Origin of the sequence: Lentzea sp. NPDC003310 (assembly GCF_040610935.1) — a bacterium.
Classification (GTDB): domain Bacteria; phylum Actinomycetota; class Actinomycetes; order Mycobacteriales; family Pseudonocardiaceae; genus Lentzea.
Window position 1 is genome coordinate 112,444 of record NZ_JBEXNC010000019.1, and the last position, 57,671, is coordinate 170,114.

General features: G+C 70.5%; 47 protein-coding genes (1 of these 47 running past the window's edge). 28 read left to right on the plus strand and 19 right to left on the minus strand.

Features of this window, described 5'->3' with window-relative positions; genetic code table 11:
• Window positions 1–9: 9 nt before the first annotated feature.
• The 5 genes from ABZX02_RS34385 to ABZX02_RS34405 all read right to left on the minus strand — a co-directional run bounded on the left by ABZX02_RS34385 (window position 10) and on the right by ABZX02_RS34405 (window position 5,733).
• Window positions 10–789, minus strand: coding sequence for a hypothetical protein (locus ABZX02_RS34385; protein WP_355304607.1), 780 nt, complete (start codon window positions 787–789; stop codon window positions 10–12).
• 21 nt (window positions 790–810) lie between these two features.
• Complete coding sequence (locus ABZX02_RS34390; protein WP_355304609.1) at window positions 811–1,926, minus strand: hypothetical protein; 1,116 nt, start codon at window positions 1,924–1,926, stop codon at window positions 811–813.
• A gap of 9 nt (window positions 1,927–1,935) precedes the next feature.
• Window positions 1,936–2,256 (minus strand): type VII secretion target, encoded by a 321-nt coding sequence (locus tag ABZX02_RS34395; protein ID WP_355304611.1) that lies wholly within the window; start codon window positions 2,254–2,256, stop codon window positions 1,936–1,938.
• Complete coding sequence (locus ABZX02_RS34400; RefSeq protein ID WP_355304613.1) at window positions 2,253–2,933, minus strand: YbaB/EbfC family nucleoid-associated protein; 681 nt, start codon at window positions 2,931–2,933, stop codon at window positions 2,253–2,255. The genes ABZX02_RS34395 and ABZX02_RS34400 overlap by 4 nt, the downstream gene beginning before the upstream one ends.
• Before the next feature lie 238 nt (window positions 2,934–3,171).
• Entirely contained in the window at window positions 3,172–5,733 is a 2,562-nt protein-coding gene (locus ABZX02_RS34405; protein ID WP_355304615.1) for an ATP-dependent Clp protease ATP-binding subunit, read from the minus strand.
• A gap of 368 nt (window positions 5,734–6,101) precedes the next feature.
• Between ABZX02_RS34405 and ABZX02_RS34410 the strand changes: the two genes are divergently transcribed.
• The gene (locus tag ABZX02_RS34410; RefSeq protein WP_355304617.1) at window positions 6,102–6,854 is read left to right on the plus strand and encodes a (2Fe-2S)-binding protein; all 753 of its coding nucleotides are present in this window, start codon (window positions 6,102–6,104) and stop codon (window positions 6,852–6,854) included.
• Between the two features lie 288 nt (window positions 6,855–7,142).
• Here ABZX02_RS34410 and ABZX02_RS34415 read toward each other — a convergent pair whose 3' ends face one another.
• Complete coding sequence (locus ABZX02_RS34415; RefSeq protein ID WP_355304619.1) at window positions 7,143–7,772, minus strand: TetR/AcrR family transcriptional regulator; 630 nt, start codon at window positions 7,770–7,772, stop codon at window positions 7,143–7,145.
• A 125-nt stretch (window positions 7,773–7,897) separates the two neighbouring features.
• On the opposite strand from ABZX02_RS34415, the gene ABZX02_RS34420 reads away from it, so the two are divergent.
• The 11 genes from ABZX02_RS34420 (at window position 7,898) to ABZX02_RS34470 (ending at window position 21,654) form a co-directional block, all read left to right on the plus strand.
• Complete coding sequence (locus ABZX02_RS34420) at window positions 7,898–8,851, plus strand: alpha/beta fold hydrolase (RefSeq protein ID WP_355304621.1); 954 nt, start codon at window positions 7,898–7,900, stop codon at window positions 8,849–8,851.
• A gap of 40 nt (window positions 8,852–8,891) precedes the next feature.
• A complete protein-coding gene (locus ABZX02_RS34425) occupies window positions 8,892–9,887 on the plus strand; it encodes a DUF3152 domain-containing protein (protein WP_355304623.1) in 996 nt (331 codons plus the stop codon).
• Between the two features lie 79 nt (window positions 9,888–9,966).
• Window positions 9,967–11,139: an adenylyltransferase/sulfurtransferase MoeZ gene (gene moeZ / locus ABZX02_RS34430; protein ID WP_355304625.1), complete on the plus strand. Its 1,173-nt coding sequence runs from the start codon at window positions 9,967–9,969 to the stop codon at window positions 11,137–11,139.
• A gap of 265 nt (window positions 11,140–11,404) precedes the next feature.
• Complete coding sequence (locus ABZX02_RS34435; protein ID WP_355304627.1) at window positions 11,405–12,202, plus strand: TIGR02569 family protein; 798 nt, start codon at window positions 11,405–11,407, stop codon at window positions 12,200–12,202.
• A 105-nt stretch (window positions 12,203–12,307) separates the two neighbouring features.
• Window positions 12,308–14,227, plus strand: coding sequence for a molybdopterin oxidoreductase family protein (locus ABZX02_RS34440; RefSeq protein WP_355304800.1), 1,920 nt, complete (start codon window positions 12,308–12,310; stop codon window positions 14,225–14,227).
• On the plus strand, window positions 14,224–15,654 hold the full coding sequence (locus ABZX02_RS34445) for an FAD-dependent oxidoreductase (RefSeq protein WP_355304629.1): 1,431 nt from the start codon (window positions 14,224–14,226) through the stop codon (window positions 15,652–15,654). Before ABZX02_RS34440 ends, ABZX02_RS34445 begins: the two co-directional genes overlap by 4 nt.
• A gap of 98 nt (window positions 15,655–15,752) precedes the next feature.
• On the plus strand, window positions 15,753–17,054 hold the full coding sequence (locus ABZX02_RS34450; protein WP_355304631.1) for a nitrate/nitrite transporter: 1,302 nt from the start codon (window positions 15,753–15,755) through the stop codon (window positions 17,052–17,054).
• A gap of 112 nt (window positions 17,055–17,166) precedes the next feature.
• Entirely contained in the window at window positions 17,167–19,623 is a 2,457-nt protein-coding gene (gene nirB / locus ABZX02_RS34455) for a nitrite reductase large subunit NirB (RefSeq protein ID WP_355304633.1), read from the plus strand.
• Window positions 19,620–19,931 carry a nitrite reductase small subunit NirD gene (gene nirD / locus ABZX02_RS34460; protein WP_355304635.1) on the plus strand — a complete coding sequence of 104 codons (312 nt, stop codon included), beginning with the start codon at window positions 19,620–19,622 and terminating at the stop codon, window positions 19,929–19,931. Before nirB ends, nirD begins: the two co-directional genes overlap by 4 nt.
• Complete coding sequence (locus tag ABZX02_RS34465) at window positions 19,928–21,019, plus strand: uroporphyrinogen-III synthase (RefSeq protein WP_355304637.1); 1,092 nt, start codon at window positions 19,928–19,930, stop codon at window positions 21,017–21,019. Before nirD ends, ABZX02_RS34465 begins: the two co-directional genes overlap by 4 nt.
• Window positions 21,016–21,654, plus strand: a complete 639-nt coding sequence (locus ABZX02_RS34470) for a sirohydrochlorin chelatase (protein ID WP_355304639.1) — start codon at window positions 21,016–21,018, stop codon at window positions 21,652–21,654. Before ABZX02_RS34465 ends, ABZX02_RS34470 begins: the two co-directional genes overlap by 4 nt.
• A gap of 78 nt (window positions 21,655–21,732) precedes the next feature.
• Here the strand turns inward: ABZX02_RS34470 and ABZX02_RS34475 are convergent, their stop codons facing one another.
• From ABZX02_RS34475 to ABZX02_RS34485, 3 genes are read right to left on the minus strand one after another with little or no spacing between them, the layout of a single operon-like run.
• On the minus strand, window positions 21,733–22,056 hold the full coding sequence (locus ABZX02_RS34475) for an MGMT family protein (RefSeq protein ID WP_355304641.1): 324 nt from the start codon (window positions 22,054–22,056) through the stop codon (window positions 21,733–21,735).
• A 13-nt stretch (window positions 22,057–22,069) separates the two neighbouring features.
• Window positions 22,070–23,059: an alpha/beta hydrolase gene (locus ABZX02_RS34480; protein ID WP_355304643.1), complete on the minus strand. Its 990-nt coding sequence runs from the start codon at window positions 23,057–23,059 to the stop codon at window positions 22,070–22,072.
• 17 nt (window positions 23,060–23,076) lie between these two features.
• Window positions 23,077–24,387 (minus strand): cytochrome P450, encoded by a 1,311-nt coding sequence (locus ABZX02_RS34485; protein ID WP_355304645.1) that lies wholly within the window; start codon window positions 24,385–24,387, stop codon window positions 23,077–23,079.
• Between the two features lie 182 nt (window positions 24,388–24,569).
• Between ABZX02_RS34485 and ABZX02_RS34490 the strand changes: the two genes are divergently transcribed.
• Together ABZX02_RS34490 and ABZX02_RS34495 are read left to right on the plus strand one after the other, a co-directional pair.
• Entirely contained in the window at window positions 24,570–25,388 is an 819-nt protein-coding gene (locus ABZX02_RS34490; RefSeq protein WP_355304647.1) for an SAM-dependent methyltransferase, read from the plus strand.
• A gap of 174 nt (window positions 25,389–25,562) precedes the next feature.
• Window positions 25,563–27,578, plus strand: a complete 2,016-nt coding sequence (locus ABZX02_RS34495) for a diguanylate cyclase (protein ID WP_355304649.1) — start codon at window positions 25,563–25,565, stop codon at window positions 27,576–27,578.
• Here the strand turns inward: ABZX02_RS34495 and ABZX02_RS34500 are convergent.
• Together ABZX02_RS34500 and ABZX02_RS34505 are read right to left on the minus strand one after the other, a co-directional pair.
• The gene (locus ABZX02_RS34500; RefSeq protein ID WP_355304651.1) at window positions 27,575–28,573 is read right to left on the minus strand and encodes an alpha/beta hydrolase; all 999 of its coding nucleotides are present in this window, start codon (window positions 28,571–28,573) and stop codon (window positions 27,575–27,577) included. The two genes, ABZX02_RS34495 and ABZX02_RS34500, sit on opposite strands and share 4 nt — an antisense overlap.
• A gap of 17 nt (window positions 28,574–28,590) precedes the next feature.
• On the minus strand, window positions 28,591–29,904 hold the full coding sequence (locus ABZX02_RS34505) for a cytochrome P450 (RefSeq protein WP_355304653.1): 1,314 nt from the start codon (window positions 29,902–29,904) through the stop codon (window positions 28,591–28,593).
• A 165-nt stretch (window positions 29,905–30,069) separates the two neighbouring features.
• Here ABZX02_RS34505 and ABZX02_RS34510 point away from each other — a divergent pair, with 165 nt between their 5' ends.
• Both ABZX02_RS34510 and ABZX02_RS34515 read left to right on the plus strand, forming a co-directional pair.
• Complete coding sequence (locus tag ABZX02_RS34510) at window positions 30,070–30,885, plus strand: SAM-dependent methyltransferase (RefSeq protein ID WP_355304655.1); 816 nt, start codon at window positions 30,070–30,072, stop codon at window positions 30,883–30,885.
• A 209-nt stretch (window positions 30,886–31,094) separates the two neighbouring features.
• Window positions 31,095–33,110: an EAL domain-containing protein gene (locus tag ABZX02_RS34515; RefSeq protein WP_355304657.1), complete on the plus strand. Its 2,016-nt coding sequence runs from the start codon at window positions 31,095–31,097 to the stop codon at window positions 33,108–33,110.
• 42 nt (window positions 33,111–33,152) lie between these two features.
• Here the strand turns inward: ABZX02_RS34515 and ABZX02_RS34520 are convergent, their stop codons facing one another.
• A complete protein-coding gene (locus tag ABZX02_RS34520) occupies window positions 33,153–34,100 on the minus strand; it encodes a chitinase (RefSeq protein ID WP_355304802.1) in 948 nt (315 codons plus the stop codon).
• 219 nt (window positions 34,101–34,319) lie between these two features.
• Here ABZX02_RS34520 and ABZX02_RS34525 point away from each other — a divergent pair, with 219 nt between their 5' ends.
• The gene (locus ABZX02_RS34525) at window positions 34,320–37,457 is read left to right on the plus strand and encodes an ATP-dependent DNA helicase (RefSeq protein ID WP_355304659.1); all 3,138 of its coding nucleotides are present in this window, start codon (window positions 34,320–34,322) and stop codon (window positions 37,455–37,457) included.
• 97 nt (window positions 37,458–37,554) lie between these two features.
• Window positions 37,555–40,914, plus strand: a complete 3,360-nt coding sequence (locus ABZX02_RS34530; RefSeq protein ID WP_355304661.1) for an ATP-dependent DNA helicase — start codon at window positions 37,555–37,557, stop codon at window positions 40,912–40,914.
• 663 nt (window positions 40,915–41,577) lie between these two features.
• On the opposite strand, the gene ABZX02_RS34535 is transcribed toward ABZX02_RS34530, so the two are convergent.
• Both ABZX02_RS34535 and ABZX02_RS34540 read right to left on the minus strand, forming a co-directional pair.
• Window positions 41,578–42,117: a hypothetical protein gene (locus ABZX02_RS34535; RefSeq protein ID WP_355304663.1), complete on the minus strand. Its 540-nt coding sequence runs from the start codon at window positions 42,115–42,117 to the stop codon at window positions 41,578–41,580.
• A gap of 76 nt (window positions 42,118–42,193) precedes the next feature.
• A complete protein-coding gene (locus tag ABZX02_RS34540; RefSeq protein WP_355304665.1) occupies window positions 42,194–42,574 on the minus strand; it encodes a hypothetical protein in 381 nt (126 codons plus the stop codon).
• A gap of 62 nt (window positions 42,575–42,636) precedes the next feature.
• On the opposite strand from ABZX02_RS34540, the gene ABZX02_RS34545 reads away from it, so the two are divergent.
• The 3 genes from ABZX02_RS34545 (at window position 42,637) to ABZX02_RS34555 (ending at window position 45,827) form a co-directional block, all read left to right on the plus strand.
• The gene (locus tag ABZX02_RS34545; RefSeq protein ID WP_355304667.1) at window positions 42,637–44,070 is read left to right on the plus strand and encodes a M20/M25/M40 family metallo-hydrolase; all 1,434 of its coding nucleotides are present in this window, start codon (window positions 42,637–42,639) and stop codon (window positions 44,068–44,070) included.
• On the plus strand, window positions 44,067–45,110 hold the full coding sequence (locus tag ABZX02_RS34550) for a potassium channel family protein (RefSeq protein WP_355304669.1): 1,044 nt from the start codon (window positions 44,067–44,069) through the stop codon (window positions 45,108–45,110). Before ABZX02_RS34545 ends, ABZX02_RS34550 begins: the two co-directional genes overlap by 4 nt.
• Before the next feature lie 69 nt (window positions 45,111–45,179).
• On the plus strand, window positions 45,180–45,827 hold the full coding sequence (locus tag ABZX02_RS34555; RefSeq protein WP_355304671.1) for a hypothetical protein: 648 nt from the start codon (window positions 45,180–45,182) through the stop codon (window positions 45,825–45,827).
• On the opposite strand, the gene ABZX02_RS34560 is transcribed toward ABZX02_RS34555, so the two are convergent.
• Both ABZX02_RS34560 and ABZX02_RS34565 read right to left on the minus strand, forming a co-directional pair.
• Entirely contained in the window at window positions 45,796–46,221 is a 426-nt protein-coding gene (locus ABZX02_RS34560; RefSeq protein ID WP_355304673.1) for a hypothetical protein, read from the minus strand. The two genes, ABZX02_RS34555 and ABZX02_RS34560, sit on opposite strands and share 32 nt — an antisense overlap.
• A gap of 74 nt (window positions 46,222–46,295) precedes the next feature.
• Window positions 46,296–46,886 carry a hypothetical protein gene (locus ABZX02_RS34565; RefSeq protein ID WP_355304675.1) on the minus strand — a complete coding sequence of 197 codons (591 nt, stop codon included), beginning with the start codon at window positions 46,884–46,886 and terminating at the stop codon, window positions 46,296–46,298.
• An 80-nt stretch (window positions 46,887–46,966) separates the two neighbouring features.
• Here ABZX02_RS34565 and ABZX02_RS34570 point away from each other — a divergent pair, with 80 nt between their 5' ends.
• From ABZX02_RS34570 to ABZX02_RS34580, 3 genes are read left to right on the plus strand one after another with little or no spacing between them, the layout of a single operon-like run.
• Window positions 46,967–47,635 carry a response regulator transcription factor gene (locus ABZX02_RS34570; RefSeq protein WP_355304677.1) on the plus strand — a complete coding sequence of 223 codons (669 nt, stop codon included), beginning with the start codon at window positions 46,967–46,969 and terminating at the stop codon, window positions 47,633–47,635.
• Window positions 47,632–48,912, plus strand: a complete 1,281-nt coding sequence (locus ABZX02_RS34575) for a HAMP domain-containing sensor histidine kinase (protein WP_355304679.1) — start codon at window positions 47,632–47,634, stop codon at window positions 48,910–48,912. The genes ABZX02_RS34570 and ABZX02_RS34575 overlap by 4 nt, the downstream gene beginning before the upstream one ends.
• A gap of 12 nt (window positions 48,913–48,924) precedes the next feature.
• Window positions 48,925–49,404 (plus strand): hypothetical protein, encoded by a 480-nt coding sequence (locus tag ABZX02_RS34580; RefSeq protein WP_355304681.1) that lies wholly within the window; start codon window positions 48,925–48,927, stop codon window positions 49,402–49,404.
• On the opposite strand, the gene ABZX02_RS34585 is transcribed toward ABZX02_RS34580, so the two are convergent.
• The 3 genes from ABZX02_RS34585 to ABZX02_RS34595 all read right to left on the minus strand — a co-directional run bounded on the left by ABZX02_RS34585 (window position 49,401) and on the right by ABZX02_RS34595 (window position 52,671).
• Window positions 49,401–50,294 (minus strand): neutral zinc metallopeptidase, encoded by an 894-nt coding sequence (locus tag ABZX02_RS34585; protein WP_355304683.1) that lies wholly within the window; start codon window positions 50,292–50,294, stop codon window positions 49,401–49,403. The two genes, ABZX02_RS34580 and ABZX02_RS34585, sit on opposite strands and share 4 nt — an antisense overlap.
• Before the next feature lie 12 nt (window positions 50,295–50,306).
• A complete protein-coding gene (locus ABZX02_RS34590) occupies window positions 50,307–51,395 on the minus strand; it encodes a neutral zinc metallopeptidase (RefSeq protein WP_355304685.1) in 1,089 nt (362 codons plus the stop codon).
• 241 nt (window positions 51,396–51,636) lie between these two features.
• Entirely contained in the window at window positions 51,637–52,671 is a 1,035-nt protein-coding gene (locus tag ABZX02_RS34595) for a neutral zinc metallopeptidase (RefSeq protein ID WP_355304687.1), read from the minus strand.
• A gap of 462 nt (window positions 52,672–53,133) precedes the next feature.
• On the opposite strand from ABZX02_RS34595, the gene ABZX02_RS34600 reads away from it, so the two are divergent.
• The 4 genes in view from ABZX02_RS34600 to nudC are tightly spaced (at most 9 nt apart) and all read left to right on the plus strand, a layout consistent with a single transcriptional unit that may run on beyond the window.
• A complete protein-coding gene (locus ABZX02_RS34600) occupies window positions 53,134–54,759 on the plus strand; it encodes a DUF2207 domain-containing protein (RefSeq protein WP_355304689.1) in 1,626 nt (541 codons plus the stop codon).
• 9 nt (window positions 54,760–54,768) lie between these two features.
• The gene (locus tag ABZX02_RS34605) at window positions 54,769–56,052 is read left to right on the plus strand and encodes a pitrilysin family protein (RefSeq protein WP_355304691.1); all 1,284 of its coding nucleotides are present in this window, start codon (window positions 54,769–54,771) and stop codon (window positions 56,050–56,052) included.
• On the plus strand, window positions 56,049–57,437 hold the full coding sequence (locus tag ABZX02_RS34610; RefSeq protein WP_355304693.1) for a pitrilysin family protein: 1,389 nt from the start codon (window positions 56,049–56,051) through the stop codon (window positions 57,435–57,437). The genes ABZX02_RS34605 and ABZX02_RS34610 overlap by 4 nt, the downstream gene beginning before the upstream one ends.
• Window positions 57,434–57,671 carry the 5' end (the start) of an NAD(+) diphosphatase gene (gene nudC, locus ABZX02_RS34615; protein WP_355304695.1) on the plus strand. Its footprint extends 719 nt past the window's final position, so only the first 238 of its 957 coding nucleotides appear in the window; its start codon is at window positions 57,434–57,436; its stop codon lies off the right edge, out of view. Before ABZX02_RS34610 ends, nudC begins: the two co-directional genes overlap by 4 nt.

Genomic DNA, 57,671 nt, shown 5'->3' on the forward strand with positions numbered 1-57,671 from the left:
CGCTAAGCCTCAGGCGGTGGGCGCGGGCCTGCTCGGCTGCGCCCCCGGCACCCGTTCGAGCACGCCGATGACCGCGTCGACCGCCGGCAGCACCGTCTTCGGGTCGATCGCCCCCACCGCCACGGTGTAGGCGATGCCCGCCTCGACCGTGAGGGTCCGCAGGTTGCCCATCCGCGACTCCCCCTGCAGCCGCTCGACGACGGCGGGGGTGAGCAGTGCGGCCGCGCGGTGCGGATCGGCGGTGGCCGCCAGGTACAGCTGGTCCAGGCCTAGGGGCAGCCTCAGCTCGTGCCACTGCGGCTGCGGCCCGGAGGCTGCGGTCTGCGGCGCCTCGGCCACCCACCTCCGTGCGCCGCTGCCTCCTCCCCAGCTGCTCAGGACGAGCTTGAGCGGCGGCAGGGCGGTGGTCGCCACCTCGATCCGGTGCTCGGTGTGGGTGACCACCTTGTCCTGGGTGGACGCGCTGTTCAGCTCGATCGACGCCTCGGTCACCCGGACCCGCCAGCCGTGCCGCTCGAAGTCGAGGGCGTGGTCGAACCGCGCCTCCGACGCCCGGTGCAGCCAGCCGATCACGTCCCCGTACTCCTCGGCGAACGGACGACGCAGGTCAGCGGACCAGGCGGGTGCCTGCGCGAGCGTTCCGCCGAGGCCCGCCACGAACTTCGCCAGCTCGGCCGCGTGGTCGAGAGCCTGCTTGCGGTCCGCGCGCGCCCTGAGCCAGAAGATCAGCGCGAACAGCGCCACCAGGATCAGCACCAGCAGTCCCAGCTTGAGCTTCCACGGTTCCATGTCGTCCGTTCCCCCGGTGGATCAGATGTCGAGGTAGCCCTCGATGCGCTGCTTCGAGTAGTCGGAGCCGGTCTGGTCGTACGAGTTGGCCTTATCCGTCATGCCCGTGTTGCGCAGGCCCTTCTCGTGCGTCGGGTTGACCTGCGCCAGCGCCTCGTTGCCGGCGGCGTCCACCATCGACCTGCCGAAGCCCTGTTGCACGCGCTCGCCGATCATGCCGTCCTTGCTGTTCAGACGGGTGAGCGGATTGGCCTTGAGCTTCTGCAGCTTGCTCAGGCCCTGCAGCTGCACGTCGGCCGCGTGGCTCGCGACCTTCTTGTCCGCCATGGACTTCTGGAACGCGGTGCGCACGTTCTTGAGGCGGCTGGCCAGGTTGCGCAGGAACTGCATGATCTTCTGCAGGAACTGGCGCAGCTTCGCGACGATGCGGGACACGCGCCCCGCCGTCGACGCCACGCGGACACCGGTGGCGGCGCCGGCCGCGGCGGTCGAGGCCCCGAAGCTCGGGACCGCGGCGGCCAGTGCCGGGATCCAGATCATGATCAGCCAGGTGATCAGCTCGGTGAGGATGGCCTTGATGATGTCCTCGATGATCGTCATGATCATGGACGAGATCATCAGCATCTCGGCGAGCTCGCCCGCCTGACCGGCGACGCCGTCGATGCCGTTCGCGAACTCGCCCAGCTTGGTGCTGGCGACCTCGGCGGTCTGCCCTCCCCAGGACTGCACGGAGCTCGACAGGTCCTGGTCGAACGTCTCCCGCAGCTTGCCGATGCCCTCGGCGATCGCGCCGTAGTTCTCGCCCGCCTGGCTGAGCGCGGGCCCGTCACCGCTGACGAAGTGGATCGCGTCCTCGAGCGGCTGGACGACGCTGATCAGGAAGTTCAGCCCCTGACCGACGAGCCAGCCGATCGGGTCGAGCGCGATGCCCTGGGCGGCGGTGCCGACCGCGCTGATCAGCGCGCTGCCCTCGGAGGCCAGCGCGGCGCTGCCTCCGGTCTCCCCGCTCTTGCCCAGCGCCTCCTTGGTCTTGAGGTAGCTGCCGTAGAACGGTGCGGCCTCCGCCGCCTTCTGCCCGGTGGTCTTCTCACCGACGGTGATCTTGACGCCGCCGGCCTCGAACTCCTCTTCCGCCATGCCGGCGCCCTACTTCCCGCTGAAGTCGATGTCGACGCCGCTGAAGATCGCCTTCAGCGCGTCCTCCTGGTCCTGGTATCCCTGCGCGGTACCGCGGAACTTCTCGCCGGCGGAGTGCAGACCGTTCTGGAGCTCCGTCATCAGCTCCTTGAGGTCGCCGAGCATCTGGTCGTACTCGTCCTTCACGAAGAGCCCGACGATCCCCCAGGACTTCTGCCCCACGTCCGCCTTGTCCACCAGGCCCGCGATCTGCCCCGCCGTGCTCTTGTGCCCGTCGAGCTTGCCCGCGAACGTCCGGAGCTCCTCGGCGTCGACTTCGAAGCCGCTCATCGTCCGTCCTCGTCGTCGTAGAGGTTCAGGTAACCGCCACCCTGCTTCGGCGGCGCGGGAGGCGGCGGCTGCGAGGACCGCGACTGCCACGAGTCACCGCGGAGCACGTTCTGGTCGCCGAAGTCCTCGATCGGCTCCGGCGCCTGCCTGCGCGGCGGAGGCTGCTGCCGGTCCGGCGGCACGGGCGGCGCCGGGCGAACCGGCGCTCCCTGCGGCGCGGGCGGAGGCGGAGGCGGCGTCGGAGGTCGTTGCGGCGCAGGAGCCTGCGCCTCCTCCTCGGTCACCCGCCGGAGGTCCTCTTTGGACATCCCGAAGAGCTGGGCCTGCGTTTCCAGGACCTGGTCCTTGAGGTGCATCTCGTCGCCCAGCGCGCCCTCGACGATCCCCGCCTGCCGGCGTGCCGCCTCCGCGACCGCCTTCTGCAGCGTGGACATCAGCTCGGCGGCCAGCGCGTGCGGCGGGCGCCGCATGGCCTGGTCGGTGAGCCGGATGTCCTTGATCGAACCGGAGGGTCCGGCGACGACGGTGACCGCCCGGTCGGACGACGTGGCCACCGCCTCCAGTTCGACCAGTTGCTGCTGCATCTCGCCGATGTTGGCGAACTGCTGGTCAACACGTTTCATCTGGGACTGGAACCGCTCGAACTGGGCTACTAGCTGGTCGAACTCAGCCGACACCGCAGGGGCCTTCCTTTCCTTCAGGTCACCGTGACCAGAGATTCTCGACGCGAATTCCCGATGCCGTGGCGAAACGGTCAAATCAACATGGCCTTGTGATCCGACGGAGGAGGAGAGGGGCGGGTTCCGCGGCGGCACGGTGTCGTTGTCTTCGACACGTTGTCGGGCCCCCGAGGCCGAGAAGACGACAGCGGCCCCCAGGCCGGAGCCTGGGGGCCGCTGTCACGCACTGCCTAGATCACTCGGTCTCGTTCGCCGGAGCGTCCTGCTGCTCGGGGGCGGCGGAGGCGGTGAGGTCGACCGGCGGGGCGTCCGGCACGCGGTTCGGCTTGGCCTCGCCGCGGAACACGAACTTCGCCTTGTCGTGCTGGTCGGACTCGCCGTCCCAGCCCTCGACGTCGGTGATGATGATCTGGCCCGGCTGGATCTCGCCGAACAGGATCTTCTCCGACAGCGTGTCCTCGATCTCGCGCTGGATCGTGCGGCGCAGCGGGCGGGCGCCCAGCACCGGGTCGAAGCCGCGCTTGGCCAGCAGGGCCTTGGCCCTGTCGGTCAGCTCGAGGGCCATGTCCTTGTTCTTCAGCTGCGTCTCGACGCGGGCGATCATCAGGTCCACCATCTTGATGATCTCGTCCTGAGTCAGCTGGTGGAAGACGATGATGTCGTCGATGCGGTTGAGGAACTCGGGGCGGAAGTGCTTCTTCAGCTCGTCGTTGACCTTGTTCTTCATGCGCTCGTAGTTGGACGCGCTGTCCTGACCCGAGGTGAAGCCGAGGCCGACGGCCTTGCTGATGTCCGACGTGCCCAGGTTGGACGTGAAGATGATGACGGTGTTCTTGAAGTCCACCGTCCGGCCCTGACCGTCGGTCAGGCGGCCGTCCTCCAGCACCTGGAGCAGCGTGTTGTAGACCTCGTTGTGCGCCTTCTCGATCTCGTCGAAGAGCACGACGGAGAACGGCTTGCGGCGCACCTTCTCGGTGAGCTGGCCGCCCTCTTCGTAGCCGACGTAGCCGGGAGGGGCACCGAAGAGCCGCGACGCCGTGTAGCGGTCGTGGAACTCGCCCATGTCGATCTGGATGAGCGCGTCGTCCTCGCCGAACAGGAAGTTCGCGAGCGCCTTCGAGAGCTCGGTCTTACCGACACCGGACGGGCCGGCGAAGATGAACGAGCCGGAGGGGCGCTTCGGGTCCTTCAGGCCGGCGCGGGTGCGGCGGATCGCCTGCGACACGGCCTTGACCGCGTCGACCTGGCCGATGATCCGCTTGTGCAGCTCGTCCTCCATGCGGAGCAGACGCGAGGTCTCCTCCTCGGTGAGCTTGAACACCGGGATGCCGGTCCAGTTGGCGAGGACCTCGGCGATCTGCTCGTCGTCGACCTCCGCGACGACGTCCAGGTCACCGTCCTTCCACTGCTTCTCCCGCTCGGCCTTCTGGCCCAGGAGCTGCTTCTCCGCGTCACGCAGCTTCGCCGCGCGCTCGAAGTCCTGCGCGTCGATCGCGGACTCCTTGTCGCGACGGACGTCGGCGATCTTCTCGTCGAACTCGCGCAGGTCCGGCGGCGCGGTCATCCGGCGGATGCGCATCCGCGCACCGGCCTCGTCGATGAGGTCGATCGCCTTGTCCGGCAGGAACCGGTCGTTGATGTACCGGTCCGCGAGCGTGGCGGCGGCGACCAGCGCGGAGTCGGTGATCGAGACGCGGTGGTGCGCCTCGTACCGGTCGCGCAGGCCCTTGAGGATCTCGATGGTGTGCTCGAGCGACGGCTCGCCCACCTGGATCGGCTGGAAGCGGCGCTCCAGCGCGGGGTCCTTCTCGACGTGCTTGCGGTACTCGTCGAGCGTGGTGGCACCGATCGTCTGCAGCTCACCGCGAGCCAGCATCGGCTTGAGGATCGACGCGGCGTCGATCGCGCCCTCGGCGGCACCCGCACCGACGAGCGTGTGGATCTCGTCGATGAACAGGATGATGTCGCCGCGCGTGCGGATCTCCTTGAGGACCTTCTTCAGGCGCTCTTCGAAGTCACCGCGGTAGCGCGAGCCCGCGACCAGCGAGCCGAGGTCGAGCGTGTAGAGCTGCTTGTCCTTGAGCGTCTCGGGCACCTCGCCCTTGACGACCATCTGCGCGAGACCCTCGACGACGGCGGTCTTGCCGACGCCGGGCTCGCCGATGAGGACCGGGTTGTTCTTGGTGCGGCGGGACAGCACCTGCATGACCCGCTCGATCTCCTTGGTGCGCCCGATGACCGGGTCGAGCTTGCCTTCACGGGCCGAGGCCGTGAGGTTGCGCCCGAACTGGTCCAGCACCAGGGACGAGGACGGCGTGCCCTCGCCGCGACCGGTCGACTCCGACGCGCCCTTCTCCGTCGAGTAACCGGACAGCAGCTGCAGCACCTGCTGCCGCACCCTGTTGAGGTCGGCCCCGAGCTTCACGAGGACCTGGGCGGCGACGCCCTCGCCCTCGCGGATCAGGCCGAGCAGGATGTGCTCGGTGCCGATGTAGTTGTGGCCGAGCTGAAGCGCCTCGCGCAGCGAGAGCTCCAGGACCTTCTTCGCACGTGGGGTGAAGGGGATGTGTCCGCTGGGGGCCTGCTGGCCCTGGCCGATGATCTCCTCGACCTGCTGGCGGACGCCTTCCAGCGCAATCCCCAACGACTCGAGCGCCTTGGCGGCGACACCTTCACCCTCGTGGATCAGACCCAGGAGGATGTGCTCGGTGCCGATGTAGTTGTGGTTGAGCATCCGTGCCTCTTCTTGGGCAAGGACAACCACCCGCCTCGCGCGGTCGGTGAACCTTTCGAACATTCGCACTCCCTGACTGCTGCGTCGGCGGTCCTCGGCTCCACCGATCTACCCTGGTGAGCGCGGCACCGTGGCTCCACTGTAGTGGGCGGTACCGAGGCCTGTGGTTCCCATCAGCGGCAAGCCGCGTCCGGTGAACGGTGACATCTGCATCAACGCAGGTCGGGAGCAACGGATTCCACAGATCGGGCGATGTCCGCTGAACGCGAACAAGCGACCGTTGAGCGATACTCCTGTGATCGGGACCACCTGGACAGGCGGGAAACAGGAGATCTTGGGTAAGGTTAGGCAAGCCTCATCCGCATGATTGGACTTGCGCGTTGACCGTACCTGCGAGGGTCTCACAGCAGAACCCGCGTGCGCTCACGCCGTTGGCCGAATCCATCGCCCGTCTGGAGACCGGTACCGAGATCGTCTTCGGCACCCCCTCCGCCGACTGGACGATCTGCTCGGACCTCCTGGCGGAGCCGTCGCGGTTCGACCTGTGGCGCAAGGACCTAGCGGAGTGGATGGTCGAGCAGTATGGCGAGTCCGACGACCGCGCCACCGCCGGCTACGTGATGGGCTGGTACCTCCACCAGCCCGGCTACCTGGCAGGCCTGCTGTTCCACACGGCCCGCCGAGTCCCAACACTCAGGCCGCAGGACATGGCCTTCCGCATCGCCACGGAGGGCCGCCCGCACCCGGACGGCCTGGCCCTGATGTGCGACGAGTTCGCGTGCCTCCCGGACGACCCGGCCTCGAACCACCCGGCCGCCACCGTGGTGGCCGACGAGGCAGCCCTGGCCGCAGTCCTCCGAGCCCGCTACGCAGCCCACGCAGCCCAGTTCGTCGCCTCGTTCGGCCAGGTGGTCCGCTTCGGCCGCCGCCAACTCTGGGCAGCAGCGACCGACATGCTGGAGTACGGCCCCTGGGCAGCGGGCCGCCTGTTCGGCGACGAGAACGCGGGCGTGACCGACGCGGCGATGATCCTGCCGGAGAAGCTGGAACCGTTCGTGGCCGCTTCTTCCCTGCACTTCACGGCAGAGGGCTGGAAGCGCAAGCGAAACTCCTGCTGCTTCCACTACGTCCTACCGGACGCGGAGCCGTGCACAGCATGCCCCCGCACCTGCAACAACAACTGACCCGGACACAGCCACCCCGTCCCGCCTCACAGCGAAGCCGAAGGCGAGCAGTCTCTTCCCAAGACCTAAGGGCGGTGGGGTCCCATCACGAGTCGCGCCATAGCTCTTGCTGCACGTGAAGAGGGGTGTCAACTCGACGAAAAGCGTGTCGAGTTGACACCCCTCTTCACGTGCAGCAAGTGCTATGGCGCGACTCGTGATGGGACCCCACCGCCCAAGCCGTTTGCTCAGGACTGCTCGCCTTCGGCTTCGCTGTGGGGCGGGGCAGGCGTGGGTGCGGGTGTGGTGTCAGTGCTGCAGTGGGAAGCCGCCGCCGATGCCTCGCCAGGCCAGGTTCGAGATCAGCGCCACCGCGTCTTCCTTCGGGACGCGGCGGTTGTCCGCCAGCCACGACCGCGCGGTCACTTGCGAGAGGCCCACCAGGCCCACGGCCAGCAGGCGGGCTCGTTCCTCGTCCAGGCCCGCGTCCGCGGTGATGGTCTCGGTGATCGCGTCCACGGAGTCGGTGGTGGCTCGTTCCACGGCTGACTGGACTGCCGGTTCCGAGCGCAGGTCGGACTCGAAGACCATGCGGAAGGCCTGGCCCTCGCCGTCCACGAAGTCGTAGAACGCGGCCACTGCCGCGCGGACTCGCAGTTTGTTGTCCGTGGTGGAGCCGATGGCGGTGCGGACCCGGCCGACGAGCTCGTCCACATGGGACTCGAGGAGTGCCATGTAGAGCTCTAGTTTGCCGGGGAAGTGCTGGTACAGCACCGGTTTGGACACGCCCGCGCGTTCGGCGATCTCGTCCATCGCCGCGGCGTGGTAGCCGTTGGCGACGAACACGTCCTGAGCCGCCGCCAGCAGTTGCGCGCGGCGGGCGGTGCGCGGCAGTCGAACGCCCCTGCCTGCGGGTGCGCTCTGCGCCGTCTCCGTCATGGTGCCTCCAGCACGAGTGGTGCGCCGTCGGAAAGGGGTTGCCGCTCCGAGGCTGAGCGCAACCTTACTCGCTGGTAGCCCACATGCGGGAACCATCTGCGGCCGATTTCCCGCATCCTGGTCCGGTGAGCACGTTCATCCCCGCCCCGTTGTCCACCGCCGAGCTGCCGCCGCTGGACACCTCCCAGACGCCGTGGCCCGGCGAGTTTTGCCAGGTCGACGGCCACGAGGTGCATGTCAGGGTGACGCCGGGGGACGGGCCGACGGCGGTTTATGTCCACGGTCTTGGCGGGTCTGCGACGAACTGGACAGATCTCGCCGCCCAGCTCCGCGAGCACGTCTCCGGCTACTCGATCGACCTGCCCGGGTTCGGCCGGTCGGAGCCGATTCCCGGTTACGACTTCAGCCTCGCCACGCACGCGCGCACGGTCATCAAGTACCTGGAGACGTTCTCCGAGCCGGTGCACCTGTTCGGCAACTCCATGGGTGGCGCGATCTCCGTCATCGTCGCCGCGAGCAGGCCCGACCTCGTGAGAACGCTCACACTGGTCTCGCCGGCGGTGCCGGACCTGCGGCCGCGCCTCGACCGGATGTCCGACCCGCGGATGGCGCTCGCCGTCCTGCCGGTCATCGGGTCCAGGGTCCGCCGCGAGCTCGCGAAGATCACCGCGCACGAGCGCACCCGGCAGATGCTCGCGCTCTGCTTCGCCGACCCCGGCGTGGTGCCGGACAACCGCATCGAGGAGTCGATCAAGGAGAACGAGGAGCGCGCCCGTCAGAAGTGGGCGGGTCAGGCGCTCAACCGCAGCACGTTCGGCCTGATGCAGAGCTGGTTCACGCCCGGCCCGAAGTCGCTGTGGCGGCTGTTGCCGCTGGTCAAGGCGCCGACGCTGGTGCTGTGGGGGGAGAACGACCGGCTGGTCAGCGTGCGGAAGGGGCCCAGGACGGCGAAGCTGCTGCCCCAGGGACGACTGCTGGTGCTCCCCAAGACCGGTCACGTCGCCCAGATGGAGCGGCCCGCCACCGTGGCGAGGGCCGTGCTGGGCATGTGGGAGGCGGTCGACCAGCACGCATGGTGACGAACAACGGCCGTACGGGGGATGTGGGACCCTGGACGACGTGAATCGCGCCCCCGAGCGAGGACGTAGTGTTCCGCCCTCCGACCGCTACCGCCGCGGCGAGCGGCGGACCAGCGCGGAACCGCTCGCGGCCGCCTGGGAACCGGACGCCACCCAGGCGATGAGGCGGCCCCGCAAGAAGCGCGGGGTGAAGAAGCTCGTCGCCAACTACGGGTGGCGGATCTACGCGATCCCCGTCCTGCTCGTGCTGACGGCCCTCGTGGTGCTCGACACCGTCCAGCCCAAGGCCCCCGCCACCGGCGAGACCGGCACGAACAACGCCGCCGAGACGCCGGTGAGCACGCCCGAGGCCCCCGCGTCCGAGGTGCCCGGCAAGAAGCCGGTCCTGAACATCCCGACCGCCGAGCTGCCGGGCGGCCCCGCCTTCTCGGAGGACGGCGTCGGCACCTTCAAAGCGATCCCCGGCAGCGGCCAGCGCATCGGTGACGCGGGCGCGCAGAAGTTCCGCAAGTACGCGATCGCCATCGAGGACGGCGTGAAGCCCGCCGACTACAACGACGACGCGGCCGCGTTCGCGCGCACGGTCGACGGGATCCTGGCCGACCCGCGCAGCTGGATCGGCACGAAGCAGGTCGCGCTGCAGCGCGTCGAGGCGAACCAGAACCCGGACTTCACCGTGACGCTCACCACGACGAAGACCACGCACACGCTCTGCGGCAAGGACATCCCGTTCGAGACGTCCTGCTACAACCCCCTGCAGAAGCGCGTGATCATCAACGTCGCCCGCTGGATCCGCGGCGCCATGGTCTACGGCAGTGACCTGGCCGGATACCGCACCTACGTGATCAACCACGAGGTCGGGCACGCCCTGGGCAGCGGCCACGCGGCCTGCGCCGAGTCCGGTGCGCCCGCGCCCGTGATGATGCAGCAGACGTTCGGCGTCTCGAACGACTTCGTCTCGCAGCTCAACGCCGGCCAGGACGTCGTGCCCGCCGACGGCAAGGTCTGCACGCCGAACGCGTTTCCCGCAGGCTGAGACAGCTTTTCAACGGGGAAGACCCGAGGCAGGGTAGACGTTGTCTCGGACACGGAGACATTCGTCGAGGAGGACCAGCATGGCGCTTCCGCCGCTCGTTGAGCCAGCCGCGGAGCTGACCAAGGAAGAAGTCGCGCGCTACAGCCGGCACCTGATCATCCCGGACGTCGGGGTGGACGGGCAGAAGCGCCTGAAGAACGCGAAGGTGCTCGTCGTCGGCGCGGGCGGCCTCGGCAGCCCGGCACTGCTGTACCTGGCCGCGGCCGGGGTCGGCACGCTCGGCGTCGTCGACTTCGACGTCGTGGACGAGTCGAACCTGCAGCGCCAGGTGATCCACGGCCAGTCCGACGTCGGCCGCCCCAAGGCGGAGTCGGCGCGCGACTCGGTCGCCGAGATCAACCCGTTCGTCAAGGTCGTCCTGCACCAGACGCACCTCAACTCCGAGAACGCGCTGGAGATCTTCCGCGACTACGACCTGATCCTCGACGGCACCGACAACTTCGCCACCAGGTACCTGGTGAACGACGCCGCGGTGCTGCTGGGCAAGCCGTACGTGTGGGGTTCGATCTTCCGGTTCGAGGGCCAGGTCAGCGTCTTCTGGGAGGACGCCCCGAACGGCCAGGGCCTCAACTACCGCGACCTCTACCCGGAGCCGCCGCCTCCCGGCATGGTCCCGTCGTGCGCCGAGGGCGGCGTGCTGGGCGTGCTGTGCGCGTCGATCGGCTCGATCATGGTCACCGAGGCGATCAAGCTGCTCACGGGCATCGGCGACCCGCTGCTGGGCCGTCTGATGGTCTACGACGCGCTGGAGATGACCTACCGGACGATCAAGATCCGCAAGGACCCGGAGTCGCCGAAGATCACCGAGCTGATCGACTACGAGGCGTTCTGCGGGGTCGTGTCCACGGACGCGCAGCAGGCCGCCGCGGGCAACACGATCACGCCGCTCGAGCTCAAGCACAAGCAGGAGTCCGGCGAGGACTTCCTGCTGGTGGACGTTCGTGAGCCGCACGAGTACGAGATCGTCAAGATCCCGGGCTCGGTGCTGATCCCGAAGGACAAGATCCTCTCGGGCGAGGCGTTCTCGGAGCTGCCGCAGGACAAGCCGCTGGTGCTGCACTGCAAGTCCGGTGCGCGCTCGGCGGAGGCGCTGGCGGCGCTGCACAAGGCGGGCTTCAAGGACGCCGTGCACGTCGGTGGCGGCGTGCTGGCGTGGGCCCGCGAGGTGGACCCGAGCCTGCCGACGTACTAGTGGTGCGAGTTCGTGCCGGTCGTCCGGTCAACCGTTCTCGTCGAATTCGGCGGAGCCCAATTCGACGAGAACGATTCGGCCGGATGACCGGCTTCTCGACGAACTCGCCGCCATCTGCGGAGCAGTGGCCATCGAACACTGGTGCTTTCGGGTGCTTCGGCGCCCGAAAGCACGTATCAGCCGTTCGGCTTTTCGAGTGGCGGCGCGAATCACGGCGTGTCGTGATCCACCACCCGGACGGTCTAAGCAGGTAGCGTGCCGAGCCGTGACCCGGTCCCCCGAACCGCCCCCAGCGCACGTGCGTGCGGCGTTCGGGGCCCGTGACGCCGAACCCGAGCTCATCGACGGCGGCCCCGCCTGGCGGTGCGGCGACGCCACGATCCGGCCCGCGCCCAAGCCCGCCGAAGCCACCTGGATCGCCAAGACCCTCGACGGCCTCGACGTGCACCACCTGCGCATCGGCCGTCCGCTCAGATCCACCGACGGCCGGTACGTCGTCGGCGGCTGGTCCGCCACCAAGTTCCTGGCCGGCCGGGCCGAGGCGCGCCACGACGAGGTCATCGCCGTCGCGCAGCGCCTGCACCAGGCCACGGCCGAGCTGCCCAAACCCCGGTTCCTCGACGCCCGCACGGACGTGTTCGCCGTCGCCGACCGCGTGGCGTGGGGCGAGGAGGACGTGCCGCTCGAGGCCGACCTCGGCGGCCGGCTGTTCGAGCTGCTGAAGGAACGGCAGAAGCCGATCAACCTCAAGCCGCAGGTCGTGCACGGCGACCTGTTCGGCAACGTGCTGTTCGCGGGCAACGCGCCGCCCGCCGTCATCGACTTCACCGCCTACTGGCGTCCCGCCGAGTGGGCCTCCGCCGTGGTCGCGGTGGACGCCGTCGCGTGGGGCGGCGCGGACGCGGGCCTCTTCCACCGCTGGAGCCACCAGGCCGAGTGGGAGCAGTCACTGCTGCGCGCGACGCTGTTCCGGCTCGCCGTGCACGCGCTGCACCCGTTGTCAACGCCACAGTCCTTTGCGGGCTTGGAACGAGCTGCTCACTTCGTCACCGCACTGCTCTGAGCGGGTCATTTTCCACCGACGAAACATTGCGGAGCATCGGGTTAACGCGCGCTTCCTAGCGTTCGACGCGTGACCCATTGCCCCTACTGCGCGCTGCAGTGCTCCATGAGCGTCATCGACGGCCAGGTGACCCCTGGTCCCGGTGGGCTGTGCCAGAAGGGCTGGACGGCGGGGGAGCTGTTGCGCCACCCCGGCCGGTTGACGTCCCCCCTGCTGCACGGTTCGCCGGTGTCCTGGGACGAGGCGCTGGACTTCGTGGCGTCGAAGATCTCCTCCTACGAGCCCGACGAGGTCGCCGTGTTCGGCGGCGGCGGGCTCACCAACGAGAAGGCGTACGCGCTCGGCAAGTTCGCGCGGGTCGCGTTGAAGACCTCTCAGATCGACTACAACGGCCGGTTCTGCATGTCCTCGGCCGCCGCCGCGGGCAACAAGGCGTTCGGGCTGGACCGCGGGCTGCCGTTCCCCCTCACGGACCTGCGCGGCGCCGACACCGTGCTGCTCGCGGGCTCGAACCCGGCCGAGACGATGCCGCCGTTCCTGCGGCACCTCGACGGCGCGCGGCTGATCGTCATCGACCCGCGCCGCACGCCCACCGCCGAACGCGCGACGCTGCACCTGCAGCCCGCGCCGGGCACGGACCTCGCGCTGGCGCTGGGACTGCTGCACACGGCGGTCATCGAGGGCGTGATCGACAAGGAGTACATCTCCAGCCGCACCACGGGTTTCGACGACGCGTGGCGCTTCGCGGCGGCCTGGTGGCCGGAGCAGGTCGAACGCGTCACCGGTGTCTCCGCCGCCGACCAGCGCGCCGCCGTGCACATGCTGGCCGGGCGCTCGTACGTCCTCACGGGACGCGGCACCGAGCAGCACGCGTCCGGCACCGACACCGTCTCGGCGTGGATCAACCTGGCGCTGGCACTGGGCCTGCCCGGCCGCGCCGGCTCCGGGTACGGCTGCCTGACGGGCCAGGGCAACGGCCAGGGCGGCCGCGAGCACGGCCAGAAGGCCGACCAGCTGCCGGGCTACCGCAAGATCGACGATCCCGCGGCGCGGCAGCACATCATGGACGTCTGGGACGTCGACTGGCTGCCCGGTCCCGGCCGCAGCGCGTACGAGCTGCTGGTCGCCGAGGACATCAGGGCGATGCTGGTGTTCGGCAGCAACCCGGTGGTGTCGGCGCCGCGCGCGTCCGGTGTGGCCGATCGGTTGCGCGCGCTGGACCTGTTGGTGGTGGCGGACTTCGTGATGTCGGAGACCGCCGCGATGGCCGACGTCGTCTTCCCGGTCACGCAGTGGGCCGAGGAGGACGGCACTATGACCAACCTCGAAGGCCGGATCATCCGGCGCCGCAAGGCACTCGACCCACCTGCCGGGGTGCGCAGCGACCTGGAGCTGGTGCAGGGCCTGGCCTCACGGCTCGGCGTGGGCGAGAAGTTCCCGGTCGAACCGGTCGAGGTCTTCGAGGAGCTGCGGCGCGCGTCCGCCGGTGGCCTCTCCGACTACTCCGGCATCACCTACGAACGCCTGGAGACCGAGCAGCTGCACTGGCCCGTGCCGTCGGTCGAACATCCAGGCACGCCAAGGCTCTTCCTCGACCGCTTCGCGCACGCCGACGGCCTCGCGCGGTTCGTCCCGGTCGACCACCGCGGCCCCGCCGAGCCCCCGGACGCCGAGTTCCCGTTGCAGGCCACCACCGGGCGCGTCCTGCAGCACTACCAGTCGGGAGCGCAGACCCGGCGGATCGGCGAGCTGCTGGCCGCCGTTCCCGAGATGTACGTGGAGATGCACCCGGACACGGCTTCGCGCGCGGGGCTCGCCCCCGGTGAACCCGCGCACGTCGTGTCGAGGCGGGGAACCGTGACGGCGACCGTGCGGTGCGTGCCGAGCATGCGTGCCGACGCGGTGTTCCTGCCGTTCCACTTCCCCGGTGACGGGCGGGCGAACCTGCTCACCAACCCCGCGCTCGATCCCACGAGCCGGATGCCCGAGTTCAAGGTGTGCGCGGTGCGATTGGAGCGGGTATGAGGCGAGTCGTGATCGTCGGGTACGGCATGGCAGGGGCTCGGCTGGCGGACGAGCTGCGCCGCCGCGACCCGGAGCTGTCGATCACCGTCGTGGGTGCGGAACCGCACGCCGCGTACAACCGGGTGCTGTTGTCGACGGTGGTGGCGGGCACGATGACGCCGGAGTCGACGCGGCTGCACGACGAGACGTGGGCGCAGGAGCACGGCATCGACCTGCGGCTGGGCTGCGAGGTGCGGGAGATCGACCGCGCCGCACGCGCGGTCGTGCTGGACTCCGGTGAGTCCCTTCCCTACGACGCCCTCGTCCTCGCCACCGGCAGCGTCCCCTGGGTCCCGCCCGCCGAGGGCCTCACCGAGGACGGCGAGCTCGCCCCCGGCGTCGTCGCCTTCCGCACCCTCGACGACTGCGCGCGGATCGAGGCCAAGGCCCAGAAGGGCATGCCGGTCGTGGTCCTCGGCGGCGGCCTGCTCGGCATCGAGGCGGCGCGCGGTCTGGCCGGACGCGGCTGCCTCGTCACCGTCGTCCACCCCGTCGGCCACCTGATGGAACGCCAGCTCGACCCCGGCGCGGGCGGCGTCCTCGCCCGCACGCTCGGCAAGCTCGGCATCGAGTTCCGGCTGAACGCCCTGGCCGCCAAGTACCTGCCCGGCGACGGCCTGGTCCTCGACGACGGCACGCACGTCCCCGCCGAGCTCGTCGTGGTGTCGGCGGGGGTGCGCGCCGAAACCTCGCTCGCCGTCCAGGCCGGGTTGACGGTCGACCGCGGCATCGTGGTGGACGACGCGTTGCGCACCAGCGACCCGCGCGTGCACGCGATCGGCGACTGCGCGCAGCACCCCGGCACGGTGTCGGGTCTGGTGCAGCCCGCGTGGGACCAGGCCGCGGTGCTCGCCGACCGGCTGACCGGCGCGAACCCGGCCGCGCGCTACCAGGGAACGTCGGTCGTGACGCGGTTGAAGGCGCGCGACGTCGACCTCGCCGCGCTGGGGGACGTGCACACCGATGTGGACTGCCCGGACTCGGAAGTCCTGTGCTTCCAGGAACCCTCGCGCGGCCGGTACGCCAAGCTCGTGCTGCGCGACGACCGGGTGGCGGGCGCGATCGTGCTCGGCGCGCCGGACGCGGCGGCCACGATCACGCAGCTCTACGACCGCGGCATCCCCGCGCCGACCGACCGGCTGGCGCTGCTGCTCGGACGGGCGCTGCCGGCGGAGGCCGCGTCGCCCGCCGACCTGCCGTCCAGCGCGGTGATCTGCCGCTGCAACACCGTCTCCAAAGGACAGATCGTGTCGGCGTGGCGGGCGGGTGCGGAGTCGTTGCCGCAGCTCGCGGAGGCCACTCGCGCGACGACGGGGTGTGGTGGCTGCAAGGACGCCGTGTGCGGGTTGCTCGACTGGCTCGGAGCCTCACAGCCCGCCTCGGCGTGATGTGCGGCGGAGTTGCCGTCGCCGTCATCGGGCAGAACCGCCTGGTAATGCGCGGTTCCTAGGTTCTTCGGCAATCGCCGATTCCGCGGAGGACGTACATGAGCTGGATCGACCACTGGGAGCCGGAGAAGCCCGAGTTCTGGGAGTCCACCGGCAAGCGGATCGCCCGCAAGAACCTCGCTCTCTCCATCTTCGCCGAGAACCTCGGGTTCAGCGTGTGGGTGCTGATGAGCATCGTGGTGGTGAGCCTCGGCTCCGTCGGCTTCGACTTCAGCGTCGGCCAGCAGTTCTGGCTGCTGATCGTGCCGAACCTCGTCGGAGCGGTGCTGCGCGTGCCGTACACGTTCGCGGTGCCGAAGTTCGGCGGGCGGCTGTGGACGACGATCAGCGCCGGGTTGCTGCTGATCCCGTGCACGATGCTCGCCTACGCGGTGTCGACGCCGGGCACGCCGTACTGGTTCTTCCTGCTGACCTCGGCCGCGATGGGCCTCGGCGGCGGCAACTTCTCGTCGTCGATGGCGAACATCTCGTTCTTCTACCCGGAGGGCAAGAAGGGGCTCGCGCTCGGCATGAACGCGGCCGGCGGCAACCTGGGCGTCGCGATCACGCAGCTCATCGTGCCGTTCGTGATCACCATCGGCACCGGGATCAACCTCGCCTACGCGGCGTTGATCTGGATGCCGTTCATCGTGCTGGCGACGGCCTTCGCGTGGTTCTTCATGGACAGCCTCACGCAGGCCAAGCCGGACGGCCAGTCGTACAGGCTCGCGCTGTCGAACCGGCACACGTGGGTGATGTCGTTCCTGTACATCGGCACGTTCGGGTCGTTCATCGGCTACTCGTTCGCGTTCCCGTCGCTGATCAAGCTGAGCTTCGTGGACTACAAGGGCTGGGTGGCGCTCGCGTTCCTCGGCGCGCTGATCGGGTCGATCGCCCGGCCGTTCGGCGGCTGGCTCGCGGACCGCGTCGGCGGCGCGAAGGTGACGCTCGGCACGTTCGTCGGGCTGGCGATCGGGACGATCGGCGTGATGGTCAGCGTCGACTCGAAGAACTTCGCGTTGTTCTTCGGTTCCTTCATCGCGCTGTTCATCCTCGCGGGCGTGGGCAACGGGTCGACGTACCGGATGATCCCGGCGATCTTCCGCACGCAGTCCGACGACGACAAGTCCGCGAAGCGCCAGGCCGCCGCCGTGGTCGGCATCGCGGGTGCGATCGGCGCGGCCGGCGGTGTGCTCGTCAACCTGGTCTTCAAGTTCTCGCTGGAGGGCTCGAAGACCCTGACGCCCGCGCTGACCGCGATCCTCGTGTTCTACGCGCTCTGCCTGGGCACGACCTGGTGGTTCTACCTGCGGCGCAACGTGTTCGCGGCGCGGCCCTCGCTCGCCTACGCGGGCGTGTGACGCACAACGCCTGAGCTGCGGCGAGAGTTTCCTTTAACACCCGCGAAATGTTGCGGACCTTGGGATGACACGCCGCCCGGTGAGCATGGCCGGGCGGAAGGAGGAGTGCCCGATGACTCAGACCCTGGTCGTGATCGGCAACGGCATGGTCGGCCACCGGCTCGTCGAGATCCTGCGTGACTCGTCCTGGCGGATCGTGGTGTTCGGGGAGGAGTCCCGGCCCGCCTACGACCGCGTCGCGCTGTCGTCCTATGTGGACACCTGGACCTCGGCCGCGCTGGAGCTGCCCGCGTTGACCGGGTGCGAGCTCCGGCTCGGCGAGAAGGCCGTGTCCGTGGACCGCGAACGCCGCGTCGTCGTGGGAGCCTCGGGAGTCGAGGTCTCCTACGACGCGCTGGTGCTGGCGACCGGCTCGGTGCCGTTCGTGCCGCCGGTGCCCGGCCGCGACCTGCCGGGCTGCCACGTCTACCGCACGATCGACGACCTGGACGAGATCCGGGCGACGGTGGAGGCGGCCGCGCGTCCCGGACGGCGTTCCGGCATGGTCCTCGGCGGCGGTCTTCTCGGCCTGGAGGCGGCCAACGCGTTGCGCGGCATGGGAGTCTCGCCGCACGTCGTGGAGCTGGCGCCGCGGCTGATGCCGATCCAGGTCGACGAGGGCGGTGCCGGCCTGCTGAAGCGGCTGGTCGAGAAGCTCGACCTGACCGTGCACACCGGGACGTCCGCCTCGTCGATCGAACGCGACGGCACGCGGCTGATCGCGAAGCTCGCCTCCGGCCTCGAACTGGACCTCGACGTCGTGGTGTTCAGCGCGGGCATCCGGCCGCGCACCGACCTAGACCTGGGGCTGGAGCTCGGGCCGCGCGGCGGGTACCTGGTCGACGCCGCCTGCCGGACCGCCGACCCGCACGTGTTCGCGATCGGCGAGTGCGCCGCGGTCGAGGGCGTGACGTACGGCCTGGTGGCCCCCGGCTACTCGATGGCGGAGGTGGTCGCGGACCAGCTCGCCGGTGGCGCGCGGACGTTCCCCGGCGCCGACGTGTCCACGAAGCTGAAGCTGCTCGGGGTCGACGTGGCGTCGTTCGGCGACGCGCACGCGCAGACCGAGGGCGCGCTGGAAGTCGTGGTGAACAACGCCGTCGCGGGCACGTACAGCAAGCTCGTGGTGTCGGACGACGCGCGCGTGCTGCTCGGCGGCGTGCTGGTCGGCGACGCGTCGTCCTACCTGTCGCTGCGGCCGTTGGTGGGCAAGGAGGTCCCGGCGGCGCTGCTGCAGCCGGGCGCGGCCGTCGACGTCGACATGCCCGCGGACGCGCAGGTCTGCTCCTGCCACGCGGTGACGAAGCAGACGATCACCGACGCCATCCAGTCCGGCGTGGCGTGCGACGTGGCCGAGCTGAAGGCCTGCACCAAGGCCGGCACGGGCTGCGGCTCGTGCGTGCCGATGCTGAAGAAGCTGCTGACCGAGTGCGGTGTCGAGCAGTCCAAGGCGTTGTGCGAGCACTTCACGCACTCGCGCGCGGAGCTGTTCGAGATCATCCGGGCGACGCGCGTGACGACGTTCTCGGAGCTGGTCTCGAAGCACGGCACCGGCCGCGGCTGCGACATCTGCAAGCCCGCGGTGGCGTCGATCCTCGCGTCGCTCGGCAACGGGCACATCCTCGGCGAGACGCAGGTGTCGTTGCAGGACACCAACGACAGGTTCCTGGCGAACCTGCAGCGCAACGGCACGTACTCGGTCGTGCCGCGCATCCCCGGCGGCGAGATCACGCCGGAGAAGCTGATCGTCATCGGCGAGGTGGCCCGCGACTACGGCCTCTACACCAAGATCACGGGTGGCCAGCGCATCGACCTGTTCGGCGCGACCGTCGACCAGCTGCCGAAGATCTGGCGCAGACTCGTGGACGCCGGGTTCGAGTCCGGGCACGCGTACGGGAAGTCGTTGCGCACGGTCAAGTCCTGCGTCGGCACGACGTGGTGCCGCTTCGGCGTGCAGGACTCCGTCGGCCTCGCGATCGAACTCGAGCTGCGCTACCGCGGCCTGCGCTCGCCGCACAAGCTGAAGTCGGCCGTCTCGGGCTGCGCGCGCGAGTGCGCGGAGGCGCGCGGCAAGGACTTCGGCGTGATCGCCACCGAGAACGGCTGGAACCTCTACGTGGGCGGCAACGGTGGCTTCACGCCGCGCCACGCCGACCTCCTGGTGTCCGATGTGGACACCGAAGAGCTGATCCGCGTGATCGACCGGTTCCTGATGTTCTACATCCGCACCGCGGACCGGTTGCAGCGCACGTCCGTCTGGCTGGAAGGGCTCGACGGCGGGCTCGACCACCTGCGCGAGGTCGTCGTCGAGGACAAGCTCGGCATCTGCGCCGAGCTGGAGGCGGCGATGGAGTCGCACGTCTCCGACTACGCCGACGAGTGGCGCGGCGTGCTGGAGGACCCGGAGAAGCTGGCGCGGTTCACGTCGTTCGTGAACGCGCCGGACACTCCGGACCCCACGATCTCGTTCCGCGCTGAACGCGGTCAGCGCGTCCCCGTCTCCCTGGGCATCCCGGAGGTCGCCAGATGATCGTCTGTGACTTTGCCGTGCTGCGGCCGGAACAGGGCGTCGCCGCCCTGCTCCCGGACGGCTCGCAGGTGGCGGTGTTCCTCACCGCGGACGGCTCGCTGCACGCCCTGGACAACATCGACCCGTTCAGCGGCGCGGCCGTGCTGTCGCGCGGCATCGTGGGCGACCGCGGCGGCGTCCCCGTCGTGGTGTCCCCGGTCTACAAGCAGGCGTTCGAGCTGGCGACCGGCAAGTGCCTGGACGAGCCGTCCGTCTCGATCGCGGTCCACCCGGTGCGCGTGCGCGACGGTGTCGTGGAGCTGACATGACGGGGCCGCTGGCGGGCTTCACGATCGGCGTCACCGCGGCCCGCCGCGCCGACGAGCTCATCGCGTTGCTGGAACGCAAGGGCGCCACGGTGCTGCACGGACCCGCGCTGCGGATCGTGCCGCTGCCCGACGACGCCACCCTGCACGACGCGACGCTGGAGCTCGTCTCGTCCCCGGTCGACGTCGTCGTGGCGACCACCGCCATCGGCTTCCGCGGCTGGTTCGAGGCGGCCGAGGGCTGGGGCCTCGCGAGCCGTCTGCACCGAGCCCTGGAAGGCGCGGTGGTGCTGCCCCGCGGCCCGAAGGCGAAGGGCGCGGTCCGCGCCGCCGGCCTGGTCGAGGCCTGGTCGCCGTCCTCGGAGTCGAACGCCGAGCTGCTGCAGTACCTGCTGCGGATGGGCGTGTCCGGCAAGCGCGTCGCCGTCCAGCTGCACGGCGAACCGCTGCCGGACTTCGTGAACACCCTGGCGGCTGCCGGCGCCGAGGTCGTCGAGATCCCGGTCTACCGCTGGGAACCGCCGGCCGACCTCGGACCGTTGCAGCGGCTGATCGACGCGGTCGTGGGCGGCCAGGTGGACGCGCTGACGTTCACGTCGGCTCCGGCGGCGTCGTCCGTGCTGCGCACCGCCCCGGACTACGCGTCTCTGGTCTCGTGCCTGCGTCGCGACGTGCTGGTGGTCGGGGTAGGGGCGATCACCGCCGGACCGCTGGTGGCGGCCGGCATCCCCGTGGTGCAGCCGGCCCGGTCCCGGATCGGGTCGATGGTGCGGGAACTGGCGCTGGAACTGCCGTCGCGGGCGTTGCGGCTGCGGATCGCCTCGCGCGACCTGGAGATGCGGGCGCAGGCCGTGGTCGTCGACGGTGAACTGCGTCCCGTCGCGCCCGCCCCGATGGCGGTGCTGCGGACCCTGGTGGCCGCTCGCGGTCGTGTCGTGTCGCGGCGGGACCTGTTGGCGGCCTTGCCTTCCGGCGGGGAGGAGCACGCCGTCGAGACCGCCGTCGGACGGCTGCGGACCGCTCTCGGTGCGCCGCAGATGGTGTGCACGGTCGTGAAGCGTGGGTACCGGCTAGCGATGGAGCCTGCATGAAGCTTGTTTTGGCATTCCACGGAACTCGCGATCCCCGTGGGATCGCGGTGTGCGCGGAGATCGCGTCGCTGGTGCGCGCCTGCGTGGACGTGCCGGTCGAGGTTGCCTACGCGGACGTCTGTTCGCCGGACGTGCGGTCCGTTGTGGACGGACCGTACGTCGTGGTGCCGGTGTTCCTGGCGGCCGGGTACCACGTGCGGGTGGACATCCCCGAGCAGATCGGCGGGCGGGCCGGGGTGGTGCTGACTCCGCCCGTGGGGTTGGACGTGGTCCCGGCTGTGCGGGATCGGTTGGTGGAGGCAGGTTTCCGCCGCGGCGACGCAGTAGTGCTCGCCGCGGCGGGTTCGTCGGATGCGCGGGCGCTGGCCACCGTGCGGCGGGCCGCCGAGATGCTCGGGGCCGGTGCTGTGGGGTACGTGGCCACCGCCTCGCCTCGGATCGGTGACGTGGTGGCGGGGATGTCCGGCCGGGTTGCCGTGGCGTCGTGGTTGTTGGCGCCCGGGGTGTTCCAGGGCGTGCTCGACCGGTGTGGGGCCGATGTGGTGGCTCAGCCCGTGGGGGCGCATCCGGTGTTGGTCGACGTGGTGGTGCGGCGGTACTACGAGGCGTTGGCCGGGCTGGTGCGGACCGCCTAGTTCCGCACGCCTGGTCACCTTGCTGGCACCGCTCGGCGCGTGAGCGCTAGGTCCGCTTCACGCCTCACCTGGCCCACGTCACCAGAGGCCCGGCGGCTCCGCCTCCTCCTTGCGCGCCTCTTCCCAGCGGTACTCCCGGAGATCCACCTTGCCGCCCAGGTTCGGCACGCCCTCCTCGTGCAGCAGCTGGAGCTGCGTGTCGCGCAGGTGCGGGGCGCAGGTGCCGTCGGCCTTGAGGATGCGCTGCCACGGCAGGTCGTGCCCGTCCTCGTTGAGGATGCGGCCGACCAGCCGTGGCGACGGGGCCTTGGCGAGATCCGCGATGTCGCCGTACGTGGCGACCCGGCCGCGGGGGACTGCCTTGATCAGGTCGCGGACTCGCTCGTGGATCTCTTCGTCCATCGTCGAAGTCTAGCTAGATGGTCCTGGCCCACTGGGCGACGGCGGCGTGGTAGTCCGGCGCGTTCGGGGCGTAGTTGATGGAGTGGCCGTAGCCGTCGAGGACGAACGTGTCGAGGCGCGGGGCCGCCGGGAAGAACGGTGCCTCGTCGGCCTTCAGCGCGGCGGGCGACGAGCAGTCGCTGCCCATCAGCGGGACGCCCGCGCTGCAGAAGTGGGTGTCGTTGCCGACGACGATCAGCACCGGCACGGTGATCTGCCGCGAGATCGGGATGATCACCGTGTTGAGCAGGATGGTGTCCACGGCCTCGGTGACGGCGAAGACGTCCTTCGTGCCCTCGTCGTGGGCGATGGCGCCGGCGATGAGCGGACCCGGTTTGTGGAACGAGTTGTAGCGGGTGTCCGGCATCGTGGTGAGGTAGCCGGCGTCGAGGCCCGCGGGGACCATGTTGGTCAGGACCGGGACGACCGTTATGTAGTTCATCTTGTGCGTGAAACCGGTGACTAGGACGCCGTCCACGTCCCGGTGGGTGCCCGCCTCGATCATCGCCATCGCCGAGCCGATGGAGTGGCCCGCGACGATCACCTTGGTGAAGCGCGGTTTCAGCGTCGTGATGACCTGGTGGACCGCGCTGGCCTGGGTCGACGCGGTGACGAGGGCGCTGAGCGGCTTGGAGCTCCTGCCGGTGCCCAGGCGGTCGAGCGCCAGGGTGGCGAAGCCCGCCTTGTTCTGGGCCTGCGTGAAGGAGTGGGTCTGGGGTTCGAAGCCGACGTCCCAGTACGAGCGGTCGTAGGTGCCGCCCGGGATCAGGACCTGCACCGTCTTCGCGCCCGTAGGGACGCACAGCCTGCCCGCCACCGTCTCCTGCGTGGTGACCAGCGGGGTCAGGCCCACGCGGACCGGGTAGGCGACGTCCTGGCAGGTCGTGGCCGCCGCGGCGGGTAACGGGGCCAGCAGGGTTCCGGTGGCGAGCAGCGCGGCAGCGCACAGCCGGCGGAAACGCATGGGGGTACTACCTCCAACTAGTCGCGGGGGACGGCCCTCATGTGCAGGCCGTCGGGGTACGGCGCGGACGTGAACTTCACGCGCGCCGGACGGGTCGGGACGAGACGCCAGCGGGCCGCGATCGTGGCCAGCGTGATGACGATCTCCGTCTGGGCGAAGGTGTTGCCGAGGCACTGCCGGGTGCCGCCGCCGAACGGGACGAACGCGCCGCGCGGTAGGCCCGCGGTGAACTCGGGTGTCCAGCGGTCGGGCCAGAAGCGTTCCGGGGACGGGAAGAAGCGCTCGTCGTGGTGCAGGGCGTGCGGGCTCACGATCACCTCGGCGCCCGCGGGCAGCGTCACGTCGCCCAGCCGGACCTCGGTCGTGGTGCGGCGCATGACGAACCAGACCGGGTACAGCCGCAGGGTTTCCCGCACGACCCGCGCGGTGTAGGTCAGCGCGGGCACGTCGTCGAACGTCACCGCGCGGTCGCCCACCACGGCGTCGACCTCGGCGTGCACGCGGCGCTCGACCTCCGAATCGCGGCCCACCTCGTACAACGCCCACGCGAGTGCGATCGCCGTGGTCTCGATGCCCGCGGTGAGCAGCGTCAGCACCTCGTCGTAGACCTGCTGGTCGGTCATGCCGACGCCGTCCTCCTGCGCGAGCAGCAGCATGGAGAGGACGTCGCCGGTGTCCGTACCGGACGCCCGCCAGCTCTCGATCACCTGCAGCACCACGGCTTTCATCCGCGCGATGGCCGCGTCGAACTCCCGGTTGCCCGGCAGCGGCAGCCGTTCGACGAACGACGGGGACAGCGCGCGGATCATCCCCTGCTGGATGACCGTGAAGACGGACCGGCGGACCTCCTCGACCGCGCGTTCGCCGATCTCCGCCGAGAAGAGCGTCTCGCCGACGACGGTGACCGCCAGCTCCTGCATGTCGTTCTCGATGACGCGGACCTCGCCGGGGCGCCACCGCGCAGCCAGCGAAGCAGCAGCACGAGCCATCGTCGAGGCATAGGCTTCGATCCGTTCCCGGTGGAACGCCGGCTGCATCATCCGGCGCTGGCGCAGGTGGTGCTCTCCGTTCGACAGCAGCAGCCCCGTTCCCAGGTACGGCTGGAACTTGTCGAACATCGCACCTTTGCGAAACTTCGATCCTTGCGACACCAGCACCTCGTGGGTCAGCGCGGGGCTGGTGACGAAGTGCGCGTGCAACGGGCCGAGGTCGAGGCGCACCACGTCGCCCTGCTCGTGCAACGCGTCGGTGAACTTGGCGCGCCGCAACAACATCGACGGCGTGTGCCCGAGCAACGGCCAGCGGTGGGGAGCCACCGGGACGGGCATTCGGACTCCTGCGGAGGTGGGCCGAATGGGGACGGACCACCCTAGGAGCCGTTTGGGCGAGGACGACAGTGCCTGATCGGGTGGTTCGCCGTCACTCCGATGGTGCAGTGCGCGGGGCGTCCTGATGGCTAAGCTCGTGCGTCTTCCCCGATCCCGCCACGTTGACCGAAGAGGTGTTCCCCGTGGCAGAAACCCAGAACTGGGTTCCGCTCGGCATCGACACGACCGTTCCGAGCATGGCCCGCGTCTACGACTACATCCTCGGTGGCGCCCACAACTTCGCCGCCGACCGGCAGGTCGGATCGCAGATCGAGAAGCTGGTGCCCGGCCTGCCCAGCGTCGCGAGGCTCAACCGGAGGTTCCTCGGCCGGGCCGTGAACTTCCTGATGGACCAGGGAATTCGCCAGTTCCTGGACATCGGGTCCGGCATCCCGACGGTCGCGAACGTGCACGAGGTCGCCCAGGCCCGCGACCCGCAGGCCCGTGTCGTGTACGTCGACAAGGACCCGGTCGCCTTCGCGCACAGCCGATTGTTGTTGGCTGACAACGAAAACGCTGCCATCGTGCAGGCCGACATGCGCGAACCGGAGGTCGTGCTGTCGAGTCCCGAGGTCGCGAGGCTGCTGCGCCTCGACGAACCGATCGGGCTGTTGATGCTGCTCATGCTGCACTGGGTGCCCGACGAGGACGGCCCCGAGAAGCTCGTCGCGCACTACCGCGACGCGCTGCCCGCCGGCAGCTTCGTCGTGATGACGCACGTCGCCAAGGACCAGATCGACGAGAGCGTCGACCAGGCCGCCGCGGTCGTGAACCAGAGCCGCAGCGCCGATCAGATGCACATGCGCACGCACGCCCAGGTCAGTGCGCTGTTCGACGGGTTCTCCCTGGTGGAGCCCGGTTTGGTCGGGTGCGGCGAGTGGCGTCCGGACGGACCGGGCGACATCGCTGACGAGGCGTCGATGAACATGTTCTTGTACGCTGGGGTCGGTCGTAAGGACTGAAACCACACTGTAGTGTCGGAGGATCACACGGTTGGCGCAGTGGGCGCCGACTGGCGGTAGGTAAACTGCCGGACACTCTCCAACCCATACAGGGCAACGGGAATGACGAAACCGAGCCGAAGACCCGATGCCGCTCCACCTGAGGACACCGCCGCCGTCCGAGCGCGAGAAGCCTTGTCGCGCAAGTGGAGCTACCTGCTCAGCAGCGTCGTCGTAGTCGCGTTGAGCAGGGAGGAGCTGGACGCCGAGCTGGCGGACCAGCTCGGGGCGTTGTGCGCGGCGCTGCACCGCGAACCGTTCGACCCTGCTCCGTTCGAGGAGGTGGGCGAACGGCTCGTCGCTCTCGGCTACGTCAACGAGCCCGGCCTCAGGCGCACGGTCGACGTGCTCGGCAAGGGCCTGCTGGCGCTCGAGGAGTTCCGCGCGAGCGACCAGCACACGGTCCGCGTCGTCGGCGGAATCGGTGCTCTCACGTGCGGTTTCACCGCCGCGCGTGCCCGGTCGATCCTCGACCAGCAGGAGAGCATGCAGCGGTCGCTGCTCAAGGCCGCCCACGACGCGCAACGGGACCAGCGCCAGAGCGAGGCGAAGTTCGAGGGCATCGCGTCCTCGTCCACCAACGGCGTCCTGATCGTCGGGCTCGACGGCCGCCTCGCCTGGGGCAACGAGTCGATCGGCGTGATCATCGGACGTCCGGCGGAGCCGGGCACCCGTCTCGTCGAGCTCATCGCACCGCCGTCGATCCTCGTGTTCCGCGAGATGATGGAACGCGTTCTGGGCGAGCGCGACGAGTTCGAGCGGGAACCGATGCAACTCGTGCGCGCCGATGGCGAGTTCGCCAGGGTGACGCTCACGGCGTCACTGCTGCGCGACGACGACGGCAAGCCGAGCCACGTCCTGGTGATGGCGGACGACGACACGGAACTTGCTCTGTTGCAAGGAGAGCTGCGCCGCCAGTCGCTGCACGACGTGCTGACGGGCCTGCCGAACCGCCAGTTCTTCACCACCCACCTGGAAACCGTGCTGCGCCGGGCCGACCCTGAGTTCGGCGTCACGATCCTCCACCTCGACCTCGACGCGTTCGGCCTGGTGTGCAACAGCCTGGGCGCCCGCGTCGGCGAACACCTGCTCCAGCACGTCGCGCGCAGGCTGCGGGCCGTGATGTCCCGCGAGCAGGCCATGGTCGCGCGGTTCGACGGCGACGAGTTCGGCATCGTCGTCGAGAACACCGCGCTGACACCGGACGTCGCGACCACGATGGCCGCCATCAACGCCGACCTCGGCGAACCGACCTATGTGGACGATCACGGTCTCGCGGTGTCGGTGAGCGCGGGCGTGGTGCACCGGCCGTCACCCGACGTCGACCCCGTCGAGCTGCTGCGCACGGCCGACCTGGCGCTGCGGCAGGCCAAACGCGACCGCCGCGGCCAGTGGGTGTTGTTCCACACCAACGAGGACGCCGCCGGACGCCGGGACGCGGCACTGGCGGTCGTGATGCCCGGGGCCTGGGAGCAGGGCGACATCGGCGTCGTCTACCGGCCGGTCCGCGAGCTCGCGACCGGTGCCCTCGCGGGCGTGGAGGCGTTGCTGCACTGGGACCTCTCCGACCGCTGCGCCGCGCTCGCCGACGAGAGCGGCCTCATCCTGCCGATGGGCGAGTGGCTGATCCGGATCGCCGCCGGCCAGGCGCAGTGGTGGCGTCAGCGCGGCGAGCTCGACCAGCAGTTCGGCGTCCGGCTCACGCACCACCAGTCGACCGACGCCGACCTGGTGGCGCGGGTGTCGAAAGTGGTGGAGGAGACCGGGATGCCGCCCGGCAGGCTGACGCTGAGCATGCCCGTCGGCGTGCTGGGTGTGGCCGACGCGGCGGACAACCTGGGCACGCTCGCGGACATGGGCGTCCGGATCGCGCTCGACGACTTCGGCCTCGGCCCGCGCGACCTCGCCTGGCTCTCCGCGCTGCCGATCGTGTCCGTGCTGGTGCCCAAGGACCTGGCGCACCGCCAGGACCCCCGTTCCGCCGCGCTGATCCCCGCCGTGCACGACCTCGGCGTGAACCTGTGCGTCGACGGCGTCGAGACGGCGGAGCAGGCGACGTGGTGGACGGAAATGGGCGCCGACCTCGCGATCGGCGCCCACTACGGGTCCCCGCTCGACGCGGGGGAGTTCCTGCGGAGACTCCCGGACTAGAAGCCGCGCTGCCACGCGACGACCGCCGCGTGGTAGCTGTCGGCGGTCCTGGTGTCGAAGTTGAACACGTGCCCGTACCCGTTCACGACGAACCCGTCGAGCCGCGGAGCCTTGGGGTAGAAGGGCTTCTCCGACCTCACGAGCGCGTCGGACGACGAGCAGTCGGCGCCGAGCGGGGGCGTGCCGCAGAAGTAGTCGGCCGAGGTCTGGATCGTCATCACGGGCACGTCGATGAGCGCGCTCACCGGCAGCACCAGGTTCGACATCAGCGCGGTGGTGACGAACTCACCGGCCGAGACGACGTCCTTCGTGGACTCGTCCCAGGAGGTCACGGCGGGCACCTCCGGGCCGGGGGCGTGGAACATGCGGTAGCGGCTGCCCGGCGCGGTGGTCAGGTAGCCGACGTCGAGGCCGCGCAGCGCGAGCTTCGAGTCGAGCAGCGCGGGGATCAGGTTGGTCAGCGCGGGCACGGCCCGGACGTAGTCCCACTGGTGCGTCATGCCGGTGATCAGCACGCCGTCGACGTCGCGGTACGTGCCGGCCTCGGCCATCGCGATGGCCGACCCGATGGAGTGCCCGCCCACCAGCACCTTGGAGAACCGCGGCCGCAGGTTCTGGATGACCTGGTGCACCGCCTCGGCCTGGTTCGGCACGTCGACGAGGATGCTCAACGGCTTCGTGCTCCGGCCGGAGCCGATCCGGTCCACCACCATCGTGGCGATGCCCGCGTTGTTCATCGCGCGCGTGACGGACCGCTTCTCGCCGTCCACGGGGATGTCCCAGTAGCCGCTCGTGTAGGTGCCGCCGGGGACGAGCACCTGCACGGTCGTGGCCCTCTGCGGGACGCACAACCTGCCGTACATCGTTTGCCGGATGAGCCCGAACTGAACGGGCGTGAACACGTCCTCGCAGGTGGTCTGGGCGGCGCTCGCCGGTGTGGGGACCGGTATCAGGGCGGCGAGCAGCACGGCGGCGCAGAGCCGACGGAAACGCATGGGGGAACAACCTCCAGCTAGCGGGGGACGACCTTCATCATCAGGTCGTTGGGGTAGGCCGCGTTGGTGAACTTCGTGCGCACGGGCCGGTCGGGGACCAGCCGGAAGCGCGCGCAGACCGTCGCCACGACGACGGCGATCTCGGTCAGCGCGAAGTGGTTGCCGATGCACTGGTGGATGCCGCCGCCGAACGGGACGTACGCACCCTTCGGCAGCTGCTTCGCGCGGTCGGGCGTCCAGCGCTCCGGGTCGAAGCGCTCGGGGTCCGGGAAGTGCGCGGGGTCGTGGTGCATCGTGTGCGGGCTGAGGATCACCTCGGTGCCCGCGGGCAGGACGGCGCCGCCGAGCTCGACCTCGACGGCGGTGCGGCGCATGACGAGCCACAGCGGGTACTTGCGCAGAACCTCTTGTGCCACTTGACCGACGTACGTCAGCCTCGGCACGTCGTCGACCGTCACCTCGCGGCCGCCGAGCACCTCGTCGACCTCGGCGAGCACCCGCCGTTCGACCTCGGGGTCGGCGCCGATCTCGTGGAAGATCCAGGCCAGCGCGAGCGCGGTGGTCTCGATGCCCGCGGTCAGCAACGTGATGACCTCGTCGAAGACCTGGTCGTCGGTCATGGGCTCGCCGGTCTCGGGGTCACGCGCCGCGAGCAGCGTCGAGAGGAGGTCGCCGTGGTCGGTGTCGTCGCCGCGGCGGCTTTCGATCACCTCGCTCACGATCGCGCGCATCCGGGCGATGGCCTCGTCGAACTCGCGGTTGGCCGGGATGGGCAGCTTCTCGACGAAGCCGGGGGAGAGCGCGCGCAGGATGCCGTTGCGGATGATCACGAACACGGACCGGCGGGCCTCGGCGATGGCCTTCTGGCCGATCTCGGTGGAGAAGAGGGCCTCACCGACGATCGTGACGGCGAGGGACTGCATGTCGGCCTCGAGCTGCCGGACGTCGCCCGGTCGCCAACCGGCTAACAGGTCCTTCGTCGCGCGGAGCATGACGTCCGCGTACCCGGCGATGCGGTCGCGGTGGAACGCCGGCTGCATCATCCGGCGCTGGCGCAGGTGGAACGCCCCGCTCGACACGGCGAGCCCGTTGCCGACGAACGGCCGGAACTTGTCGTACATCCGGCCTTTGTGGAACTTCGACGCGTCCGTGACCAGCACCTGGTGCGTCAACCGGGGACTGGCGACGAAATACGCGCGCATCGGTCCCAGGTGGACTTCGACGAGATCGCCCTGGTTCCGTAAATTCCCGGTGAAAGCGAATTTTTTCCTGAGCATAGGCAACGAATGCCCGAGAAATGGCAGCCGGCCGGGCGCCACCGGGACGGACATCATCGCTCCTCGCGAGGGGAAAAGAGATCGAGACACCCTATGAGTCGTTCGGGCGAGAGAGACAGTGCCCGATCGGGTGGTGTCCGTTCACACTAGCGGCGTAACCGTGTCCGGTTTGTGCGTGACTAAGCTAGTGCGTCCGCAACCTGAAGAGGGTGGGTCGTCGTGTCCGACGGGCAGAGCTGGGTTCCGCAGAGCGTCGATGTCTCCGTGCCGAGTGCCGCGCGGGTGTACGACTACCTGCTCGGAGGCGCGCACAACTTCGCGGTCGACCGCCTGATGGGCGACAAGGCCGAGCAGATGATGCCGAACTCCCGCAGCGCGGCGCGGCTCAACCGGGCCTTCCTGCGGCGGGCGGTGCGGTTCATGACGGACCAGGGCGTCCGGCAGTTCCTCGACATCGGCTCGGGCATCCCGACCGTGGCGAACGTGCACGAGGTCGCGCAGGAGGAGGCCCCCTCCTGCCGGGTCGTGTACGTGGACCGCGATCCCGTGGCCGTGGCGCACGGCGAGCTCATCGTCGCAGGTAACGACCGTGTCGGGGTGCTGCAGGCCGACATGCGCGACCCGGACAGCATCCTCTCCGCGGGCGAGGTGACCCGGCTGCTCGACTTCGACCAGCCCATCGGCCTGCTGATGCTGTTCATGATCCACTGGGTGCCGGACGAGGCCGATCCGCACAGCCTCCTCAAGCGCTACCGCGAGGCGCTGCCCAGCGGCAGCTTCCTGGCGATCTCGCACATGGCGGGCGACCACGTCAACGAGGAGGCCAGGTCCGTGACGGACCGGATGGCCAAGACGGGCGGTGGTGACGTCGCCTACCGGAGCCGCGACGAGGTCGCGTCCTTCTTCGGCGATTTCGAACTGGTCGAGCCGGGACTCGTCAAATTCGCCGAATGGCGACCTGCCGGACCCGGTGACATCTCCGACGACCCGGCGGTCAACAGGATCGCGTTCGCGGGCGTCGGTCGTAAGCCATAGAAGATATCGATAGTGTGGTGTGGATTCACGCTGCCGGTTGAAGTGGGAACGACGGTGCGTGGGTAAACTGCCGGACCTCAGAGCCCAATGCGAGGCCGCCCACAATGACCAACCCGAGTCGAATACCTGATCAGACGCCCTCGCCTCAGGACAATGCGCGGGCGCGGACGACGCTGGCCCGGAAATGGTCGTATCGCCTGCTCGGAGCAGTGGCGATTCCCCTGGGGCGAGACGATCTCGACGAGGAGCTGCGCGTCCGGCTGGACGCGTTGTGCTCGCTGCTGCACGCGGACCCGTTCGCGACCGCCCCGATCGAGGAGGCGGGCGGCGAGCTCGCGGCGCTGGGCCACCTGGGCCGGTACGGACTGAGGGTCACCAGCGAGGTGCTCGGCAAGGGCCTGCTGGCGCTGCCCGAGTTCCAGCCCGTCGAGCGGTACGCGGAACGGATCGCGCTCGCGATGGGCGCGCTCGGCGCCGGCTTCACCGCGGCGAACGCGGAGTCCGTGCTGGCGCAGCAGGAGAGCATGCAGCGGTCGCTGCTCAAGGCGGTCCGCGACGCGAACTGGAACCTCAAGGAGAGCCAGGCGCGGTTCAACGAGGTCGTCACGTCGTCCACCAACGGCGTGCTGATCGTCGACCTCGAAGGCCGCCTGCTGCAGGTGAACGGGGCCATCGGCCAGATCCTCGGCCGCACCTCGGACGAGCTCACCGGCACGCCGCTGCTCGACCTGATCGAGCCGTCGTTCGTCGAGACGCTGCGCGAGGAGATGACCGACCTCGCCGCGGGCGTCACCGACCGGTTCAAGCAGTCGCAGCGCCTGCTGCGCGAGGACGGCGACTCCGCGCCGGTCACACTCGCCGCGTCACTGCTGCGCGGCGCCGACGACCAGCCGATCCACTTCGTCGTGGTGGTCGAGGACGGCACCGAACTGGCGCTGCTGCAGAACGAGCTCAAGCGGCAGTCGCTGCACGACCCGCTGACCGGGCTGCCGAACCGGCAGTTCTTCACGACGCAGCTGGAGACCGCGCTGCGCAAGAGCGACCCCGAGTTCGGCATCACGGTCTTCCACCTCGACCTCGACGCGTTCGGCATGCTGCGCGACAGCTTCGGCGGCCGGGTCGTCGAGCGGTACCTGCAGCACGTGACCGGCAGGCTCAAGGCGTTGCTGGCGGGCGAGAAGGTCATGATCGCCCGGTTCGGCGGCGACGAGTTCGGCGTCCTGCTGGAGAACACGGCGACCACGCCGGGCATCGACGCGATCATGAAGAGCGTCAACGAGGACCTGATGCTCGAGCCGACGTTCATCGAGGGCCGCGGCGTGTCCGCGTCGATGAGCGCGGGCGTCGTGCACCGCCCGGCCGTCGACGCCGAGCCGCTCGACGTGCTGCGCTCGGCGGAGAGGTCGTTGCGGCGCGCCAAGAAGGGCAGGCGCGGGCAGTGGGAGCTGTTCCACGCGGGCCAGGACGCCGAGGAACGCCGTGACGACGCGCTGGCCGTGGCGATGCCCGCCGCGTGGGAGGACGGCGAGATCACCGTCCGGTACCGGCCGATCGTGCGGCTGGACGGCGGCGAGGTCGCGGGCGTCGAGGCCGAACTGCACTGGGACAGGCCGGAAAGCGGTCCGCTGGACCACGACCGGTGCGCCGAGCTCGCCGAGCAGACCGGGTTGATCCTGCCGCTCGGCGGCTGGCTGCTGCGCGTCGCCGGCGGTCAGTCGGCGTGGTGGCGGCAGCGCGGCCGGTTCGACGAGGCGCTCGCCGTCCGCCTCACCGCGCACCAGGCGTCCGACGCGGACCTGGTGTCGCGGGTGGTCGACGTGCTCGACCAGGTCGGCGTGCCGGGCGAGAAGATGATGATCAGCATGCCCGGCCGGGTGCTGTCGGTGCCCGACGCGGCGGACAACCTGACGGTGCTGGCACGCCTGGGCGTGCTGACCGCGGTCGACGACTTCGGCATGGGACCACTGGACTTCGGCCTGCTGGCCGCGGATCTGCCGGTGCGTGCCGTGCGGGTCGCACGGAGCCTGGTGGACAGCCGGTCCGAGTACGTCGCGGCGCTGCTGCCGTTGCTGCGGGAGCGGGGCGTGCGCGTGGCCGTGGAGGGCATCGGCAGCGCGGAGCAGGCGGCGTGGTGGCGGGACGCGGGGGCGGACTTCGCGACCGGCGACCACTTCGGCGTGGCGGTGGAGGCGGGCGAGTTCCTGGAGACCGTGGAGCTCCGGTGACCGGACGGGGTCGGGGTCACGTCCGGCCACCGGAGGAGCTTGCTACCCGGTGAACTTCGCCAGAGCCTTGGTGAACTCGTAGGTCTGCTGGTTGATGCCGCTGCACGACGAGCTCATCGCCCCGCAGTTGCCGCGGTCCCGGTTCACCGCCCAGAACGACACCCGCGCCAGGTGCTTGGAGTTCGCCCACGTCACGATGTCGCGGAAGTTCTGCGGGGTGACGGTCTCGCCGGTGTCGGTCTTGCCGTTCATGGACGACAGGCCGCTGCGCCGGTACGCCGCGTCGTCGGTGAGGCCGAACGTCGTCTTGACGTCGTTCTTCAGCCCGTCGACCGCGCTCTTGGTGAGGGCGAGCATGTCGCCGCTGCTGCCCCAGTCGAACGGCATGACGGCCCACGTGTCGATCGGCGCGCCGAGCTCCTTGGCTCGCGTGATCAGGCGCTTGCCCCACGAGTTCGGGCCGGTGCGGTCGGTCGGCATGGTGATGACGGTCTTCACGCCGGGGTTGTTCTGCTTGATGATCTTCAGGGCGCCGAGGACGCGGTCCTGTGTGGCGTTGTTCTCGAACTCGGCGGCCTCGATGTCGATGTCGATCGCCTTGAGCGCGTAGGCGTCGATCACCTTCTGGTAGGCGCCGGCGAGTGCGGTCGCGCTCGTGCAGAACTGGCCGAGCTTGTTGCCGGACCAGCCGCCGATGGACGGCACCGCGTCCCCGCCGGCCGCCCGGATGTTGTTGATCAACGTCTTGTCCGAGCCCGTGAGCGAGCGGGAGCCGTCCCACTTCGGGTTGCAGGTGCCGTCGCTGAGGATGAACGCGAGGGTGAACGACCTGATGCCGGTCTGTTGCATGACCGTGGCGGGGTTGGGCTGGCCACCCCACTGGTAGAGGTACGGCGCCGCGAGCACGGGGTTGACGGCCGCCTGCGCGGTCGTGGGCAGCAGGACCGCCGCGCAGGTGGCAGCGATCGCGCCGACGAGGAACCGCTTCATCTTCTCCTCCAGGACTGCTCGGTCCAGGGCGGCGGAGCTGGCAGTGAGGGGGCTCACAACGCCTTCAAAAATGGACTAGACCACCTGGTTCTGTCAAGAAGGTAGACGGAATCGGCGCTCGCAGGTCGCACTTGTCCGGTTCACGCCTCTGAACTGCGGTGTTGCCGCCCCGTGGCGGGCCTGAACGATCTTGTCGGTGGCGCGTGGTGCAATCGATGCGTGGCACTTGCACCCCAGCTGGTCCGCCGGAAGCCGGAGACGCGCCCGCGTCCCCGGTGGGACGAGGCTGCCCGGCGGGTCTTCGAGACCGACGGTTTCGTCCGCGTGCTGGGCGGGCCGGGCACGGGCAAGACGACGTTGCTCGCGGAGCTGGCCGCGCACGTCGTGCTCGAGCACGGGGCCGATCCGGAGAACGTGCTGGTGCTCACGGCGAACCGGCGCGCGTCGGTGGCGTTGCGCGCGCAGGTCACGCAGCTGCTGACGGGGCGTTTGTCGGCGATCCGCGAGCCGTTGGTGCGGACGGTGCACTCGTACGCGTTCGCGGTGCTGCGCAACCAGGCGGTGCTGCTGGGCGATCCGCCGCCGCGGCTGCTGTCCGGGCCGGACCAGGACGCGATGGTGCGCGAGCTGCTCGCCGGCGACGTGGAGCTGGGCGCGCTCAAGTGGCCGGAGCGGCTGCGGCCCGCGCTGGAGCTGCCGGGGTTCGCGCACGAGCTGCGGGATCTCCTGCTGCGGGCGGCTGAACGCGGCCTCGGGCCCGAGGACCTGATCGAGCTCGGCGAGCAGCACGGGCGCGACGAGTGGGTGGCGGCCGGGCGGTTCGGGGCGCAGTACGAGGCGGTGAACCTGCTGTCCGGCATGGACTCCGCGACGGCGTACGCCCCGGCCTACGACGCGGCCGAGCTGGTGTCGTCGGCGTACGCGGCGTTCGTGAACGACGAGGACCTGCTCTTCGCCGAACGGCGGCGCGTGCGGTACCTGCTGGTCGACGACGCGCAGCACCTCGACCCGATGCAGTACTCGCTGATCCGGTCGCTCGGGTCGGGGGCGGCGCGGTTCGTCCTGGCCGGTGATCCGGACCAGGCGATCTTCACGTTCCGCGGCGCCGATCCGGAGATCCTGCGGGACGCGGGCGGCGAGACGGTGGTGCTGCGGCAGTCGCACCGGATGCTGCCCGAGATCCGCGACGCGGTGGCGCGGCTGGCCTCCCGCCTGCCCGGTGCTTCCCCCTCGCGCGTGGTCGACCCGGTCGACGGCGAGGGGTCCGTGCAGGTGCGGTTGCTCGCGTCGTCCGCGCAGGAGGCGACGTGGGTGGCGGACCAACTGCGGCGCTCGCACCTGGCCGACGAGGTGCCGTGGTCGAAGATGGCCGTGGTGGTGCGGTCGGCCACGCTGTCGTTGCCGGTGCTGCAACGGGCCCTGCTCGCGGCCGGCGTGCCGGTGCACGTGGCGTCCGACGAGTTGCCGCTGGCGCAGCAACCCGCAGTCCGGCCGTTGCTGGCTCTCGTCCGGGCCGCCGCCGTGCCCGGCTCGATGGACGAGGACACGGCGTCGATGCTGCTGTCCTCTTCGTACGGTGGCGCGGACCCGTTGGCGCTGCGGCGGTTGCGGCGCGGGCTGCGGCGGCTGGAGATGGCTGCCGGAGGCGACCGGCCGAGCGGCGACCTGCTGGTCGAGGTCGTCGAGACCGCGGACAGGCTGGCGGCGCTGGAGGACGCGGAGTCGTTGCCCGCGCGGCGGATCGGGCACCTGCTCTCGTTGGCGCGCAAGGCGATCGAGGCGGGGAAGTCCGTCGAGGTCGTGCTGTGGGACCTGTGGACGGCGTCCGGCCTGCAGGACCGGTGGGTGGCGCAGTCGGCCCGGCGCGGCATGCCGGGCATGCAGGCGGACCGCGACCTCGACGCGATCGTGGCGTTGTTCGAGGCGGCGGCGAAGTACGTCGACCGGTTGCCGGGGTCGGGGGTCGCCGGGTTCGCGGACTACCTGGAGTCGCAGCGGATCGTGGGCGACACGCTGGCGGCCTCCGCCCCGACCGGCGAGGCGGTGTCCGTGCTGACCGCGCACTCCGCGGCCGGGCGCGAGTGGGAGGTCGTGGCCGTTCCCGGCGTCCAGGAGGGCAGCTGGCCGGACCTGCGGCTGCGCGGCACCGTCCTCGGCGTCGAACGCATGGTGGACGTCCTGGCGGGCCTGGAGCCCTCGGTGTCGGCGGTGGCGCCCATCCTCGCCGAGGAACGCCGGCTGCTGCTCGTCGCCGCCTCGCGCGCGCGGTCGAAGCTGCTGATCAGCGCCGTGCGGGGAGAGGACGAGCAGCCGTCGCGGTTCCTCGACGAGATCGAGTCGTCCGCCGAGGACGAGCGCAAGCTGCACCGGCCGCAGCGCGGTCTCGTGCTGGGTGAGCTGGTCGGCGAGCTGCGCCGGGTGGTCTGCTCGGACGCGGAGCCCCCCGACCGGCGGGCGCGGGCGGCGGAGCAGTTGGCCCGGCTGGCCGACGCCGGGGTGCCGGGCGCGCACCCCGAGTCCTGGTACGGCCTGGCCGAGGTGTCCGTCGACGCTCCACTGTGGACGGAAGACCAGAAGGTCAGCGTGACGCCGTCCACCATCGAGGTGATCACGAAGTGCCCGCTGCGGTGGGTCGTCGAGCGGCACGGCGGGCAGGACCCGGCGGAGCTCGCCTCGGTCACCGGCACGCTCGTCCACGCGCTGGCGCAGGCCGCGGCGTCCGGCGCGGACTCGGCACAGCTGCGGGCGAAGCTCGACGAGGCGTGGGCCGCCGTCGACGCGGGTGCGCCGTGGTTCTCCCGCCGCGAACGCCTGCGGGTGGAGAAGATGCTCGACACGTTCCTCGCGTGGCTCGCGATGAGCCGCACGCAGCTCACGCAGGTCGCGGTCGAGGAGGAGATGGTCGTAGAGGTCCCCAAGCGCGACGGCGGCCCGTGGCTGCAGGTCCGGGGCCGGGTCGACCGCCTCGAGCGTGACGAGGACGGCCGTCCGATCGTGATCGACCTCAAGACCGGCAAGAGCCCGGTGTCGCGCGAGTCCGCGCAGGAACACCCGCAGCTGGCCGTCTACCAGCTCGCGTCGTCCCTGGGCGGCTTCACCCACATCGGACTGGGTACCGAGCCGGGCGGAGCCCGCCTGCTCTACGTGGCGAAGGAGGACAAGAAGACAGGAGCCGTCGAACGCACTCAGGCACCGTTGGACGAGCAGGGTGTCCAGGCGTGGCTGGAGGTCGTGCAGGGCGCCGCGGAGTCCGTGCTCGGGCCGAACTACACGGCGCGGGAGAACGCGGACTGCGACCGCTGCCCGGCGCGCACGACGTGCCCGGTGCACCCCTCGGGGCGGCAGGTCAGCGAGTAAGTACTGTTGACCTGCGTGTTTCTCGCTTCGGAACTGTCGGCGAACACACCGTCCCAGGTGGTGCGGGTGCTCGTGGGCCGGGTAGGAAGATGTACTGGTGACCGTCAGCCCGTTTGAGATCGCCGAGGCGCTCGGGCTGAACAAGCCGACCCCCGAGCAGGCCGAGGTGATCGCCGCGCCCGCGCAGCCCGCGCTGGTCGTGGCCGGTGCCGGCGCCGGCAAGACCGAGACCATGGCCGCGCGCGTCGTGTGGCTGGTGGCCAACGGGTTCGTGCTGCCCGACCGCGTGCTCGGCCTCACGTTCACGCGCAAGGCCGCGCGCCAGCTCGCGGACCGCGTGCGCGCCCGGCTGCGCAGGCTCGCGGGCTCGCCGCTGCTCGACGAGCTCGACCCGTCCGGTGAGCGCAAGATGGCCGTGCTGACCGGCGAGCCCGTGGTGCTGACGTACCACGCCTACGCGGGTCGCCTGGTCACCGAGCACGGCCTGCGGTTGCCCGTGGAGCCCGGCGTGCGCCTGCTGACCGAGACGGCGTCGTGGCAGCTCGCGCACCGGGTCGTCTCGACGTGGGCGAAGGACCTCGACACGGACAAGGTCCCGGCGACCATCACCGGGTACCTGCTGTCCCTGGCCGGGGAACTGGGCGAGCACCTCGTGACGCCGGAGGCGTTGGAGGCGCACGCCCTGGAGTTCTGCGCACTGGTCGAGAACGCCCCGCGCGCACCGCGCCAGCGCGACGCGTTGCCGGAGAAGCTTCGCGAGATCGTTGCGGCGCAACGGTTGCGCGTCGCGATGCTGCCGTTGCTCGACGCGTACCAGCAGCGCAAGCGCAAGGAGGCCGCGCTCGACTTCGCGGACCAGATGTCGCTGGCCGCACAGCTCGCCGCGTTCCCGGAGGTCTCTGAGGGCGAACGCGAGCGCTACGGCGCCGTGCTGCTCGACGAGTACCAGGACACCGGTCACGCGCAACGGGTCCTGCTGCGCTCGTTGTTCGGCGACGGCAAGCCGATGCCGGTGACGTCCGTCGGCGACCCGGCGCAGGCCATCTACGGCTGGCGCGGCGCCTCCGCCGCGAACCTCCCGCGCTTCGCCGACGACTTCCCGCCGACGAAGAAGTTCGGGCTGCTCACCAGCTTCCGCAACCCGCCAGAGGTGCTGGAGCTCGCCAACGCCGTCTCGCTGCCGTTGCGCGAAGCGGGCCTGGACGTGGAGGAACTGCGCGCCCGCCCCGGAGCGGGTCCCGGCGACGTCCGCCTCGCGCTGCACACCGACATCCGCGCGGAGCTCGACTGGATGGCGGACAACGTCGCGGCGCAGTGGATGGCCCACCTCGACGCTGAAGGAGCACCGCCGACCGCGGCCGTTCTCGTGCGCCGCCGTTCGGACATGGCCGCCATCGCCGCGGCACTGCGCGACCGCGGACTGCCCGTGGAGGTGGTGGGTCTCGGTGGCCTGCTCGACGAGCCCGAGGTGCGTGACCTGGTGTCCGCGCTGAGGGTCCTGGTCGACCCGCTGGCGGGCACCGCCGCCGCCCGCCTCCTGACGGGCTCGCGCTGGCGCCTGGCCGCCGTCGACCTGGCCGCCCTGTGGTCACGGGCGCGCGAGCTCGCGGGAGTCGCACCACGACAGTCCGTTGTGGACGATCCGCTCATGGTGCTGGCCGACGCCCTCCCCGGCGAACACGCCGAACAGGCGGGCCTCGCCGACGCCCTCGACGACCCGGGCGACCCCGAGGCGTACTCGCAGGACGGCTACCGCCGCATCCGCCGCCTCGGCGGCGAACTCGCGGCACTGCGCCGCCGGCTCGACCAGCCCCTCCCCGAACTGGTCGCCGACGTGGAACGCACCCTGCTGCTCGACATCGAGTCGATGTCGAGGCCGGGCATGGTCGGCCGAGCCCACCTCGACGCGTTCTCCGACGTGGTGATGGACTTCGCGGCGGCCTCCCCGTCCGCCACCCTCCCGTCCCTGCTCGACTACCTCTACACCGCCGAACACGCCGAGGACGGCCTCGAACCGGGCGAGGTCGAGGTCTCCGAGGACCGCGTCCAGATCCTCACCGTCCACTCGGCCAAGGGCCTCGAGTGGCACATCGTCGCGCTGCCGCACCTGGTCCGAGACGTCTTCCCGGGCCGCAAGAAGTCCTCGTGCTGGCTCAAGGCCGTGACCGAACTCCCGGCCCCGCTCCGAGGCGACGCGGCAGACCTCCCGGTCCTGAAACTTTCCGCGGGCTACAACCGCAAAGAGGTCGACGAAGCCCTCAGCATCCACGCCGACGAGTTCGAAGAACGCCGCCTGGTCGAAGAACGCCGCCTCTTCTACGTGGGCGTCACCCGAGCAGAACACAGCCTGCTTCTCTCCGGCCACTGGTGGGCGGAAGCAGGCGACAAGCCGAAGGGCCCGTCCGTCTTCCTGCAGGAGATGCACGAGGTCCTCCAACGAGACCCCGCACCGGGCGACATCTCCACCTGGGCGGACGAACCAGACCCGGACACCCCGAACCCGCTGGCCGAAGACGTGAAGTCCTCCCTCTGGCCGGCCGACCCCCTGGGCAAACGCCGAGACGCCGTAGTAGAAGGCGCCGAACTGGTCCTGGCGGCCCTCGACGCCCTCCGCACCGCCCCGCCGGAAGAGCTCCCCCTGATCTTCGAGGAGCCGGAACCCGAACTCCTCGACGAGGACTACCCACCCCCCACCGACGAGCCCCCGGACGACGACTTCCCACCAGAACCAGAACCCCTCCCGGACGACGTTGTCCCGGACGACCCGGAAATGCCGGAGGACAAGGACCCGGAAGGCTGGGCCAAGGACGTCGACGTGCTCCTGGCAGAACGAGCAGCCTCCCAGAACCGCAGGGAACGGGTGGAACTCCCAGGTCACCTCTCCGTCTCACAGCTGGTGGAAGTGGCAAAAGACCCGGACCTCCTGGCCCGCCGCCTGCGCAGACCACTCCCGTTCCCCCCGAACCCGCTGGCCAGAAGAGGCACCGCCTTCCACACGTGGCTGGAGAACCGCTTCGGCGCCACCCGCCTCCTGGACCTCGACGAACTACCAGGAGCAGGCGACGCCGACGCAGCCCCGGACGCGGACCTGGACAGGCTGAAGGAGTCGTTCCTGGCCAGCACCTGGGCAGAACGAACCCCGCACGACGTGGAGGTGCCGTTCGAGGCGGAGTTCGACGGCATCTCGGTCCGAGGCCGCATGGACGCGGTGTACCGCGACCCCGACGGCTGGACCGTGGTGGACTGGAAGACCGGCGCAGTCCCGGACGCCGACGCCCTCCCGGCCCTGTCGGTGCAGCTGGCGGCGTACCGGCTGGCGTGGGCGGCGCTGGTCGGGGTGCCGCTGGAGCAGGTGCGGGCGGCGTTCCACTACGTGCGGCACGACCACACGGTGAGGCCGGCGGACCTGCTGGACGAGCAGGGCCTTCGGGACCTGATCCGCTCGGTGGAGTCCTGAGCCTCGGGCTCCGGGGTACTGGCTCTGGGGGCCTCTGCCGGGCATGATCGCGAGTTGTCCACAGGTTGCGGGTTTCTGACCTGCGGTTATGGGTTGGGCGGTAGCCTGTGGATAGTCGGGAACCTAAACCGCTTCTCACTCGTTGCGTGACAAGGAAGCGCGCGGGGGCAGCAGCGGCCCAGCCACGGTCGGGCTCCATCTCCTCCATCGGGGCTGTGAGACGGAGACGTGCCGACGGACGGCGGTCCAGACGGGCCGGGTTCCGCGACTCAAGCCCGGCGCCGACCACCTCGGCGCCGAGCCGCAGAGCGGCTCGCGTCCCGCGGTCCACGCTCGACTCGACCTGGTGCCTCGAACTGGTGCATCGACGTCGGCGCGACCCAGCCGAGGTGCGTCAAGGCCGCCAGCCGCCACGCTGGCCGAGCTCCGCTGATCGACTTCGCTGGCCAATCTGCCCGGCCGCGCCGCTCGCCCGGAGCGGCCAAGCTGTCCGGCTGCGCGGCTCAGCAGCCCCAGCGACGAACCTGCCCGGCCGTGCCGCTCAGCCAGCCCAGCCCAGCCCAGCCCGAGCGGCCATCCTGCCCAGCCGTGCGGCTCAGCCCAGCCCGAGCGACCATCCTGCCCAGCCGTGCGGCTCAGCCAGCCCAGCCCGAGCGACCCGCCTCACCCCTGCGAACTACTCTCAGCAGGCGCGTGCGAAGCCTTCAACACCCGCTCGTACAGCACCTCCAACAACCACCGCCCGAACAGCGAAGGCCCGAACTCGGGCGACCGGTCCTCCGGCGGCACCATCAGATCCGCGGAGGAGTCGTCCCCGACCACCACACCGATCCCGTAGTAGTCGAGCTCGATGAACGACCACGCCTGCGACGAGTCGGTACGAGGCAGCATCACCGCACAAGGCGCCAAAGTCAGAAGGGTGCCGCAGGACTGCAGGGCCCGGTCCGTGGTGGACTCGCACACCAGCACGCCGACCAGTTCGACGGCGGCGACGGGGAGGCGGTCGTGTGCGGCTGGCTCGAACCACGAGCGGAACCACGACGGGTCGGCCCGAGGGGGCCAGCCGTTCGCGGTTCTCCACTCGTGCACTTCGGGCAGCAAACGCACTACCGCGGACACCTGCTGGCCCAGGACGGCGACGTCGGGCACGACGACTCCGTCCCAGCCGAGCGCGGTTGCGGCGCGCTGGAGAAGCGTTTGCACAGGGCGCATCCTAAGGTTCCTCGCGCGGAAAATGACAGCGTTTGCGGGACACTTCGTTAAGGATTACCCAGGGTGGTCATGGGGAGGCTTTCGCCACTTTCCACGCCCATGCGACGAGCGGGATCTGCAGAGGCAGGCGGCCGTAGGCGATGGCGCGGGCTTTGGGGGATTTGTCCCGGAAATCAAGAGCCATTTTCACGTTTGCCGGGAACACGGCCACGAAGAGGGCCACTGCCGCGAATGCGCCCAGGCGGCGGGTGCGGGGTGCGGCGACTGCGGCGGCTACGGCCAGTTCGGCTGCGCCGGAGGCGTACGTCCACTGCCTGGGGGTGCCCGGCAGGGCTCGCGGGACGATCGCGTCGTAGTACTTCGGCCTGCTGAAGTGGGTTGCTCCCGCCAGGCCCAGCAGTGCGGCGAGCGCCAGCGCCGACCGCGTTCGGGAACGGGTTGGTTCCATGGCGTCACCCTGTCATGCCTACGCCGCGTAGGCGAGGTGGGGCTGGCCTATTCTCCACGAGCGTGGCAGGTGATTCTCGTCATTCCGAACAGCCTGAGCGTGCTGCCGTTGCCGCGCTGGCCGAGTCGTTCGTCGCCGGACTGGCCGAGTGGATCAGGATCCCGAGCATCGGCGTGGACCCCGCGCACCACGCTGACGTGCGCAGATCCGCCGACTGGTTGGCACAAGCCCTCGTAGAGGACGGGTGGCCTCAGGTCGAGGTCTGGGGGGATGGGCCGGCCCTTCCGGCGGTGTTCGCCTGCTGGCCGGCGGCCGATCCGGACGCGCCGACGGTGCTGGTCTACGGGCACCACGACGTGCAGCCCGTCGACCCCGTGCAGCGGTGGGAGCATCCGCCGTTCGAGCCTGTGATCAGCGGCGATGAGCTGAGGGGCCGGGGTGCGAGCGACGACAAGGGGCAGGTCCTCATGCACCTGCTCGGGGTCAAGGCGCATCTCCAAGCACAACAGACGAACGCGCCGAGCATCACGCTCAAACTCTTCGTCGAGGGCGAGGAGGAATCGGGATCGCCGCATCTGCGAAAGCTGCTCGACGATCATGAAATGCAACTCGGATGCGATCTTGTGGTGTTCACCGACACCGCATTGCACGATCGCGACTCGCCCACGGTCAACACCGGGCAGCGCGGTGTTCTCGGCGCCGAAATCGTGTTCCAGGGCGGAACCGACGACGTCCATTCCGGACGCGCGGGCGGTGCCATTCCGAACCCCGCCACGGCTCTCGCGAAACTGGTCGCCGCGCTGCACGACGAGAACGGGCGGATCCAGCTCGACGGGTTCTACGACGACGTCCGCGAACCGTCCACGAAGGAGCGCGAGGACTACGCGTCGCTGCCGTACGACGAGCAGGACTGGCTCCGGCGCAACGGCGGTGGCGCGCAGGCGACCAGGGGCGAGCCCGGCTACACCACCTACGAACGGCTCTGGGTGCGTCCCACCGCCGAGGTCAACGGGATCAGCGGCGGCTACACCGGGCCCGGCTTCAAGACGATCATCCCCGCCCACGCCACCGCGAAGATCAGCTTCCGGCTCGTGCCCGACCAGCACCCCGACCGCGTCAAGGAGCAGCTCGACGCGTTCGTCGCGAAGCACACTCCGCCGGGCATCACCGCGCGCGTCAGCGTCCGGGGCGAGGGCGTGCCGCCGTACGCGATCAGCCCCGACGACCCGGCCAACGAGGCGGTCCTGGAAGCGATGGAACTGGCCTTCGACCAGCCCGTCCGGTTCGCCAGAGCCGGCGGGTCCGGTCCCGCGGCGGTGCTCCGGCAGAAACTCGGGGTGCCCCTCGTCTACCTCGGCGCGACCTTGCCGGATGATCGCGTCCACGCGCCGAACGAGCGCGTAGTGGTGCCGTTGCTCCTCAAAGGCGCGGAGGCGGCTGCTCACCTGTGGCGGATGCTCGCCAAAGCGGAGATCGCGAAGAGGTTGTCCCCATGAGTCTGACCGATGAGGCGTCCCACTCGCTCGTCGGCGTGATCAGGATGCCGGACAAGGTCGAAAGCCCTGTCCGCGCGATCCTGAAGCGCGTCATCGGCGCGATGGCGGCGCTGATGCTCGCGGTGCTGATCGTCTACCTGGACCGCGACGGCTACCGCGACGTGAACGAGGACGGCGTCAGCCTCCTCGACGCCTTCTACTACGCCACCGTCTCCCTCTCGACGACCGGCTACGGCGACATCACGCCCGCGTCGTCGTCAGCGCGCCTCGTCAACGTCCTGGTCATCACGCCGTTGCGCGTCCTGTTCCTGATCGTGCTGGTCGGCACGACACTCGAAGTTCTCACCGAGCGCTCCCGTCAGGCGTTGCGCATTCAAAAGTGGAGGCGGGTTGTGCGGGACCACGTAGTGGTCGTCGGGTACGGCACGAAGGGGCGGTCCGCGGTCGCCGCGCTGCTCGGCGACGGTGTCGACCCCGGCTCGATCGTCGTCGTCGACACCGTGCAGGAGTCGCTCGACGCGGCCACCGCCAAGGGGCTCGTCGTCGTGCACGGCTCCGGCACGCGCAACGACGTGCTGAGGGTCGCCGGTGCGGCCCGTGCGCGCGCGATCGTCGTTGCACCGAACCGCGACGACACGGCCGTGCTGGTCACGTTGACCGCGCGCGAGCTCGCCCCCAAGGCGCAGATCGTCGCGTCCGTGCGCGAACGGGAGAACGAGCACCTGCTCAAGCAGTCCGGCGCCGACTCGGTCGTCGTGTCGTCCGAGACGGCCGGTCGCCTGCTCGGCATGGCCACGGCCACGCCGTCCGTGGTGGCGATGGTCGAGGACCTGCTCACGCCCGACGCGGGCCTCGCGATCGCCGAGCGCGACGTCGAGAAGAGCGAGATCGGCGGCTCGCCGCGGCACCTGCCCGACATAGTGCTCGGCGTGGTGCGGGGCGGGAAGCTCTACCGCGTGGACGCCCCGGAGGCCGACGCGATCGAGCCCGGCGACCGGCTGCTTTACGTCAAGAAGGTGACTCCGCCCGGAGAAGAGTGAAACGGGGCCGCCCGCGTAGTCCAATGAGGGGCTCCCCGCCACCGGGGAGCCGTGCCCCTCGGAGGACGTATGGATCCGCTGCTGGTCGTGTTCCTGATCAGCCTCGTCGTGCTCGGCGTGGTCGTGGTGGGCTCGATCGCCTCCACCGGGCAGGAGAGCGGGAGGATCCGCGCCGCCACGACGGCGATCCGGTCGCTCGAGCGCCGGGCGGCCACGCCGGGGTGGACGAAGGCGTCCGACCAGGACGACATGCCGGCCGGGCGGATGAGCGGCCTGCCCGGGCTGGGTCGCGGCGGCACCGTGACGGGGATCCGCGAGGGACGTGCCGTCCGGGTCGCCGTCTTCTCCTCGACGACCTCTCCCGGGCTCGGCAGCACCGGCTACTCCCACGCCACGAGAACGGTTCCGGCACTAGTGGTGGTGCTGGACGCACCGGAACTCACCGGAGATTTGCGGATGGACCGGCCCCAGCCCGGCGCGGCCTACGAGATGTCGGGCGACCTGGCGCCGCTCGTGTCGGGGGACACCGAGCGCAGGGTCCTCGCCCAGCTCAGGTCGTTCCAGCCGCCCGCCGTGGACGTCACGGGCGGAACAGCGAGTTTCACGTTCACCGATCTCGACCTCACCGAGCAGATCGACGAGGTGGTCGCGATGGCGTGCGACGTCGTCGAGATCCTCGTGGGCGTCAGGAAGCCGGCTCCGCCTGGCGCGGAGTAGGCAGCACGGCCGGCGCGCGCAGCGGCGCGTAGCGGAAGAGGAACGCGTAGAAGCCGCCCGCCAGCGCCGCCATGCAGAGCAGCAGCGCGGTGAGGCGGCGCCCGACCGGGAGTCCGACCGGGACGGACGCGGCGGACGACACGACCTCGCCGCCGGTGTTGACGATCTCCACGGTCTCGCCCTTGGTGTGACCGCAGCCGTCGAGTTTCGCCTGCTTCTTCTGGCCGTCGGCGTCCCATTCGACCGTGTCCATGCCGGCGCCGCACGAACCGCTTTCGACCACTGTGGCCATCACGGGTCTAGGGGGTTCCTCGGCGCCCAACACCTTGGCGGGCAAGAAGAGCGCGAGCGCGACCCCGATCCCGACCAGTCCGACGACCAGCAGGATGAACACCCATCTGTCCGGGCTTCGCGGAACCGCCACACTGCGATGTTCGCAGACGCGGCGGCCCGCGTGGAGCCCAGGTTTTACTTCGGCAGCTGCCGCAGCTGCTCGACCTTGATGGTCTTGCCGTCGGACACGGTCCCGGTCACCGCGACGAGGTCGCCGTTCTTCGGCTTCTCCGTCACCGCGGACAGGTCGAGCGGCGTCTGCAGGCCGTCGACCTGCACCAAGGTGGCGTTGTTGCCGTTGACGTCCTTGACGGTGCCGCGCTCCTGCGCCTTCGCCAGCGCCACGTTCAGCGCCTTGCCGTCCTTGACGCGCACGGTCACGCGCTGGTCGGTCTTGAGGCCGGAGATGTCACCGCCGCGCAGCTTCGTCGAGCCGTCCGTGGTGAGCGACACGTCGCTGCCGTCGTCCTTGGTGATCGTGAGCTTGCCCGACTCGACGGACTTCACGCGTCCGACGACCAGGGTGCTGTCCTTGAGCTTGGCCTTGTCCGGGCGGCCCGGCCTGTTCTGACCGGCCTGGCCACCGGGGCCACCGAGGTGGCGCTCCGCGAACGCCGCGTTCGGCGGGCGGTCGGGACCCTCCGCCGCCGTCGCGACCGCGATGCCGCCGACGGTGAGACCGACGGCCGCGACGATGGCGCCGGCCCACGCTGATTTCTTCGACATGCGCCCCAGAGTGCGCGCGCATGCTGAGCGCGAGCTGAAGGCGAGTCGCCCGAACCGCCGATGATCAGCAGAATGGTGGGGTGTCCGCCAGGGTGTTGGTGATCGAGGACGCCGAGGCGATCGGCGCCGCGGTGTCGTCCGCGCTGCGCGAGTCCGGGTACGAGGTGCAGCACCGCCTGGACGGGCGCCAGCTGGAGGCCGACCTCGGCCGCTTCCGCCCCGACCTGGTCGTGCTCGACGTGATGCTGCCCGGCCGCGACGGCTTCCAGTTGCTCGAGGTCATCCGCCGCTCGTCCGGCGCCGGCGTGGTCATGCTGACCGCGCGCGACGGCGTGCCGGACCGGCTGCGCGGCCTCGCCGGAGGTGCCGACGACTACGTGGGCAAGCCGTTCGTGCTGGCAGAGCTCGTGGCACGGGTGTCGGCGGTGCTGCGCAGGCTCGGCCGCACGCCGTCGACCGTGCAGGTCGGCGACCTGGTCGTGGACGCCGACGCCGGCGTCGTCATGCGCGCCGACCAGCCCATCGAGCTGACCGCCACCGAACTGCGGCTGCTCGTCTACCTGGCGGCCCAGCGCGGACGCGTCGTGTCCAAGACGCAGATCCTCACGGCCGTGTGGGGCTACGAGGACTACGACCCGAACCTGGTCGAGGTCCACGTCAGCGCCGTGCGCCGCAAACTCGAAGAACACGGCTCACGGCTCGTGCACACCGTTCGTGGCCTTGGGTACGTGCTGCGGGCCGAAGAATGAACCTGCGCACGGTGTCGTTGCGCCGGCGGGTCGCGGTGTCCGTGCTGCTGGTGCTGTTCCTCGTGCTCGTGGCACTGGTGATCTCGGTCGACCGCACGTTCGCCGGGCAGTCCTCCAAGGATGTCGACGGGGTGCTGCTCACCACCGGCAACCGCGCGGTGGAGATGCTGAAGAACGGCCGGCGCCCGGCCGACGTGGTCAACCAGCTGACGAAGCGGAACGTCCACGTCACCGTCGAGCAGCCCAACGGCACGGTCGTCGGCACCGCGCCGGACGAGGGCCAGTTCGAGCGCAGCATCCGCAACGTCGGCCGCACCAAGATCACCCTCTACGCCGACACCGAGGCGATCTCGCAGGCCCAGCACCGGCTGCGCAAGCTGTTGCTGATCCTCGGGCTCGTCGCCATCGGCGTCACCGGGCTGCTGATCGTCGTCGTGGTGCGCAAGGCACTGGCACCGCTCGACGCCATGACCTCGCTCGCCCAGGCCATCGCCGCCGGGCACCGGGGTGGGCGGCTCAACCCGTCCCGGACCGACACCGAGCTCGGCCGGACCGCCGCCGCGTTCGACGGCATGCTCGACTCGCTCGAGGGGTCCGAACTGCGCACACGGCGGTTCGTCGCCGATGCCGCGCACGAGCTGAGGACACCCATCACCGGCGTGCAGGCCGTGGCCGAGGCGCTCGTGCAGGCGCCCGTCGACTCACCGGACCGCGACCAGATGTCGTTCCTGCTGGTCCGGGAGGCACGGCGGGCCGGACGGCTGGTGGACGACCTGCTCGCGCTCGCCCAGCTCGACGCCGGCTACGAGATGCAGCGCGAGTCCGTGGACCTGCTGGGGCTGGCCGAGGCCGAAGTGGCGCGCACACGGTTCGTGGCGCCCGATTTCGACATCGCGGCCGAGGGGGTTCCTGTGGCCGTGGTCGGCGACGGGCAACGGCTCGCACAAGTGCTCGCGAACCTCGTGGACAACGCACGGCAGGCCACCGGCCCGTCCGGCTCGGTGCGGATCCGGGTCGACCTGACCGGGTTCACCGTCTCCGACAACGGCCCCGGCGTGCCCGAGGCCGAGCGGGAACGGATCTTCGACCGGCTCGTGCGCCTCGACGACGCCCGCGACCGGCGGTCCGGCGGCTCCGGGCTCGGCCTCGCCATCGCCCGCGGCGTGATCCGCGCGCACGGCGGTGACCTGACCTGCGAGGCGTCCTCAGAGCAGGGCGCCGTGTTCCGGGTGAGGCTGCCGTCCATTAATCCGGTCGCCACGCCCGCACGCGTTTGATTCCATCGACGCGTGGACGTCGACGTGGTGGTGCAGTGGGTCAAGACCGAGTGGACCAAGCAGTCCCGCGGTGAACCCGGTGCCACCCGCCGCAACGCCGTGCCGGTCGGGTTCGCGCTGCCGCACCTGATGCCCGCCGTGCACGAGGTCAGGCTCCTCGAGTGGGAGGACTTCGAACCGGTGTGGTCCAAGGAGAGCCGCGAGATCGACCGGATCTCGCTCACCCTCCGCGAGGACGACGACGTGCTGTCCGTGCAGCTGCAGGACAGCATGGCCGCGGCGCCGCGGCGGTGGAACAGGCCGTCCCCGGTGCGGCTCCAGCGCGGCGAGTGGGTGCGCTGGCAGCTCAACCACCGCTGGCAGCGGCCGCGCGACGGCGGCTACAACTACCTGCTGACCACGTTGAACCTGGCCTACGGCTCACCGCGCGACGCGAAGGTCTTCCTGGGCACGCCCACGCGCCACGTCGACGAGCAGACCCACCTGCGCTAGGAGACCTGGGCCGCCGGCGCCGAGAAGGTGTTGCAGGCGTCCGTCGAGTTCGCCTTGAAGCCCGCGCCCGCCCACGTCGCCTGGTTCTTCGCCGACCCGTGCGCGTTGTTCTCGGGCTTCTCCTCGATCGCGAACTGGAAGTCCTCCTGCGCCTGCCGCGCGAGGTTCGCCGTGAGCGACCCGCGCCCGGCCGCCGAGCTCAGGAACATGCCCGCGAAGCAGTTGGCCTGCAGCTCGATCCGGCGCGACATCTCGAGGCCCGCTGGCGTCCTCTCGCCCGCGTCAGTGATCTTGAGGTCCGCCGCGCGCAACAGCCCCGTCAGCGCCTGGACGTGGTGGCCGTACTCGTGCGACAGCGTGGCCAGGTGGGTCGCCGGGGCGTCACCGCCGCCGTTGTCGCGCAGCCGGGCCGTCGGCATGTAGATCGTGCGGTTGCGGCCGCAGTAGTAGGCCACCGCGTGGTCGGACTCCGGTGCGGCGCCGCACGGGCCGTCCTTCAACGTCGGCGACGCGTCCAGGGTGGGCTTGTCGAACGGCAGGTTCTCCGCCTTGAGCACCGGACCCCACGCGGAGTCCAGGCACTCGACGCCCGCCGCGTAGTAGGCCGCCAGCTCACCGTCCGACGTGCCGAACCGCGGCAACGCGCACGTGACCGGGGCCAGCGAGGCGGGCTTCACCAGGAACGGGTGGTCGGCGAGGCGGAACACCGCGCGCGGCCGGATCGGCGTGGACGGCTCCGCCGGGGGAGTCGACGCCGGGCGCGAACTGGCCAGCGCGTGGCCGGTGACGACTCTGGGACGGCTCAGTTGACCGATTCCGAGGACGAACGCGACCACCAGCACGAAGACTCCGGCGAGCAGGACCGGGTTGTTCTTGGCTGGTTGGGTCACGTTCTCCCCTTCCTAGGACACGGATCCCGGGTCGGCCGCCCAGGTGTTGCACTCCGACGCCTTGTTCGACTTGTAGCCGCGGTCGACCCAGCTCGCGTTGTTCTGGGGCGTGCCGTGGTCCTTCGTCGGGTAGATGTCGTAGTCACCCCGGTTGCCCGCGTCGGTCAGCGCAACCCGGATCACCTCGATCGGAATCGCGCCGTGCGACAACGGGGCCAGCGACATGCCTCCGAAGCACGTCGCCTGCAGCTCCATCCGGCGGTTCAGGTCGAGGCCCTTCGGAGTATCCCACCCGCCCGCGTCGTACTGCGCGCGGTCCGACGCTTTGAGCATCCCGGTGAGCCACTGGAGGTGGTGGCCGTACTCGTGGGCCAGCTGACCGAGGTACTTGCCGGGGTGGTTCGGGTTGTTCGGGTTGCGCTCGGCGGCGTAGGCGTTGGCCGTCCAGTAGATGCCGCCCTGGCAGTACCGCGCCGTCTGGTCCGGGCGGACCGTGCCGCACGGGTACTGCGCGGTCTCGGTGATGATGTGCAGCTCGACGGGCTGGTACGGCAGGTTCGCGGCCTGCAGCGCCGGCTTCCACATGTTCTCGATGCACGGCAGCGCCGCGCGCAGGAACCGGTCCTGGCCCGCGGGGGAGTAGTCCATCGGCGGCAGCGCGCAGCCCGAGATCGTGTTCGCGCCGAAGCCCGGCTTGAGGAACGGGTGGTCGGCGAGCGCGTAGACGGCCTTCGGACCGGCCGGGGTCTGCGGCGCGCTCGGCGTGCGCGAGGCGGAGGTGCGCGGCGAGCTGGTCGTCGCCGGTGCGTCCGTCGTCGTCGGCAGCGTGAACGTCGGGCTGTACGTCGTGTAGTTCGAGTAGCCCGCGTCCTCCACCTTCTTGTTCAGGGTCGCCGCGAACACCCCGACCGCGGCCAGACCGAGCACCACGACGCCGCCGAGGATCAGGGCGACGAGCGGCCCGTTGCTCTTGCGGCGCGGCGGCATCGGCGGGTACGGGCCGTAGCCGGGACCCCAGGCCGGCTGCGGCGGCGGCATGACCGGGCCGTGCGGCGGCGGTGGCGGGCCGTAGTAGCCGGGCGGAGGACCCTGCGGCGGCATGCCGTAGGGAGGAGGTGGGCCTTGGGGCGGACGCTGCCCTAGCGGTGCGGGCATCGGCGGTGGGCCGACCGGGCGCGGCGGCGGCCAAGTGCCCGGCGGCGGTGGTTGCGTCATCGCCTGAGGTCCCCCCAATGGTCATCCTGGGTCGGGTACGAGCATAGGCGGACCGAGATCGCGTGTCCCCCGACCGGGCTAACGCGTTCTGTCCACGTTGATGAGACGCGCGGGCCGGGGGTTCGGTTCACGAGACGTCGCCCGAGCTCGCCGCCCAGGTGTTGCACGCGTTGATCTTGTTCTGCTTGTGGCCGTGCATCACCCAGCGCGCGTTGTTGGCCGCGCTACCGTGGTCGGGCCTGCGGTTGTAGTCGCCGCGCTGGCTCGAGTCGCTCAGCCCGGTGTTCACGACCGCGATCGGCACGACGTTGCGGTGGCTGAACGGCGCCAGCGTCATGCCGCCGAGACAGGTGGCCTGCAGCTCGAGCCGACGGTTGAGCTCGAGCCCCTTCGGGGTGTCGAACCCGCCGACGTCGTACTGGGCCTGGTCGGCAGCCCGGAGCATGCCGGTGAGCCACTGGATGTGGTGGCCGTACTCGTGGCTGAGCTGGCCGAGGTAGACACCGGGGTGCCGCACCGTCGAGCCGCCCTCGTTGGCGTAGAAGTTGCCGGGCCAGTAGATGACGCCCCGGCAGAACATCGCCGTCGTGTTGTTCTGCCGCGACCCGCACGGCGTCTGCGTGGTGCCCGTGAACACCTGCAGCTCGGCCGGCTGGTACGGCAGGTTGGCGGCTTTCAGCGCCGGCTGCCACGCCTTCTCGATGCACGGCAGCGCGGCCTCGAGGAACCGCTTCTCCCCGGCCGGGTTGTATTCCATCTGCGGCAACGGACACGCGTCGAAGTCGTTGGCGCCGATGCCGGTGGTGAAGATCGGGTGGTCGGCGAGCTTGTAGATCGCCTTCGGGCCGGGCGGCGTCTGCTGGGTGCTCGGCGTGCGCGTGCTGGTCGGCCGCGTGGTCGTGGTCGTCGTTGTGGTGGTGGTGCTCGGGATGGTGAAGGTCGGGCTGTAGGTCGTGTAGTTCGAGTAGCCCGTGTCCTTGACCTTGTTGTTCAGCGCCGCCGAGAAGATGCCGATGGCGCCCAAGCCGAGGATCACCACGCCGCCGAGGACGAGGGCCAGGACCGGGCCGCTGCTGCTGCGGCGCGGTGGGGCCATCGGGTAGGGCGGCGGGGCGAACGCGCCTGGGTGGCCGTGGCCCCACGCCGGGTGGGGTGGGGGCATGACCGGGCGTGGTGGTGGGAGCGGGGCACGGCCGGGTGGTGGGGCGTACGGCGGTGGGGCGCCTAACGGAGAGGGCTGGCCGTACGGAGGCATGGCCGGCGGTGGTGCCATCGGACGCGGTGCCGCGGGAGGCGGTCCCATCGGCGGGCGGTGACCCGGCGGCGGTCCTTGGGCAGGGCGAGGCGGCATCGGCGGCCCGTAAGGCGGTGGCGCGGGCACCGGCGGGCCGTACGGCGGCGGCGCGGGCACCGGCGGTTGTCCCGGAAGCGGCGGCGGTCCCTGGACCGGGCGGGGAGGCATCGGCTGCTGCGGCGGCCCGGCGGGCACGGGCGGCGGACCCACCGGGCGTGGCGGCGGCCTGTTGCCCGGCGGCGGTGGTTGCGTCATCGCCGAAGATCCCCCAGATGGCGTCTGTTCGAAAGTCCGCCGGAGCATATGAGGACTCCGCTATTGTCCGCAGCCGTGTTGAAGAACTGGGGTGCGGCGATCTTCGTCGCCGTCGCGCTGACCTCCACGACGGCCGTCGGCGCGCTCGCGCAGCCGCTGCCCGGCACCGTCAGCACCGAGGTGCGGATGAAGCTGGAGCGCGACGCCCGGCTGTCCGTCACCGAGACCGTCCAGGTGCCCGAGGGCAAGGCGGTCAAGCGGACCGTCCCCTTGCGACTCGCGGTCGGCAACGACCTGGAGCGCCAGTACCAGGTCACCGACGCCAAGGTCGAGGGCAAGGGCAGCACCTCCGTCAGTGACGACAGCTTCGACGTCACGCTCGAAGGCAACTCCACGCTGACCTACACGGTCGTCGGGGCGGTGGCGCCGGTCGGGGACGCGCTCGAGGTCCGGTGGCAGGTCGCGGGCGGCTGGGACGCCGAGCTGGACAAGGTCGCCGTGTCCTTCTCCGCACCGGACTCGCCCACGTCGGTCAACTGCCTGGCCGGACCGGTCGGGTCGTCGCAGCCGTGCACGAGCGCGGACCTCGCGGACGGCAAGGGCGTGCGGGCGCAGGAGATCAAGCTCGGCGCCGGGGAACGGGTCGACGTCGCGATCGGACTGTCCGCCGGGGTCGTGCCGCCCAACGCCGTGGTGGTCGAGCAGTCCGGGCTCGCGGCCGCGTTCGCGCTCACGCCGGTCAGCGGTGCCGCGCTCGGCGGGTTGCTGGTCCTCCTCCTCGGTGGTGTCGCGCTGCTCTGGTACCTGCGCGGCCGGGACGCGGCGGCGCTCGCCAGCGAGGTCGGCGCGGTGTCCGTGCTGGTCCGCGACGGCAACGACCGCGTCGCGTTCGCCTCGCCCGACGGCGTGCTGCCCGGGCAGGTCGGCACGGTCGTCGACGAGCACGTGGACGTAGTGGACGTGACCGCCACGGTCATCGACCTCGCCGTGCGCAACTACCTGTGGATCACCGAGGCGCGCCAGGAGGATGGTTTCGGCCACGACTGGCAGATCGTGCGCCGCAACCCCGTGGACGACTCGTTGTCCGGCTACGAGAAGGCCGTCTGCGAGGCGTTGCTGCCGCACGGCACCGAGGCGGTGAGCGTCTCCGAGCTGCGCGGCCGGCAGATCGACCTCGCGCAGGTGCGCGACCGGCTCTACTCCGACGTCGTCGAGAAGCGCTGGTTCGCCCGCCGCCCGGACACCGAGCGGAACCTCTTCTGGTGGGTGGGCATCGCGATCGCGGTGCTCGGCGTGGCCGCCACGGTCGTGCTGGCGCTGACGGTCGGCAACGCGCTGTTCGGGCTCGTGGTCGCGGTCGGTGGCGTGGCGCTCGCGTTCGGTGCGCGTTCGATGCCCGCCCGCACCAAGCGCGGCAGCGAGCTCCTCGAACACGTCCGCGGGCTGCGCGGGTACCTCGCCGGGGTGACGCCGGACGACGTGCCCGAGGCCGACCGCGAACTGGTGTTCTCCCGGTCACTGCCGTACGCGGTGGTGCTCGGCGAGACCGAGCGCTGGCTCTCCACGTTCGCGCAGCAGGACCTCTACTGGTACGGCAATGCGAGCGACTTCCGGCGGAGCTTCCCCGCGTTCCTGGGGGCGCTCGACGGCGTGCTCGCCCAGGCGGGCCACCTTCGATCACTTCGGGCGCCGAACCCGTAGGCTTGCCGCATGGCCTCACCCGAACTGCACAGGTTCACGTTGCCCAACGGCCTGCGGGTGGTGCTCGCCCCCGACGCCGGCGCTCCGGTCGTCGGCGTCAGCGTGCACTACGACGTCGGCTTCCGTTCCGAGCCGGAGGGGCGCACCGGGTTCGCGCACCTCTTCGAGCACCTGATGTTCCAGGGCAGCGAGAGCCTGGAGAAGCTGGCCCACTTCCGGCACGTGCAGTCGTCGGGCGGCACGTTCAACGGGTCCACGCACCCCGACTACACCGACTACTACCAGGTGCTGCCGAGCGCGGCCCTGGAGCGGGCGCTGTTCCTCGAAGCCGACCGCATGCGCGCGCCGAAGCTCACCGAGGAGAACCTCCGCAACCAGATCGACGTGGTGAAGGAGGAGATCCGGCTCAACGTGCTGAACCGCCCGTACGGCGGGTTCCCCTGGATCCTCCTGCCCGCGGTGCTGTTCAAGACGTTCGCCAACGCCCACAACGGCTACGGCGACTTCGTCGACCTGGAGAGCGCGACGGTCGACGACTGCGCCGAGTTCTTCGACACCTACTACAGCCCGGCGAACGCGGTGCTGACGGTGGCGGGCGACCTCGACGTCGAGACCACGAAGGCGTTGGTGGAGAAGCACTTCGGTGACGTGCCCGCCCGCCCGAAGCCCGAGCGGCCCTCGTTCGCCGAGCCCGCCCCGCAGGGCGAGATCCGCCACGAGCACGGCGACGCGCTGGCCCCGCTGCCCGCGATCGCGATCGGCTACCGCGTGCCAGACCCGGTCACCGACGTCGACGGCTACCTCGCCTACCTGGTGCTCGCGGGCGTGCTCGCGGACGGCGACAGCTCGCGCCTGCAGCAGCGCCTCGTGCACCGCGAGGGCATCGTGATCGACCTCAACGCCGGCTGCGGCCTCTTCGGCCCGCTCGAGGCGCGCGACCCCGACACGTTCAGCATCACCGCGATCCACGCCGCCGAGGTCGCGGCCGACCAGGTCGTCGCGGCCATCGACGAGGAGCTGCAGAAGCTCGCGCAGGAGCCGCCGACGGCCGAGGAGCTCGCGAAGGTCACCGCCCGCTGGGCGTCGACCATGCACAAGGAGCACGACCGGCTCACGAACCGCACGCTGGGCCTCGGCTCCGCGGAGCTGCTGTTCGGCCGCGCCGAGCTGATCTACGAACTGCCGGAGCGGATCGCCTCGGTGACCGTGGACGAGGTGTCCGCCGCCGCCAAGGCGCTGCGTCCCGACTCCCGCGCCCTTCTCTTCGTCAAGCCCACCGGAGGAGCCCAGTGACCTCGGCCAAGACCCACCGCACCGCCGAGGAGATCGGACGTACGGAAACCGGCCCGCGCCCGCTTCCGCCGCTGGGCGACCAGAAGGCGGCCGCCGAGCTGTCCACTGTGGACACGACGCTGCCGAACGGCCTGCGCGTCATCGCCGTGCGCCGCGCCACCGTGCCGATGGTCGAGCTGCGCCTGCGCGTGCCGTTCGCGGACCCGGCCGGCACCAGCACCGGCTCCCAGCACGCCGCGATCGCCGAGATCCTGGCGAACACCGTGCTCACCGGCACGGAGACGCGCTCGCGCGTGCAGATCGACACCGAGCTGGCGCTGGTCGGCGGCGAGCTCGACGCCGTGGTCGACCCGGAGCGCCTGAGCTTCACCGGCAACGCCCTGTCGAGCGGCCTCGGCACGGTGCTCGAGGTGCTGTCCGACGTCCTCACGGGCGCGTCGTACCCGGCCGACGAGGTCGAGCGCGAGCGCGGCCGGCTCGTCGAGCGCATCTCGATCGCCCGGTCCCAGCCGAGCGTCATCGCGCGCGAGGCGCTGCAGAAGGTCCTCTACGGCGACCACCCGTTCGCGAAGGAGATGCCGGAGGCCGACGAGGTCGCCGCCGTCACCCGCGAGGACGTCGTCGCGTTGCACGGCAAGGCGTTGCTGCCGCGCGGCTCGGTGTTCGTGATCGTCGGCGACGTCGACCCGGCCCAGGCCGTCGCGCAGGTCGGCGAGGCGCTCGCGGCGTGGCAGGGCGACGGCGAGGCCGTCCAGCTGCCGCCGCTGCCGCAGGTCTCCGGCGGCGACGTGGTGCTCGTGCACCGCGCCGGTGCCGTGCAGTCGCAGATCCGGCTCGCCGCGCAGGCCATCCCGCGCACCGACGAGCGCTACCCGGCGCTGCAGCTCGCGAACCTGGTCTACGGCGGGTTCTTCTCCTCGCGCCTGGTCGAGAACATCCGCGAGGACAAGGGCTACACCTACAGCGCCCGGTCGCACCCCGAGTTCACCGTGCACGGCGCGACACTGCTGATCGACGCGGACACGGCGTCGGACGTCACGGCCGCGGCGCTGCTCGAGACCCGGTACGAACTGGCGCGCCTCGGCCTCGTGCCGCCGTCCGAGTCCGAAGTGGACACCGCGCGCAGCTACGCGATCGGCACGCTGCTCACCTCCACGTCGTCGCAGGGCGGGCTGGCGTCGTTCCTCGTGAACCTCGTCGCGCTCGGCCTCGGCCTCGACTGGCTGGTGGCGCACCCGGAGCGGCTGCAGGCCGTCACGCCGGAGCAGGTCGCCGCGGCGGCGCTCGAGTTCTTCGCCCCCGGCAACTTCACCGGCGTGCTCGTCGGCGACGCCGAGACGCTCAAGCCGAAGCTGGCCGCGTTGGGCGGGGTCTCGTTCCAGTGAGCTTCGACCTGATCGGCCTGCCCGCGCTGTCGCGTTCGGCGATCGACCGGAGCGAGCCGTTGCGCGGCGACGACGAGAAGCTCGCCGCGCTCTGGCCCAAGGCCAGGATGATCGTCGTGGACACGCGCGGCCGCACGCTGGTCGCCGACCGCGGGACCCGTCTCGCCGACCGGCCCGCGGTCGAGTTCGGCGACCTCCCCCCGGTGAACGCCGTCCTGCTCGGTGAGCAGGACG

Bases quoted from the DNA above. Each gene is read 5' to 3' on its own strand.
- ABZX02_RS34385 (WP_355304607.1), bottom strand. From the start codon at position 789: ATGGAACCGTGGAAGCTCAAGCTGGGACTGCTGGTGCTGATCCTGGTG.
- ABZX02_RS34390 (WP_355304609.1), bottom strand. From the start codon at position 1,926: ATGGCGGAAGAGGAGTTCGAGGCCGGCGGCGTCAAGATCACCGTCGGT.
- ABZX02_RS34395 (WP_355304611.1), bottom strand. From the start codon at position 2,256: ATGAGCGGCTTCGAAGTCGACGCCGAGGAGCTCCGGACGTTCGCGGGC.
- ABZX02_RS34405 (WP_355304615.1), bottom strand. From the start codon at position 5,733: ATGTTCGAAAGGTTCACCGACCGCGCGAGGCGGGTGGTTGTCCTTGCC.
- ABZX02_RS34415 (WP_355304619.1), bottom strand. From the start codon at position 7,772: ATGACGGAGACGGCGCAGAGCGCACCCGCAGGCAGGGGCGTTCGACTG.
- moeZ (WP_355304625.1), top strand. From the start codon at position 9,967: ATGGCGCTTCCGCCGCTCGTTGAGCCAGCCGCGGAGCTGACCAAGGAA.
- ABZX02_RS34440 (WP_355304800.1), top strand. From the start codon at position 12,308: ATGAGCGTCATCGACGGCCAGGTGACCCCTGGTCCCGGTGGGCTGTGC.
- ABZX02_RS34445 (WP_355304629.1), top strand. From the start codon at position 14,224: ATGAGGCGAGTCGTGATCGTCGGGTACGGCATGGCAGGGGCTCGGCTG.
- ABZX02_RS34450 (WP_355304631.1), top strand. From the start codon at position 15,753: ATGAGCTGGATCGACCACTGGGAGCCGGAGAAGCCCGAGTTCTGGGAG.
- nirB (WP_355304633.1), top strand. From the start codon at position 17,167: ATGACTCAGACCCTGGTCGTGATCGGCAACGGCATGGTCGGCCACCGG.
- nirD (WP_355304635.1), top strand. From the start codon at position 19,620: ATGATCGTCTGTGACTTTGCCGTGCTGCGGCCGGAACAGGGCGTCGCC.
- ABZX02_RS34465 (WP_355304637.1), top strand. From the start codon at position 19,928: ATGACGGGGCCGCTGGCGGGCTTCACGATCGGCGTCACCGCGGCCCGC.
- ABZX02_RS34470 (WP_355304639.1), top strand. From the start codon at position 21,016: ATGAAGCTTGTTTTGGCATTCCACGGAACTCGCGATCCCCGTGGGATC.
- ABZX02_RS34475 (WP_355304641.1), bottom strand. From the start codon at position 22,056: ATGGACGAAGAGATCCACGAGCGAGTCCGCGACCTGATCAAGGCAGTC.
- ABZX02_RS34480 (WP_355304643.1), bottom strand. From the start codon at position 23,059: ATGCGTTTCCGCCGGCTGTGCGCTGCCGCGCTGCTCGCCACCGGAACC.
- ABZX02_RS34485 (WP_355304645.1), bottom strand. From the start codon at position 24,387: ATGCCCGTCCCGGTGGCTCCCCACCGCTGGCCGTTGCTCGGGCACACG.
- ABZX02_RS34500 (WP_355304651.1), bottom strand. From the start codon at position 28,573: ATGCGTTTCCGTCGGCTCTGCGCCGCCGTGCTGCTCGCCGCCCTGATA.
- ABZX02_RS34505 (WP_355304653.1), bottom strand. From the start codon at position 29,904: ATGTCCGTCCCGGTGGCGCCCGGCCGGCTGCCATTTCTCGGGCATTCG.
- ABZX02_RS34520 (WP_355304802.1), bottom strand. From the start codon at position 34,100: ATGAAGCGGTTCCTCGTCGGCGCGATCGCTGCCACCTGCGCGGCGGTC.
- ABZX02_RS34540 (WP_355304665.1), bottom strand. From the start codon at position 42,574: ATGGAACCAACCCGTTCCCGAACGCGGTCGGCGCTGGCGCTCGCCGCA.
- ABZX02_RS34550 (WP_355304669.1), top strand. From the start codon at position 44,067: ATGAGTCTGACCGATGAGGCGTCCCACTCGCTCGTCGGCGTGATCAGG.
- ABZX02_RS34555 (WP_355304671.1), top strand. From the start codon at position 45,180: ATGGATCCGCTGCTGGTCGTGTTCCTGATCAGCCTCGTCGTGCTCGGC.
- ABZX02_RS34565 (WP_355304675.1), bottom strand. From the start codon at position 46,886: ATGTCGAAGAAATCAGCGTGGGCCGGCGCCATCGTCGCGGCCGTCGGT.
- ABZX02_RS34575 (WP_355304679.1), top strand. From the start codon at position 47,632: ATGAACCTGCGCACGGTGTCGTTGCGCCGGCGGGTCGCGGTGTCCGTG.
- ABZX02_RS34590 (WP_355304685.1), bottom strand. From the start codon at position 51,395: ATGCCGCCGCAGGGTCCTCCGCCCGGCTACTACGGCCCGCCACCGCCG.
- ABZX02_RS34595 (WP_355304687.1), bottom strand. From the start codon at position 52,671: ATGCCCCCACCCCACCCGGCGTGGGGCCACGGCCACCCAGGCGCGTTC.
- ABZX02_RS34605 (WP_355304691.1), top strand. From the start codon at position 54,769: ATGGCCTCACCCGAACTGCACAGGTTCACGTTGCCCAACGGCCTGCGG.